Source organism: Nocardioides sp. NPDC000445 (genome assembly GCF_040300245.1).
In the GTDB taxonomy this organism is placed as follows: domain Bacteria; phylum Actinomycetota; class Actinomycetes; order Propionibacteriales; family Nocardioidaceae; genus Nocardioides.
In genome coordinates this window covers 57355-114376 of sequence record NZ_JBEPDH010000017.1, presented here as the reverse complement: position 1 = coordinate 114376, position 57022 = coordinate 57355, and the positions used below count along the sequence as shown (strand labels likewise).

The window sequence follows — 57022 nt, the reverse complement described above, 5'->3', positions numbered from 1 at the left end:
CCGGCGTCCGAGCCGGCTCCGTCGTTGGCGCCACCCAGGTCGTTGACGACCACGGCGGCACCCTCTCGAGCGAGCAGGAGCGCGTGCTCACGGCCGATGCCGCGACCGGCTCCCGTCACGACCGCGACGCGGCCATCGAGGGATCCCATTCAGCTCACCAGCTCGTTCAGCTTCTCCAGCGACGCCTTGCACTCCTTGTCGGAGGCGCGCTCGATGGCGGCACCGATCGCGCCGACGACCATCTGACCGGTGAAGTCGGCCACGATCGACGCGGTCGAGGTGGTGTCGCTGACCGGCTCGACGGAGAGGTCGAAGGTGATCTGGGCGCCGGCGAGGCCCTTGCCCGAGATCTTCATGTTCGACGGGGCGTTGAACTCCTCGACGACCCAGTCGATCTTGTTGGACATCCCCATGATGGTGGCCTGTTCGGTGAACGTGCTGCCGACCGTCAGCTCCGTCGGGGGCTCGCCGTACCACTTGTCGTGGATGGTCAGCCACTTCTCGAAGCTGTTCAGGTCGGAGATCACCTTCCAGGTGTCCTCCTGGTTCGCGCCGATCTCCTGGGAGACGTCTACGTGTGCCATGGTGCTGCTCCTTCTGGGTTGGGTCGGTCAGCGGTTCGCCGGCCGGTACGCCGTGACGACGACCGATCCGCCGAGGCCGATGTTGTGCTGCAGCGCGACCCCGGACTTCAGGGCGGCGCTCTGGACCTGGCGCTTGCCGGCCGTGCCGCGCAGCTGCCAGGTCAGCTCGGCGCACTGCGCCAAACCGGTGGCTCCGAGGGGGTGCCCCTTGGAGATGAGGCCGCCGGAGGGGTTGACCACCCACCGGCCGCCGTACGTCGTGTCGTTGTCGTCGACGAGCTTGTGGCCCTCGCCCTCGTCGGCCAGGCCGAGCGCCTCGTAGGTGAGCAGCTCGTTGGGGGCGAAGCAGTCGTGCAGCTCGATGACGTCGACGTCGTCGGGCGTCAGCCCGGCCTGCTCGTACACCCGGCCGGCGGCCTCCTTGCTCATCCGGGCCCCGACGAGGCTGATGAGGCTCTTGTCCTCGAAGGTGGAGGGCAGGTCGGTGACCAGCGACTGGCCCACGATCTCGACGGCCTGGTCGCCGAGGCCGTTGTCCTCGACGAACCGCTCGCTGGCCAGGATCGCCGCGCCGGAGCCGTCGGAGGTCGGCGAGCACATCAGCCGGGTCAGGTCGGCCTCGGCGTAGACCATCTTCGCGTCCTTGACGTCCTGGAGCGTGTACTCGTCCTGGAACTGCGCGTAGGGGTTGTTCACCGAGTGCCGGTGGTTCTTCTCCGCGATCTTGGCGAAGTGCTCCGAGGTGGAGCCGTAGCGCTCGTTGTGCTCGAGCCCGGCGGCGCCGAACATCCACGGCGCCGGCGGGAACGCGATCTCCCGCAGCTCGGCCATCGCCAGCATGTGCCGCATCATCGGCTGCTCGCGGTCCTCGTAGGTCGAGGCGAGCGAACCGGTCTGCATCTTCTCGAACCCGAGCGCCAGGGTGCACTCCGCCAGCCCACCCCGGATCGCCTGGGCGGCCAGGAAGAGCGCGCTCGACCCCGTCGAGCAGTTGCTGTTGACATTGAAGACCGGCACCCCGGTCAGGCCGAGGCCGTAGACGGCGCGGTGACCGGCGCACGAGTCGCCGTAGCAGTAGCCGGCGTACGCCTGCTGGATCCTGTCGTAGCCGACTCCCGCGTCCTCGAGAGCCTTCGTGCCGGCCTCGAGGGCCATGTCGGGGTAGTCGAAGCTCTCCCGGCTGCCCGGCTTCTCGAACTTCGTCATGCCGACGCCGACGACGAACACCTTGCCACTCATGCGTTGCTCCTCTTGCTCGTTGCGGGTGCGATCTCGGCGAGCCCCTCCCTGATGACGAAGTCGCCCTCGTCGGTGGTCGTCTCGAAGACGTACGTCCCGCCGTCGGCGAGCGACTCCGGGGTGACCTTCCACAGCTCGGTGGTGATGGTGTGCCTCGGCTGGGCAGGCGAGCTGAACCGGACGGCCAGGCGCTTCAGCCGGCTGGGGTCCTCGGGGCAGGCCGTCTCGATGACGGCGCGCGAGGTGAACGCCATCGTGCAGAGGCCGTGGATGATGATGCCCGGCAGGCCCATCGCCTTCGCGAAGTCGTCGTCGAGGTGGATCGGCATCAGGTCGCCGGAGGCCTCGGAGTACCGGAAGGTCTGGTCGTCGTCGAACTTCTGGACGACGACGGCGTCCGCAGGACGCTCGGTCTGCGTCGGGTCGATGCCGTGTACCGGCGGCTCCTCGCCCCGACCGCCCTCGAGTACGCCGCCCCGGAAGAACCCGGTGAAGTACTGCTCGTTGACGAGCTCGCCCGCGGCGTCCCTCGTCTCCAGCAGCGTGGTGACCACGACGCCGGAGGAGCGGCCGTGGACACCGACCACCTGGGCGCGGCAGGTCAGCTCGTCCCCGGCCACGATCGGGCGGTGGAAGCGCATGTCCTGCTCGCCGTGGAGGATGCGCATGATCAGCTCGTCGGGGACGGCGCTCATGGTGCGCTCGGCCATGATCGAGAAGACCGGAACGACCGCGTAGACCGGCGGGGCGTAGTCGCCGGCGGCATGGGGTGTCGCGTCGTCGTTGGTCGCGTTGGCGTACGCGATGGTGGCGTCCTGGGTGACACTGAACGACACCGGCTCACTCCACTGCCCGATCACGTCGAAGTCGAAGTCTTCGCCTGCCTCAGCCATCACGGCTCCTTTGGTGTCAGTACGTTTCTTGCCTGGGAAAGACGCTAGGGAGGATGGCCGTGAGTTCTAATGACCGGAGTTCGCGAGAAGATTGACCGCGACGATCGAAGGAGTCCGATGACCCAGCGCACGATCCCGGTGAGGTTCCTGCGGGCCGCTGCGAGGACCGCTCGGCGTCGTGATGTCGACGCCCAGGAGTGGCTCGACCACCTCGGCATCGACCCGGAGCTGCTCTTCGACGACCGTGCGCGCATCACGCTCGAGCAGGCCACCGAGATCGTCCAGGAGCTGTGGCGGCTCACCGGGGACGAGTGGGTCGGGCTGGGTGCCCGGCCCTCACCGTTCGGCACGTTCCGGATGGTCTGCCTCGGCCTGATGAGCGCCCCGGACCTGCGCGGCGTCATGGAGCGGGCCCGGGACTTCAGCCGGGTCCTGCCCGGGCTGCCGACCTTCGACCTCGAGGTGGGGGCGCGGACCACGCAGCTGACCCTGGACACCGAGAGCCTCGACGACCCCGACCACTTCGTCACCGACATCGCGCTCTCGGTCGGGCTGCGCTTCTTCAGCTGGCTGGCCGGGTCCCGGCTCCCCGTCGAGCAGGTCTCGCTGCCGTACGAGCGTCCCGAGCGGGCCGAGGACTACGACCAGGTCTTCGGCCGGCGCATCGCCTTCGGCCAGGCCACCGCGAGCCTGCGCTTCAGCAACGAGCTGCTCACGCTCCCGGTGATGCGCACCGAGGAGGAGCTGGAGGAGTGGCTCCGCAACGCGCCGGCGGACCTGCTGATGTACCGCGACTACGGAGCGACACCCGCCGACCAGGTTCGCCGGATCCTCGAGCGCGGTCTTCGTGGTCCGTGGCCCACGCCCGACGAGGTCGCCTCGCAGCTGGCGATGAGCACCCAGCACCTCAGGCGGGTCCTGCGCGAGGACGACACCTCGATGTCCGCGATCAAGGAGGAGCTGCTCCGAGACGCCGCGATCGCCAGCCTGGTGGCCGGCGAGGAGACCATCGCCGCCCTCTCGGAGCGGCTCGGCTTCTCCGAGCCCAGCGCCTTCCATCGCGCGTTCCGCCGGTGGACCGGCAGCGCGCCGGGTGCCTATCGCCCGAAATCGGCGCGGGACGCGTCGGACGACTGACCCGGGCCCGTAGCGCTGCCGGCCCGAAGGGTCAGCGTGCCGAGGCGCTCCTGCGGAACTGCGAGGGCGAGAGTCCGGTCCACCGCCGGAAGGCGTGGCTGAACGCTGCGGCATCGGCGTACCCGAGCTCGATCCCGATCTGCTCGACGCTCAGCCGGCCCTCCGCCAGCAGCGCGTCGGCGCGAGCCCGGCGCACCTCGTCGGCCAATGCGCGAAACGAGGTGCCTTCGGCGGCCAGCTGCCGCCGCAGGGTTCGAGGCGTGGTGTGGAGTGCGGCCGCGACCGGCTCGAGGCGGGGCGGTCCCGGTGACCGCTCGAGGAAGGCGACCACCGCGCCGGCGACGTTGCTGCGGGGCGGACGCCGGTCCAGGTGCTGCGCGACGTCGACCATCGCCTCGACCAGCGCGTCCGGGTCCGCCTGCGGAGCAGGGGTGTCGAGGAACGCGTCGTCCATGAGCAGGCGCGTGGCGGGGGCGTCGTAGGTCGGGGTGATCTGCAGCGCCTCGACGAGGTCGTCGTGGGCCGCATCGCGACCGAGCTCGAGGTCGATCGTCAGGCCGGTGAGGGGTCGTCCCGCGACCTCCCGCAGCGCCGTGGTGACGGCGATGACGTCCCGCTCCAGCAGCATGCGGCGTACGTCGGCCGGGATCCTGCCGGCGTCGAAGCGCAGCGCGGAGCGGTGTCCGACCTCCTCGAGCTCCGTACGTGACAGCACGGCCAGGCGGTCGGGGAAGTGGCGCGCCAGCTGCAGCGCGTTGCGTGGCGTGGAGCAGGCCAGCGCCGCCAGCCCGGCGGCTCCGTAGCTGACCAGGTGCAGGCGACGCCCGAGCGCGACCCCGAGCCCGGTGGTGTCGGGCAGGGCCCGGGCCAGGTTCCGGGCGACGGCGAGCTCCTGCCAGCCGGTCACCTCGTCGATGGACCGGTCGGCGTCCAGACCGGTCCCGGCCAGCGCGTCCGATGCCTCGATTCCGCGCTCCCGGGCGGCGGCGAGCAGGTGGCGAACCCCGATGGCGGTGCGGGGGACCTCCCAATGGCTCACCTTCGTGACGGTAGGCCTCGTGGCCGATATCGACAAGAGAACGTCCTGGATCGGCATGGCTGCGTGGATGTGACGAGCAGCACACTCACTCCTGAGCGGGTCCGTGAGAGGTCCCGCCGATCCCGAGGAGCTACCCCATGCGACGACCCCTCCTACGTACTGTTCTGCTGAGTCTCGCCGTCCTCGCCGCGGTCGGGCTGACCCGACCGCCGGCGCCGGCGCGAGTGCCACGACGGCGGTGACGACCGGTGCTGTTGTGTTCGACACCCCGTCCGGCCCGGCCCTGAAGACGTCCACTGCCACGCTGTCCGTGGCGCTGTCCTGCTCCTCGGACCTGGCGACGTCGAGGAAGACCCCGATCCTGCTCGTGCCCGGCACGGTCATGACCGCTCCGGTGGCCTACAGCTGGGGCTACCAGAAGGTGCTGCGGGAGCAGGGCTACCCCGTCTGCATGGTGGCGCTGCCTGGCGGCGGCGCGCAGGACATGCAGGCCACGGTCGAGTACGTCGTCCACGCGGTGCGCTCGATGAGCGACACCAGCGGCAAGGAGATCTCCGTCCTGGGGCACAGCCAGGGCGGTCTCCTGCCGGCATGGGCGATCCGCTTCTGGCCGGACCTGGCGTCCCGGATCGACGACGTGGTCTCCCTCGACTCGCCCTACGGCGGGACCGAGCTGGTGGGCCGGGTCTGCGGCCCCATCGACTGCCCCGCCCTGGCTTGGCAGGTCATGCCGGCCTCGGACTGGTCGCGTACGTTGCGTCGCTTCCCGATCCCGGCCGGCGTCTCCTACACCTCCATCGGGACCAGCAGGACCGACCTCGTCTTCCCGTCGCCGGATGCGACCTCGCTGCCCGGCGCGAGCAACCTGACCCTTCAGCAGGTGTGCCCGGGGCGCTACGTCGGCCACCTCGACATGCTCTCGGACGCGGCCGCGCACGCTCTGGCCATGGACGCGCTGACCCATGCCGGCACCGCCGACGTGACGCGGGTCGACACCGCCGTCTGCGCCCGCACGGCGTTCGAGGGAGCCGACGCCAACCAGGGCAAGCTGCTCGTCGGCCTCCTGACCGACCTCATCGACGCGCTGTTCGAGAACGAGGAGCTCTGGCTCACCGCCGAGCCGCCGATCCGCGAGTACGCCCTGGGCGAGCCCGGCGACACGGACCTCGCACTCGGCAGGCCCACCACGGTGAGCTCCGTGGAGTCGTGGACGTCGCACCATGGCTCCAAGGCCGTCGACGGCGACCGCGGCACCCGCTGGTCCAGCAGCGCCTGGGACTCCCCGACCTGGATCCAGGTCGACCTCGGCACCACCCGGACGATCAACGGCATCCAGATCGCCTGGGAGGCGGCGTACGCGGAGGACTACCGGATCCAGGTGTGGGACGGTTCGACCTGGGCGACGAAGCTCCAGGTGACCGACAGCGGAGGCGACAACTCGGTCCTCGCCCTCGATGGGGTGCAGGCGCGCCACGTCCGGGTCCGCATGGACGACTCCCCCTGCTGCTACGGCAACTACTCCATCTGGGAGCTGCAGATCGTCGGCAGCTGACCGACCGGCGCGTCAGGCGACCGAGCCGCCCTCGAGGAGAGCCGCCCCGTCCCCGACACCCCAGTCCCGCAGAGTCTGTACGACGTCCCGCCCACCGGCGTCGGGCGGGACGGGGTTCGGGGCGGGCGTCCGGCTGAAGCGCGGTGCCGGCGCGGGTTGGACGATCCCGTCGACGTCGACGAAGGATCCGCGGGCGGCATGGTGCGGCGCGAGATGCGCCTCCCACGGGGAGAGCACGGGCGTCACGCACGCGTCCGAGTCCTCGAAGACGGCCGTCCACTGGTCCCGGCTCTTGGTGAGGAAGGCCTCGCCGATGGCCTTCTTCCAGGCCGGCCAGCCGCTCGGATCGAACTGGAACGGCAGGTCGCTTCCGTCGATGCCGAGCATGGCGACGAGCTCGGTGAAGAACTGCGGTTCGACGCAGCCGACCGCGACGAACCTCCCGTCAGCGCAGGCATAGGTGTCGTAGAACGGGGCGGCGCCGTCGAGTACGTTGGTGCCCGGTTCCTCCTGCCACTGACCGGCCGCATGCATCCCGCGCATGAAGGCGGTGAAGAGCGAGGCGCCGTCGACCATGGCGGCGTCGACCACCTGGCCCTCGCCCGAGCGCTCCCGTTCGTAGAGAGCGGCGATGATGCCCATCGCCATCAGCATGCCGCCGCCGGCGAAGTCGCCGAGCAGGTTCAGCGGGGCGAGGGGGCGCTCGCCCCGCCGGGCGATCGGCTCGAGTGCCCCGGCCAGCGCGATGTAGTTGATGTCGTGGCCCGCCCGCTGCCGCAGGGGCCCGTCCTGGCCCCAGCCGGTCATCCGGGCGTAGACCAGACGCTGGTTGATCGCGGCGAGGTCATCGGGACCGATCCCGATCCTCTCGGCCACGCCGGGCCGGAACCCCTCGACGAACACGTCGGCGGACTCGACGAGCCGGTGCACCGTTGCCAGACCGGCCGGAGCCTTGAGGTCGACCGCGACCGTACGGCGCCCGCGGTCCAGCGGGCCGGGCGGGGCAGTGATCGCTGCGCTGCTCCCGAGGCGGTCGATGCGCAGCACCTCGGCACCCAGGTCGGCCAGGATCATGCACCCGAACGGAGCCGGGGCGAGACTGGCGATCTCGATGACGCGTACGCCGGTGAGTGGTCCCACAAGTGTCTCCTCTCATCTCCGGGGCGCTCACAGGGAGCGGGAGATGATCTCCTTCATGATCTCGCTCGTGCCGCCGTAGATCTTCTGGATCCGCGCGTCGGCGTAGAGGCGGGCGATGGGGTACTCCTCCATGTAGCCGTAGCCGCCGAACAGCTGCAGGCACCGGTCGACGACGATGCACTGCTGCTCGGTGAGCCACCACTTGGCCATCGCCGCGGTCTCGATGTCGAGCTCGCCCTTCAGGTGCTGCTGGATGCAGTCGTCCAGGAAGCTCTGGGCGACCCGGACCAGCGTCGCGCACTCGGCCAGGACGAACCTGCTGTTCTGGAACTGGAAGACCGGCTTGCCGAACGCGGTGCGCTCCTTGGTGTACTCGATGGTCAGCTCGACCGCCTTCTCCATCGTCGCGACGGCGGCCACCGCGAGGATCAGGCGCTCCTGCGGCAGCTGCTGCATCAGGGAGATGAAGCCCGCGCCCTCGGCGTCGCCGAGCAGGTTGGACCGCGGCACCCGGACGTCGTCGAAGGACAGCTCGCAGGTGTCCTGCCCGTGCTGGCCGATCTTCTTCAGGTTGCGGCCGCGGGAGAAGCCCGGCCGGTCGGTCTCCACGATGATCAGCGAGAAGCCCATCGCCCCGGCGTCGGGGTCGGTCTGGCACACGACCAGCACCACGTCCGCGTGGTGCCCGTTGGAGATGAAGGTCTTCGCCCCGTTGATGACGTACTCGTCGCCGTCCTTGATCGCCTTGGTCTTGATGGCCTGCAGGTCCGACCCGGTGCCGGGCTCGGTCATGGCGATCGCGCTGACCACCTCGCCGGTGGCCAGCCTCGGCAGCCAGGAGCGCTTCTGCTCCTCGGTGCCGTAGGCGTTGAAGTAGTGCGCGATGATCGCGTTCTGCAGCCCGATCCCCAGGCTGGGGGAGAGGGCGTGCACCTGCTCACGAGCCAGCACCGCCTCGTGGGCGAAGGTGCCGCCGCCACCGTCGTACTCCTCGGGGATGCTCAGGCAGAGCAGGCCCTGCTCGCCGGCCTTGGTCCAGGCCTCGCGGTCGACGTACTGCTGCTCGGACCACCGCGCCTCGTGCGGCGCGCACTCCTTCTCGAAGAAGGTCCGCGCGGTGTCCGCGAGGGCATCGAGATCCATGTCCATCCAGGCGGATCGGTACTTCGGCATCAGCGTCTCCAGTCAGTTCGGTTCGACATCTGGAACGCTAGAAGGGGTCTCGCGTCGCCCCCATGACTGAGGCGAACAAGGTCCTTGACTCTCGCGAGCGCCCCGGCCCGGTGGCTCCCGATCTGTGCCGGAATCGGCCACACTCACGGCATGGACGATGGTTTCCGCGAGATCGCCGGAGTACGCACCCGGGTGCTGACGGTCCGCGGCACGGGTACGCCGATCCTGCTGCTGCACGGCTTCTCCGACCACGCGCCGGGGTGGCGGGCGCTGCTCCAGGTGCTGGAGGCGCGCGGGCACGCCGCGCTGGCCCTGGACCTGCCGGGCTTCGGGCAGGCGGACCGGATGCGGCCCGGCCCGGTCATGCCCCAGCTCGCCGAGTTCGTGGAAGACGCCGTACGCCGCGTCGCCGCCGAGCAGGGTCCGCCGCTGGTCGTGGGCAACTCGCTGGGTGGCGCAGCCGTCTGGGCCGCCCAGACGAGCAGACTCCCGCTGGCCGGCATCGTGGCGATCGCGCCGGCGGGCTTCGGGTTCACCCGGCGGGTCCGGCTCGGCCGCCGAGTCATCGCCAGGACGCCCGCGGCGCTTCCCGTCTCGATCCTTCCCATGCCGGTCCTGCGGTTCCTGCTCGTACGCGGCTACGCGCACGGGGCCGGCGTCGGCCGCCGGCTCGACCCGGCCGTGGCGAACTCGTGGATCGGGCAGTTCTCCCGGCCCGGTGACCTCCGGGACGCGGCCGGACTGGTGGCACGGGTCCTGCACGAGATCGACGAGGTCCGGGAGCTGCCCGTCCCGGCGTACCCGGTGCTGATGGTGTGGGGGACCCGCGACCGGCTGGTGCGTGCGGCCCGACCGGTCCCCGGCACCGAGTCGATCCGGGTCGCAGGGTGGGGACACTGCCCGCAGCTCGAGCACCACGAAGCGCTGGCGGACCTCGTGCTGGAGTTCGGGTCGCGACTCCCGGCGGCGCAGCCGCGCCCGGCCTGACGCGCGTCGCCGTCAACGATCCTGGCTGCCACGGTCATGGTGGCCCCCTCGGTCACACCGACAGACTCGAGGTGACGCCGGCCGGCGTCACCTCGAGCAGGGAGTGCTGATGGACATCACCGTCGAAGAGCTGACCGACACCCTCGGCGCCTTGGTGCCGCGCATGGGCGAGATGGGGATCACGATCACCCGGGCCGTACCGGGCCATGTGGTGGCCGAGGTCGGCATGGACGGAAACGCCAATCACCTCGGGACCATGTACGCCGGCACCCTGTTCGGTGTCGCCGAGGTGCTCGGCGGGGTGATCTGCGTCCCCAGCTTCGACCTCGCGCGCTTCTACCCGACCGTCAAGGCGCTGACGATCGACTTCCGGCGACCGGCGACCACCGCCGTACGCGCCGAGGCCTCGCTGACCGAGGAGGCCATCGCACGGATCCGCGACCTCGCCGAGGCGACCGGGAAGGCCGAGTTCGTCCTGGACGCCGTGATCGCTGACGCCGGCGGCGAGGTCGTCGCGACCACGACCGGCACCTACCAGCTACGAGCGACGGGACCTGCCCGCGCGTGACACTCGGACCCCGGAATCGCGTTCGTGGAGGTCGTGACGGTGGCGGGGAATCACTTCCGACGGCACGCGGCAGGGTTCTGGTGCAGTTCCACGTTGTCCCTCACGATCTTGCGGTCCACCCAGCTGTTGCGAGCCACCGAGAAGTTGCCGGCGTAGGAGTTCCTGAGGACACGCAGGGAACGCACGTGATTGCCGACGACGCGGAGGTTGTTGCACGCCTTGTTGTCCCGGACCATCAAGGTCCCCCGATTGTCGCGTACCACGAGATTGTTGGCGATCGACATCTCGCAGATCGCCACGTTGCGGGAGTTGCGGACCATGAGGTTTCGTCCGGCGACCGGGTCCACGCGGCACCCGGCGGCTCCGATGGTGACGCGTTCGACGACGTTGTGGACGTGGACGTTCCGGCCGAGGGTCGTGTCGGTGATGCTGACCACCCTCGGCGCACCGGTGGTGCGGACATTGCCGGTGATCCGGGACATGGTGATCACGCAGCGGGCGTCGTCCGGGATGACTATGTTGCGGAACGTCCGGTGGTGGTAGCTGCCGTCGCAGACGAGGTCGGGCGGCAGCGCCTGGGCGCTGAGGACCGGCCCCAACACGGGTGCGAGCGCGCCGATGAGAACGAAGACGACGAGCTTCTTCATGTGAACCCTCCGAGTGCGGGCGATATGTGCCTTCATGACGCGCCAACGGGAACATGTGTTGCACCCTGAGCCGGTGCGGTGCGGGACAGGTTCCGGGTCGGAGCATCAGTCGAGCTCACACCACGCGTACGCGGGTCCTGACCTTGGTGAAGTCCCAGACCTCAGCCGCCATCGTGGCGCTGAGGCGGATGCAGCCGTCGGAGGTCTTCTCGTCGGTGCCGAGATACCAGTTCGGGTGGATCTGACGACCCGTTCGCATGCTCACCGGCACCCGGTGGAAGGCGACGCCGCAGGGCGCGAACCGGACGAAGTGGTAGAGCCACTGCGTGCCGCTGTAGTTCGTACGTGGGTTGCCGCGCGCCGGTCGGCCGCAGTAGGAGCCGGTGGTGTACCACTGCTTGTCCAGCCATTCCGCGTCGATCATCCCGCCCTGCGCGCGGATGGACCCGTCGGCGCGCACCAGCCAGACCCAGTCCTGTCGCTGGCTGATCACGATGCGGCGTCCGGTCCCGGTGCTCGCCGGCACCGGCCGTACGTCACACCGCTTCGCCGTCGCCGCCATCAGCCGTGTCCGCGTGGTGGTCGTGAACTGACCGCTCGGGCTCAGGCGGTGGCGGGTCTGGAACCGAACGACGGCCGTGCGGGTGTGGGCGTCCACGCGGCCGTCGATGCGGCCGACGTTGCAGCCGAGGCCGGCCAGCCGGGTCTCCCACCGCTTGATCGTCGTGGCGGTGGCGGCGTTGCCGGGGCTGACCACCACCACGGCGGCCATCGCCAGCGCAACAGCGGTGACGAGAGGGAGAACGAGGACGAGGGCGGAGCGGCGTGCCCGAGATGCGCCGGCCAGGGTCGCGAAGATTGGCACCGGTCGAGGCTACGCGACATCCGCGTTCCAGGCGGGGGCTGTTGCCAGGTTGTTGACCACGATGGCCTCAGTCGGCGTGGACGATCTCGAGGTCGCCGGCCGCGTACTGGCGGCGCAGCGTCTTCTTGTCGAACTTACCGACGCTCGTCTTGGGGACCTCGCTCACAAAGGTCCAGCGCTCGGGGAGCTGCCATCTGGCCCAGCTGCGGGCGAGGTGGGTACGGAGGGACTCGACGGATTCAGTGGTTCCAGCGCGAAGGACGACGGCGACGCATGGCCGTTCGTCCCATTTGTCGTCGGGGACTCCGAAGACCACGGCCTCCACCACGTCGGGGTGTGACATGACGTCGATCTCCATCTCGACCGACGAGATCCACTCCCCGCCGGACTTGATGACGTCCTTGGCGCGGTCGACCAGGGTGAGGTAGCCCTCCGGGCTGATCCGGCCGATGTCTCCGGTGCGGAGCCAGCCGTCGTCGAAATGGGAGTCGGGGACGGAAGAAGCTGTGGGGGAGTAGTACGAGCCGGTGATCCACGGTCCGCGCACCTGCAGCTCGCCCAGCGACTCGCCGTCGAGGGGCACGACCTCTCCGGCGTCGTCGACCAGTCGGTGCTCCACCTGTGGGGGGAACTGCCCCTGCGTCACGCGGTAGCGCCACACGTCGTCGCCCGTGACCGACGCCGGGGGACGGCCCACCGTGCAGACGGCGGAGGTCTCGGTCATGCCCCACGCGTGCAGGATCGTGACACCGTGCGTCTCCTCGAAGGCTCGCATCATGGCCGGGGCCACCGCCGCGCCGCCGACGACGGCCTCGCGCAGGTGGCTGATGTCCTGCGGGTGCTCCTGAAGCCGTGCCAGGAGGCCCGACCAGATCGTCGGAACGGCGGCAGCACGCGTGGGGCGCGCCGCTTCCATCATCGCCAGGAGGGGCTCCGCCTGCAGATACCGGTCGGGGAGCAGCAGCGAGGCGCCGGAGATCAGCGCGGCGTACGGGAGGCTCCACGAGTTGACGTGGAACATCGGCACGATCGCCAGGCAGGTGTCCGCGGTCGAGAGGCCCATCGCCGCCGGCGTCGTGATGTAGGAGGCGTGCAGATAGAGCGAGCGGTGCGAGTACACGACACCCTTGGGGTCGCCGGTGGTGCCCGAGGTGTAGCACATCGCCGCGGCGGAGTTCTCGTCGATGACCGGGAAGTCGTAGGAGGTCGGCTGGGCCGCCAGCAGCTCCTCGTAGTCATGCACGACGACGCCGGGAGCCTGGAGAGCACTCGTGTCGCCGTTGACGACCACGATGTGGCGCACCATACGCATCTGGGGGAGGAGCGGGGCGAAGGTGTCGACGAGCGAGCCGTCGACGAAGACGACCTCGTCCTCAGCATGGTTGGCGATGTAGGTGACCTGCTCGGGGGCGAGCCGGATGTTCAGTGCGTGGAGGACTGCGCCCATCGCCGGCACGGCGGTGTACACCTCGAGGTGCTCGTTGTTGTTCCACATGAACGTCGCGACCCGATCGGAACGGCCGACGCCGAGGTCCGTGAGCGCTCCGGCGATCTGCGCGGCTCGCATGCCCAGCTCTCCGAAAGTCCTGGCGCGCGTCTCGGTGCCCGTCCAGGTGATCACCTGTGACGTGCTGTGGTTCTTCGCGGCGTACTCCAGCAGCCGGCCCAGCGAAAGGGGTTCGTGCTGCATCGTGCTCAACATCGCTGCCTCCTGTTGACGACCGGGCGCGACCCCGTCATAGTGATCAAACGATCAAGTCATATGACTGTAGTCACATCTGGGGCAAGTCGGCAAGCGGTTCGGCCCCAGTCGGGCGAGAAGGAGATGCCATGGAGTCCGGTCACGGCCATCAGGACGTCATCATCGTGGGAGCGGGCCTGTCCGGCATCGCTGCTGCCGTGCAGCTGAAGACCGACCATCCGGAACGTTCGTTCGTCATGCTCGAGCAGCGGGAAGACCTGGGTGGCACCTGGGACCTCTTCCGGTATCCCGGAATCCGGTCCGACAGCGACATGTTCACCCTGGGGTACGCGTTCAAGCCATGGACGGGCGAGAAGGCCATCGCCTCCGGTGGCGCCATCCTCGACTATCTCCGCGAGACGGTCGCCGACTTCGACCTCGAGTCGCGTGTCCGGTTCAGCCGCAGGGTCCTGCGAGCCGACTGGTCCAGCGAGGCGAGCACCTGGACGCTGCAGGTGGAAGGCCCGGACGGGGACGAGGCCTGGACCTGCTCCTTCCTCTACCTCGCAGCGGGCTACTACGACTACGACGGTGGCAACACCCCGGAGTTCCCGGGGATCGACGAGTTCGAGGGCGCCCTGATCCACCCGCAGGCATGGCCGGACGGGGTCGACTGCGCCGGGCAGCGGGTCGCCGTCATCGGATCTGGCGCCACCGCGATCACGCTGGTTCCGGCACTTGCCGAGACCGCCGAGAAGGTCACCATGGTCCAGCGCTCGCCCACGTACGTCGCCATCGACTCCGACGTCGACGAGGAGGCCCAGCGGTTGCGGAGCGAGGTCGGTGACCGTGAGGCCTTCGAGCGGATCCGCCTGCGCAACCTCGAGCAGCAGCAGGAGCGATACCAGGCCGCGCGCGCGTGGCCGGAGGAGTTCAAGAAGCCTCTCTTCGAGGCCATCGAGGAGATCGTCGGCCGAGAGGTCCGTGAGAAGCACTTCACCCCCGCGTACAAGCCATGGGACCAGCGTCTCTGCCTCGTTCCCAACGGGGATCTGTTCCACGCGATCTCCGAGGGGCGGGCCGAGGTCGTCACCGGACACATCGAGACCTTCACCCCTCACGGCCTGCGGATGACGTCCGGGGAGGAGGTCGACGTCGACGTGGTCGTCACGGCGACCGGCCTCAAGCTCGTCACCTTCGGGAAGGTCGAGCTCCACGTCGACGGTGAGAAGGTCGACTTCGCGCAGTCGGTCACCTACAAGGGCGTCGGTTTCAGTGGGGTCCCGAACCTCCTGGCCGCCTTCGGTTACCTCAACTCCTCGTGGACGCTGCGTCTCGAGCTGGTCAACCGGTACTTCGCCGCCCTCCTGAACAGGATGGACGAGCTGGGCGCCACGCAGGTCGTGCCGCTCCTCGCCGAGGAGGACGCCGCGATGGAGCGTCGACCGTGGATGACCGGAGTGACCTCGGGCTACCTCCTGCGCCATATGGACGACATGCCGAAGCAGGGCGACCGGGCACCGTGGATCAACCCGCAGGTCCACGAGGCGACGAAGGCTCTCCTCGCCGTCGTGGATGACAGCTCGCTGCGGTTCCGGTGACGGCCGAGGCGCCGGCCCTGGGGCCGGCGCCTCCTGCCTTTCAGTCGAACCGCTTCACGATTCCTGGTCGTGAAGGTGCTCGAATGCGACCGGGTCGGTGCGCTTCATGCGGGCCGCCACGATGATGCCGATGACGAACGAAGTCACGAGGATCGTGAGGAGGGTCGCGGTCGCGCCGGGGCTCGGGATCAGCAGTTCGATGTTCATCAGGCCGATGACGACGACCGAGACGAGGCCGACGGCTGCCACCGCAGGGGCGATGATGGTGGAGAGGACGTTCTTCTCGCCGCTGTGGGTACGGAAGAAGGCGATCACCGCCACGCTCGTCAGCGCCATCAGGGTGAGCAGACCGAGGGTCGCGGCTCCGGAGAACCAGGTGTAGATCTCCAGCACCGGGTCGAGGCCGACGAGCATCATCGCGACGAGCATCGCGCCGGAGATGATCGTGACGACCAGCGAGGAGAACGACGGTGCGCTGTGTTGCGGGTGCACGGTGGCCAGCTTCGTCGGCAGCACCTTCAGGGAGCCGAGTGTGTACTGGTAGCGCGTGAGCACGTTGTGGAACGTCAGCGTGCACGCGAACGTGCTGCTGATGAGGAGCAACGTGGTCAGGTCGTTGATGACCGCGCCGGTGTACTCCAGGTACAGATTCGGCGTCATGCTCGCCGGGTCGGTGGTCGCGACGTCGAGGGCCTTGTCCGGTCCGGCGCCCAGGACCAGGGCGAATGCCGAGATCGCGTAGAGCGCGGCGACCGAGATGACGGCGACGTACGTGGCGCGCGGGATGGTCTTGTCGGGATCACGCGCCTCGTTGCGGAAGACGGCGGTCGCCTCGAACCCGATGAAGGAGAACAACGCGAACATCAGGCCGAGGCTGGGCGATCCGCTCGACAGCAGCGAAGGACTGAAGGGCTCGGCGGACCAGCCATCGGCGCCGCCGGTGAAGAAGATCGCGCCGTCGAGGATCAGCACGGCGGACGTCTCGGCGAGCAGGGCGACGATGAGGACCTTCGAGCTCAGCTCGATGTCGCGATAGCCCAGGAGGCTGACGATCGCGAACGCGACCAGGGCCCAGATCCACCACGGCGTGTCGATGCTGAAGAAGCGGTCCATCGCGCCCGCCGCCGAGATGCCGACATAGGCGTACAGGCCCACCTGCAAGAGGAAGTACGACACCAGCGCCGTGGTGGCAGCGCCGAGTCCGGTGAAGCGGCCGAGGCCGGCCTGGATGTAGGAGTAGAACGCGCCTGAGTTGCGCACGTGACGGGCCATCGACGTGAAGCCGACCGAGAACAGCACGAGCAGGACGCCGGCGATGACGAACAGGAGCGGGGCGGCGATGCTGCCGCCGAGCGTGATCACGATCGGTACCGTGAGGGAGACGACGGCGAGAGGGGCGGCGCCCGCGACGACCATCGCCACGATCGACGGTACGCCGAGTCCGCGGTGCAGTGCGCTGTGGTCGACCATCGGTGCTGACGTCACATGGGACGGGCTGCCGACCGAACCGGACTGGTCATTTGACATGTGAGGCTGCTTTCTTCAGAGCTGCGCGGGCCAGATCCAGGTGCGCCGCATTGAGTGGTGAGGGAAAGGGTCAGGTCGATGCCGGTGCGCGACGACCGCCCTTGGCGCCGAGGCCGCGGGCCGGGAGATCGCCCATGGAGAGCAGACCGGGTTCCGCGGCGACGACTGCGGCGGCGGCGTTGACTGCGGCGGCGATGGTGCTGAGGAACGAGTCGAAGCCGACCGGCGAACGCAGATCGATGACTTGTTCCTCGCCCTCGATCCGGTAGTCGTCGCCGGCGGCGATGCCGTCGGCTGGGTCGAAGAAGCCGAAGGTGATCTCCAGGTCGATCACGGCTCTGCCCGCGAGGATGCCGCGTGCCGCGTGTGACACGGCGGATACCTGACCGGACTCGATGGTCAGGTGGTCACCGGAGCGTGGGAGCGCTGCGACGATCGCAGGAGCGACCTCGCCCACCTCGATGTGATCGAGCTCCCAGCCGAGACCGGTCGCGAGGGCCTCGATGGCCTGCTCGAAGCCGTAGTGGCCGACGACATGGCCGTGCTCGCGCGCCACCTCGAACTCCGCGGGTGTCAGGCCGAGTCCGAACTTCTTCAGGATCGCGCCGTAGCGCGACATGCTGGTCCGCCGGCGGATGGTGACGGTGTCCACCCGTTGTGTCAGGGAGGAGAGCACCAGGGGCAGCGTGTCCATCAGAACGCCCGGGTTGGCGCCGCTGCCGAGCACCGTGACCCCATGGGCCCTGGCCATGTCGTCGAGCCGGCGGGCGACTTCCGGGTGGCTCCGCCACGGATAGGCGAGCTCCTCGCAGATGCTCAGCACGTTGTACGCGCGCTCGAGCAGCGGCAGCAGCGTCTCGGCGACCTGGTCCAGGTCCGAGATCGTGGCGACGACCGCGAGGTCGGCCGCCGGTAGGTTCGCCGGGTCGGCTTCGATGACGACACCCGTCGGGGCGGAGCCGAGCAGGACGCCAAGATCCTGGCCCGCGACGGCTGGGTCTTGATCGCTCGCGCCGACAACCTCGACATCGGTGCGTCGCATCAACGACGAGGCCATGGCGCGGCCGGTTGCACCGAGGCCGACGACGACAATCTGGATGGTCACAGGGAACGCCTCTTCCTTGGGTTCGGTGGTCAGTACTTGATGACTGATCGGATGCCCTTGCCCTGCTTCATCTCGTCGTACCCGTCGTTGATCTCGTCCAGGCTGATCACCCGGGTGACCAACGCGTCGAGGTCGATCCGGTCGTTCATGTAGTGGTCGACCAGCTGGGGGAAGTCGATGGCGGGCCGGCTGGAGCCGTAGTTCGAGCCGATGAGCTTGAGCTCGGAGTCCGACATGACGAACGGGTCGATCGTGATCGTCAGGCCGTCCGGCACCTGGCCGGCGACGATGGCTCGGCCGCCACGGGCCAAGGAGGCGTAGGCGGCCTCGATCGTCTTCGGCAGGCCGATGGCCTCGATCGCGACCTCGACGCCGCGACCGTCGGTGAGCGCCGCGACGCGCGCGGCCAGGTCTTCCTCGGAGGTGTTGATGACCTCGGTGGCGCCGAAGTGGCGCGCCTGCTCGAGCCGCGCGTCGGAGAGGTCGACGGCGATGATCTGGCGAGCGCCGACCAAACGGGCGCCCTGGATGGCGTTGAGCCCGACGCCGCCGCAGCCGAGGACCATGACGGTCTCGTCCGGGCGGACGTTGGCGGTGTTGATCGCGGCGCCGACCCCGGTGGTGACGGCGCAGCCGACCAGGGATGCCTGCTCGAAGGGGGCGTCCTGGCGGACGGGGATCGCGCCCGACTCGGGGATCATCGCGTACTCGCCGAAGGTGCCGGCGCCGGCGAAGCTGTAGACCTCCTCGCCGTCGAGGGTGGTGATGCGGGTCTTCCCGTCGAAGGAGAGATGGTTGGCGGAGTGCTCGGCCACCTTGTCGCACAGGACGGGTCGACCGCTCACGCAGTAGCGACACCGTCGGCAGGGGGGTGTCCAGGTGAGGACGACGTGGTCGCCGACGGCAACGCCGGTGACACCCTCGCCGACGGCTTCGACGATGCCGGAGCCCTCGTGACCGAGGATCATCGGCGTCGGAACCTCCCACTCGCCGACGATCACGTGCAGGTCGCTGTGGCACAGTCCACTGGCTTTCAAGCGGACGAGTACGTCGCCCGGCGGGGGAGTCGACGGGATGGAGACGGTCGCGATGGACATCGGCTCGTTCGGCGTCCGGAAGACTGCGGCTTGGAATTCGATGGTCATGACAATTGCCCCTTGGCTGGTTCGGATCGCTGAGCGTCGATCTCTGTCTGGTGGTGTGTGGCGACCGCGGTCACGACTGGACGCGGATCAGCTTCCGGTTGGCGAACTCGTCGATTCCTGCCCGGCCGAGCTCGCGACCGAAGCCGGATCGCTTGATGCCGCCGAAGGGCAGCTCGACGCCCTCGATGCCGACGCCGTTGACGAAGACCATCCCGGCCTCGATCTGGTCGGCGACCCGCATCCCCTGCTCGGCATCGGTCGTGAACACGTAGGAGCCGAGGCCGAAGAGGGTGTCGTTCGCCAGCGCGACGGCCTCGTCCTCGGAGGCCACCCGATAGACGGTGGCGACCGGTCCGAAGAGCTCCTCGCGGGCAGCCGGAGAGGCCGGTGACACGTCGGTCAGGACGCCCGGCGGGAAGTACGCGCCCTCGCGCCGACCCTCGGTGACGAGGGTCGCTCCGTCAGCGACGGCGCGTCGGATCTGCTCCTCCAGGCGGTCGGCGGCCGCCACCGACGACAGCGGAGCCAGCCCCTCTGCCAGGTTCAGTGCCCCCTTGGTGAAGGCGTCGAGGAACGGCTCGTAGAGGTCGTCGGCGACGATGAACCGCTTGCCGGCGTTGCAGGCCTGGCCGGTGTTCTCGAACCGGGCGTCGAGTGCTGCCTCGACCGTGGCGTCGAGGTCATTGGTGGACAGGACGATGAACGGGTCCGACCCGCCGAGCTCGAGCACGACCTTCTTCAGGTTCCGCCCCGCAGTCTCGGCGATCACCGCGCCGGCGCGCTCGGAGCCGGTGAAGGAGACGGCCTGCACCCGGGGGTCGGCGATCATGTCGGCGACCTGCTCGTTGGTGGCGTACACGTTGACGTAGGCCCCCTCGGGGAAACCCGCGTCGGTGAAGATCTGCTGCAGGGCAGCGGCCGACTCCGGGCACTGCGGGGCGTGCTTGAGCACGATGGTGTTGCCCAGTGCCAGGTTCGGGGCCGCGAATCGGGCGACCTGGTAGTAGGGGTAGTTCCACGGCATCACACCCAGCAGTACGCCGATGGGCTGGCGGCGGATCAGCGCGGATCCTTCGCCCTCGAGCAGGTCGATCGGCTCGTCGGCGAGGAACCTCTCCGCGTTGTCCGCGTAGTAGGCGTAGATCGCCGCACTGAACTCGACCTCGCCGGTGGCCTGGTCCAGCGGCTTGCCCATCTCGCGCTGGATGACCGCGGCGAGCTCGTCCACCCGCTCGTTGTGCAGGTCCGCGACCGCGCGCAGCAGCTTGACGCGGTCCGCGACGGTGACGCTCTTCGACCACTCCCGGTGGGCACGGGTGGCCGACTCGAGAGCAGCATCGATGGTCTCGTCGGTGGCGGTCGGGTACTGCGCCGCGATGTCGCCCGAGGCCGGGTCGACCACGGCGTACATGTTCGTCGTCATGAGAGTTGGTCCTTTTCCGCGGGCGCGCAGAGGACGCGCCCGCTCGTCGTCGTTTCGGGTGCGTTCAGGAGATCTGGGCTGCGGCGCGGCGGGCGCGGCGCTTGTGACCGTTGAACAGGTCGTTGAAGCGGTCCAGGGCCCAGACGGTGCGCAGTCCCGCCTTGCTCATCATCATGAACGGCGGGAACTTCGGCTCGGCCTTCCAGATGCCGGCCAGGTCGTCGTGCATGGTGCCGTCGATGATGTTGTCGGCGATCAGCGAGCCGATGTACGGCGCTTGGGCGAGGCCGTGGCCGTTGCAGCAGCACGAGTACCACACGTTGTCCGCGAGCTTGCCGGCCAGAGAGATCCAGGACGAGGTGATCGCGATCCAGCCACCCCAGGCCTGGGCCACCTTGATGTCGGAGAGCGACGGGAACCGAGTGTGGAACGCGTCCTCGAGCTCCTTGACCAGGCCCGGCTCCGGTGCCTTGTCCTTCGGCAGGGGATAGCTGGTGCCGCGCTGGATCCGGCGCACACCGATCACGATCGTGCCGCGCTCGGTGACCCGGAAGTGCTCCATGATCTGGTGCTGGCTGATCGTGCCGGTGCGGCTGGTCCAGCCGAGCGCCTCGATCCGCTCGGGGTCGATCGGCTCGGTCTCGGCCTCGATGAGGTAGGCCGGGATGGAGAGACGCTCAGGGGTGATGTCCCACTCGCCGGAGTAGGCGTTGGTGGAGAGCACGACCTTGTTGGCGATCACGGTGCCACCCGGCGTAGTGATGACGACCTTGCCGTCGGCGCGGCGCTTCACGTCGGTCACCTTGCTCTGCTCGTAGACCCGCGCCGAGGAGGCGATGACCGCTGCGCGCAGACCCCGGCAGAGCTTGCCCGGGTTCAGCATGCCGCCGACGCCTTCCTTCATGCCGCCGACGAAGGCGCGCGGCAGGCCGAGCTCCTCGGCCGTACCCACCTGACCGCGGCCACCGGCCTTCCTCAGGATCTTGGCGCACGTCTTCACGCGCAGCATTTGGATCGGCGAGATGGCCACCATGGCGAGGCCGTTGGGGACGTACTCACACTCGATGTCGAGATCACGGATCTTGCCCTGCAGGTACTCCGCGGCGTGGTCGGCCAGGATCACCATGCCCTTCATCTGCTTGGGGTAGAAGAGCTTGAGCATCCGCAGGTCGCCGCCGGGAGCGCCGGAGATGTGACCGCCGTTGCGCGAGCTGGCGCCGTAGCCGAGGAACTCCGCCTCGATCAGGGCCACGTCCTGGCCGCGCTCGGCCAGACGCATGGTCGTGCCCATGCCGCCGACTCCGCCGCCGATGACGGCGACGTCACAGATGACCTCGCCGCTGACGGCGGGCTGGAGGTCGGTCGGCGGGTCGATCCAGCCGCTGAACGTGTGCAGCTTGACCTTCGTCATGTCCTGCTTCATGAGTACGCCTTCTTCCGGGTGTGCGATTCAGTGGCGAGGAGGCCCACGACGGCTTCAGCGGCGCGCTGGCCCGAGAGGACGGCGCCGTTCATGCTGCCCGTCCACTCGCCTGCGGTCTCTGAGCCGGCCCATTCGACCCGGCCATGGGGCTTGGTCATGACGCTGCCGTATCGCGTCGACGCGTAAGGGGCGACGGCGGGGTTCGGCCCGCCCGGCGCGAACGAGTCGGTGTTCCAGCAGTGGTCGATGTAGTCGATCGGCCTGGCGGCTGCCGGGCCGTAGAGGTCGGTGAGCTGCTTCACGACCTGGGCCTTGCGCGTCTCGGGGTGGTGGGCGTCGAACACGCGTGGGTCGCAGAACGCCATCAGGATGCCGGGACCGTCGGGGCTCGGCGAGACATCGAAGGTGATGAACACCGTCCCGGTGTCGGTCAGGGCCTCGCCCGACAACCCGTCGGCCCGCCAGAAGGGCTGGTCATAGGCGACGAAGGCCTTGCTCAGGGCGCCGAGGCCCCACGAGTTGATGAGCCCCTGCGCGTTCTCGGGCAGCGCGGGCTCGAACTCGATGCCGCCGCGGTGCTCGGTGGCCGTCGTGACGATCGCGTACCTGGCGTTGACCTGCAGTGCGTCGGTCTCGACCGTGACGCCGTCTGCTTCCTGGGTGATGCGGCGGACGGGGGCGCCCGTACGCACCCGGTCGCCGAGCAGGGCGGCGTACCGGACGGCGATCTCCTGTGTGGTCTCGACGTACCGCGCCTCCTGCATCCCGCCTTCCGCGTCGAGCATGAAATCGAAGCCGCCGAATGCACGGATGGTGCGCAGCACGTGAAACAGCGAGACATCACTGGGCTGGCACCCCCACTCCACCTTGGTGACGACGGTCATCAGCGCGCGGGTGGTCGACCGGGCGCGCTTGTGATCGAGCCACTCCTCCAAGGAGATCGCATCGAGCTCCTCGGCGCGGGGGGAGTCCCACGGAGCGTCGACATCGATGGTCTTCGCCAGCTTGTCCAGGGCGAGCTGGATGCGGGCCATGTTCACCAGGGCCGCCGGCGAGAGCCTGGGAATGGTGCCCTTGTACGTGCGTCGCTTGCCGGCGAGCCACACCGTGCTGCGGCCCTCGGCGAACTGCGGGACCGTCGTGCACCCGACCTGCTCGGCGATCTCCCGGATCGCGGTGTGGCGGTGCGACACCCAGGTGCCGCCGAGGTCGACCTTGACCCCGGCGACCTCTCCGGTGAACACGCGTCCGCCGACGCGGTCGCGACCCTCGAGGACCACCACGGAGTGTCCGTTGTTCACGAGGTCGTGGGCGGCCTTCAGGCCGGCGAAACCGGCGCCGACCACCACCGCATCCACCTGCAGGGGGCTCTGCTGGGGGCTCCGATCGGGCGTGTTCATCGCGCCACCGCCACGGCTCGGTCCGACTCGGCGCCCGTCTCGACGTTGTGGTCGTGCAGGGCCTGGTAGCCGACGTAGTAGACGACCGCCTGCAGGCCCCAGGTGGTCAGGGCGAGGATGTAGAAGATCGTCCGGTGCTCGTCATCGAACGAGAACGGGAAGAAGTCGTAGGAGATCGCGACGTACGACGCCAGTGCGGTCACGGCGGCGGCCGCCACCGCCTGCTTCACGGCGCCGATCTGCCAGAGCCGCCAGGCGAAGTACATGAGGAAGGCGGCGGTGAGCAGGTTGGTCACGACGTAGAAGACCGCAATGGCCAGGGCCTTGCTGTCGTCGTAGTCGAGGGTGTCGCTGTGGATGGGGCCGAGAAGCACGGCGCCGGCCAAGGCCAGGGCGGTGGCGCCGACCTCCACCCACAGCGGCGGCTTGTAGAGGTGGGTGACCCGCATCAGGCCGAGGACGAGGATCAGCGTGATGCCGAACGACCGGGAGAACGCGTCGAGCGCGTAGGCCAGGCTGTACATCGGGCTGCTCTCGCTGCCCCCGGTCAGGGCCCAGAGCAGGAAGTTCGTGGAGGACACCGCCACGACCAGGTACTCCAGGGTGAGCAGATGGTTGCGATACCTGCGGAAGATCTTGATGCCGAAGTACCAACAGGTGGCCATCAGCCACAGGTCGGCCGCCAGGAAGAGCAGGTCCTTCATCGTGTCGTTCCTCTCGTGCGTCGCGGATGAGAGCGGTCGGGGCGTGGCATGGCCAACACAGTCAGATCTCGTCTGCGGCGTGCTCATCCGACTTGATCAGATGATCGAGTGTGTGTTGCGACACATCGCATGTCAATGGCGTGATCCGTGTCCGTACGACATCTGTCCCAGGTCGGTGCACAGTGCACTCGCGCTGACGGAAGCAGGTGCGGACTGTCGTTGTGACCTACGTCATCGACCGTGAGAGTGAATGGGAGCGGTATTCGGAACAGCGAGGAGTTGACCGTCATGACAACTGAGGTGTCGAAGGCAGTCGAGGAGTTCGACGTCATCATCATCGGCGCGGGAATCTCCGGGATCGGAGCCGCGACCTATTTCAGCCGGGAGCTCCCCGGCAAGTCCGTCGCGGTCCTGGAGGGCCGCGACAACATCGGTGGTACGTGGGACCTCTTCCGCTACCCGGGCATCCGCTCGGACTCCGACCTGCACACCTTCGGGTACGAGTTCAAGCCGTGGCTGCACGAGAACGCCATCGCTGACGCCCACCTCATCAAGGACTATCTCCGCGAGACCGTCGAGGAGAACGGCCTCGGCGGGCTGATCCGGTACCGCCACCGCGTGGTCAAGGCAGAATGGTCGACCGAGGACGTCCGCTGGACGCTGACAGTGCAGGTCGCCGGCTCCGATGGCGCGATCTCCATGAAGACGGTCCGCACCTGCTGGGTCTTCGCCGCCACCGGCTACTACCGGTACGACGAGGGCTACTCGCCCGAGTTCGCCGGCCACGAGGACTTCGGTGGCACCGTGGTTCACCCGCAGCACTGGCCCGAGGCCCTCGACTACAGCGGCAAGAGGGTCGTCATCATCGGCAGCGGCGCGACTGCGGTCACGATGGTGCCGGCGATGCTCAAGGGCGACGGCGCGGCGGAGCACGTGACGATGCTGCAGCGCACGCCGACGTACATCATGTCCATGCCTCGTGTCGACGGTCTTGCGCTCGCGCTCACCAAGCTGCTGGGCGAGAAGCGCGGCTACGCCGCCACCCGGTTCAAGAACATCTGGATGGAGCGCGCCGTCGTCAAGTGGCTGCGCGCCTTTCCGAAGGCCGGCCGGCGATTCATCCGGCGCGAGAACCTCAAGCGGCTCCCCGAGGGCTTCGACGTCGACAAGCACTTCAACCCGCCGTACAACCCGTGGGACCAGCGGCTCTGCCTGGCGCCCGACGGTGACTTCTTCGATGTCATCAAGGCCGGAGACGCCTCGGTCGTCACCGACAAGATCGATCGGTTCACCAAGACCGGCATCCTGCTCGAGTCCGGCGAGGAGCTGGAGGCCGACATCATCGTCACCGCCACCGGTCTCAACATGCAGCTCTTCGGGGGCATGCCCATCGCGGTCGACGGCAAGGACGTCGACATCACCAAGTCCTACGCCTACCGCGGCATGCTCCTCAGTGGCATCCCGAACTGGGCGATGGCGATCGGTTACACGACCTCGTCGTGGACGCTGAAGGTCAGCCTGATGTGTCGCTACTTCATCGACCTCGTCAAGCACATGGACGCCCGCGGCCACGAATATGCTGTGCCGCTCGCCGAGCAGGGTCTCGAGTCCCGACCTGTGATGGACCTCCAGTCGGGGTACGCCCAGCGCGGCGCGAAGCATCTGCCGAAGCAAGGGCCGTCGGCGCCGTGGCGGATGGCGATGTCCTACCAGGAGGACGCCAAGGCGCTGCGCGGCCCGGTGTTCGACGAGCATCTGAGGTTCGGCGCCGGCCGACGTACGCCGCAGGAGTCGCAGGAGTCGCAGGAGCGGAGGCCGGCCAATGCGTGAGTCGAGCCTGTCCGGAGGCGGGGATCAGTTCGCTCAGCTCGCGTCGGGGATGAGGATCTGTTTCCGCGACAGCGGCACGGCGACCGACCCGGCGATCCTGCTGGTGGCCGGACTGGGGGAGGACCAGACGTTCTGGGGCGAGTCCTTCGTCGGGTCGCTGGTCGATCGCGGCTACCGGGTGATCACGATGGACAACCGCGACGTCGGCCGGTCGACCTTCGTGGCGACCCCGCCGCCGGCCGTCTGGCGGCAGGTCCTCGCCCGTCCCCGTCAGGACGCCTACTCACTGGCCGACATGGCCCAGGACTGCGTCGGCGTTCTCGACCACCTGGGCATCGACCGGGCGCATCTGGTCGGACGGTCCATGGGCGGCATGATCGCCCAGACGATCGCCGCCACCGAGCCACAGCGTGTCCTGTCGCTGACGTCGATCTACTCGACGACCGGCTCGACCAAGGTCGGTCAGCCGGCGAGGTCGACGATCCGACTCCTCGTCGTCGCCCCTGATGCGAAGACACGTACCGACGCGGTGCGTGGCCACCTGCGGATCACCCAGCACATCGCCGGGACCGACTACCCCATCGACGACGCGGCGGAGGCGATCCTCGCCGCCCGGGGATGGGATCGCAGCGCGGGCGACCCGGCCGCGGGCGTCGCCCGGCAGATCGAGGCGATCCAGCGTTCCGGTGATCGCACCGCCCAGCTGCGTACGATCATGGCGCCCACGCTCGTCATCCATGGTGACCGCGACCTGATGGTGGCTCCGAGCGGCGGCGTCGCCACCGCGGAGGCGATCCCCACGGCGCAGCACGTCGTGATCCCCGGGATGGGGCATCACATCCCGGAAGGCCTTGTCGAACCGATCACCCGATACATCTCGGGACACGCGGATCGGGTCGGCGCTGGGGGCAACCATGTCGAGATCCCATGAGGGCGGGAACGAGGTCACATCCGTCGATGTCGTGATCGTCGGGGCCGGCTTCGCAGGCTTGAGCGCCGCCGAGCGGTTGTCGAGCATGGGCGCCTCGGTCCTGGTGCTGGAGGGTCGCGATCGGGTCGGTGGGCGTTCCTTCTCCGGCGAGGTCGCCGGAATCGAGGTCGACCTCGGAGCGACATGGGTCTCTGGGCGGCACGCCGCGATCCGCGACCTCGCCGCGCGAGTTGGATGCACGACGACCAGGCAGGCCGCCACGGGTCGCAACGTCTTGTGGATGGGAGGCTGGCGTCGCATCTACGAAGGCACGACTCCCTCGGTCTCGCCCGTCGGCATGATCGACATGGCCCGTGTGCAAGCGGCGCTCGAGAAGCTGGTGGACGGCATCAACGTCGACGCTGTGTGGGAGTCCCCGAACGCCGCCGCGCTCGACGCGATCTCCTTCGGTGAGTGGCTCGACCAGAATCGGGCACTGCCCAACACCCGCGCGTTGATGACCGTGGTCAGCAAGGTTCAGTGGGGCTGCAGCCCTGGCGACGTGTCGCTGCTGCACGTGCTTCGCTACATCCGTGCCGCAGGTGGGATCGACCACATGCTGGGTATCGACGGAGGGCAGCAGGACCGCATCACCGAGACCACGCAGGAGATCGCGCGGCGGCTCGCCGCGCGGCTCGGGGACCGGGTGCTCGTCGACACGCCTGTGCGTCGCATCACCCAGGACGAGAACGGCGTCACCGTCTTCTCAGGCTCGGCCACCTTCCGTGCCCGGTACGCCCTGGTCACCGCCGCCCCCGCGCACCTAGCTGACATCACGTTCGAACCCGCCCTGCCTGTCTCGGAGGACGGACTCGCGACAACGTGGCGTATGGGAGCCTTGAGCAAGGCGCTCATCGCCTACCACAAGCCTTTCTGGCGGGTCCACGGGTTCTCGGGCGAGGCGGTGACCGATACCGGGCCGGCGTTCATGACCGTCGATGTCTCACCCGCTGATGGGGGTCTGGGCGTCTTGATGGCTCATTGCGACCCCCGTGGGTTCGACGGTTCCACCCCGGAGATCCGACGAAGCCGCGTCGTGCAGCAGCTGGTCGACTTGTTCGGTCCGCAGGCGAGCACGCCTGTCGACTACGTCGACCACTGCTGGGGCACGGAAACGTTCGCTCCGGGAGGACCGAGTCCCGCGGCGACGCCCCGCGCGACGATGAGCCACGCCCGCACTCTCACCGAGCCTCTCGGACGCATCGAATGGGCCGGCGCGGAAACGGCGGGCGAGTGGGCCGGATGCATGAACGGTGCGGTCCTCTCGGGTCAGGGTGCCGCCGAGCGGGTCGCCGGCCGACTTCGGCTCCAGGAAGGAGCCCTCGCCTAGGTCGCCGACCGCGTCTGGTCAGGGCACACTGTCGATCATGGACCAACTGTGGACGCTGCCCACCCCCGAGGTCGCCGATGTGATCCGGTCGGTGTCCCAGCGGCTCGTGGCAGACGCCGATCGGTTGACCGACGCGGTCACGGGCCCCGCGCTCACCGCTCAGAATGATCCGGCGCTCCTCTCGGACGCGTCGCTGACGGCGGAGGACCGCCTGGTCAACCGCTCTGATGTCGTCCAGTGGCTCACCTCGAACATCCAGCACCCGGGCTATCGCGTTGACCCCTACTTCGGGTCCAGGACGAGTGTCTACTTCCGGGACCTCGCTTCTCGGGGCATCGCGCCGGACTTCGTCGCGGGGTGGCGGGTGGGAATCGCCGTCGCCTGGCGCCGGTGGCTCGAGGAGTGTCTGGCGCAGTGTGACGACCCCGCCGTTCTCGTCGGGGTCCTGGACATCGTGGCGCAGTCGATGGTGCAGTACGCCCTCGACTGGTTCGAGGCCCTGCGTGAGGCCAGCGTGTCCTACGCGGTCACCGACGCGGATGCGGAGGCCGTGGCGACGATCCAGCTGATCGCGAGCGGCGCCCCCGTTCCCGACGATTTCGCGGAGATGCGACTCAACTACCGCCTGGCGAGGTGGCACCAGGCGCTCGTGCTGTGGACCGACGACCTCGAGCACGTCGATGCTCTGGAGGAGGCGGTCACGGCCGTACGTTCCACAGAGACGGGACGCACGTCGCTGGTGGCACGGGCGAGCGCGACGTCCCGCTGGGTCTGGCTGTCCGGGCCCGCGGCCCCCGACCTGCATCCCGTCGAGAAGGTCTTGGGGAAGGCCGAGCTGGTCCAGACGGCCGTGGGCCGACCGGGTCACGGTCTGGACGGGTTCAGGTCCAGTCACCAGGACGCACTGGCGGCACAGGCGATGATCATTCGGCTCGCCTCCGACCGTCGCGTCACTGAGTACGCCGACGTCGAGCTCATCGACACCCTGACCAAGGACCGGGCCAGTGCGCAGCGGTTCGTGACCAAGACCCTCGGCCCGTTGGCCGTGGCGGAGGACGTGCTGCGACAGACGCTCCTCACCTACGTCCAGTGCGGCTTCAACACCACTCGGGCCGCCGCCAGCCTGTACGCCCACCGGAACACCGTCGAGCGCCGGGTCTCGCGCGCGAACGAGCTGTCCGTGGTCAAGGTGGAGGACAACCCCACCCATGTGGCCGCAGCCCTCCTGGTGCTGGACGTCGCACCCAACCTCGCCTCGGACGCAACCTCCTAGATCTGGCGCGGCCTCGGTCGCGCGTCCCATCGGACGAACGTAGGTGCGTGGCGCACCTCGGCCGGTGGAAGTAGGTGCGGACTGTCGTTGGGACCGACCTCTTGGGCGGCAACAGTGGAGGCATCGGTATCGGAGACACCGAGCCGACCATCCCGACAACTCAGGACACGCGGACCGCGTGAGCGCAGGAGGAAACCATGTCAAGATCTCGTGAGAACAGCACCGAGCACGCATCCGCCGACGTTGTGATCGTGGGCGCCGGCTTCGCGGGTCTGAGTGCCGCTGAACGACTCTCGAGCCTGGGGGTGTCTGTCCTGGTGGTGGAGGGCCGCGACCGTGTCGGCGGTCGTTCGTTCACGGGAGAGGTCGCCGGTGTCAAGGTCGACCTGGGTGCCACCTGGATCGCCCGGCGGCACACCGCGATCCGTGACCTCGCGGAGCGGGTCGGCTGCACGATGACCGGCCAGTTCGCCGATGGCCGCAACGTCCTGTGGATGGCGGGGAAGCGCCGCACCTACCAGGGCACCATCCCGTCGATCTCGCCGGCCGCGCTCGTCGACATGGCTCGGGTGCAGATGGCCCTGGAGAAGCTGTTGAGCACGATCGACGTCGACGCCGCCTGGACATCCCCGGTTGCTGCCCAGCTCGACAGGATCTCGTTCGGTGAGTGGCTCGACCAGAAGCGGGCGCTGCCGAGCACACGCGCGTTGATGGCGGTCGTCAGCAAGGTGCAGTGGGGGGCCAGCCCGGGTGACGTCTCCCTGCTGCACGCCTTGCGCTACATCCGCTCGGCGGGAGGCCTCGAGCACATGCTCGATGTCGAGGGCGGGCAGCAGGAGGAGCGCGTCTTCGAGACCACCCAGGAGATCGCCGTACGACTGGCCGAACGGCTCGGTGAGAGGGTCGTGCTCGATGCCCCGGTCCGTCGCATCGCGCAGGACGACGAGGGTGTCACCGTCTTCACCGACGCGACCACGATCACCGCCCAGTACGCGATTGCCACCTCGGCACCGGCTCACCGCGCTGACATCGAGTTCGAGCCCGCTCTGCCCGAGGCGTCGGAAGGGCTCACGAGGACGTGGCGCATGGGAGCGCTGAGCAAGGCGTTCGTCGCCTATGAGAAGCCGTTCTGGCGGGCCGAGGGGCTGTCGGGCGAGGCGATCACCGACACGGGGACGGTATTCATCACGTTCGATGTCTCGCCCGGCGAAGACGGACCGGGGATCCTGATGGCCTTCTGCGATCCGCGAGTGTACGACGGGTTCAGCCCGGAGATCCGGCGCAAGCGCGTCGTCGAGCAGCTGGTCGGCCTCTACGGTGCCCAGGCGGAGACGCCCATCGACTACATCGACCACTGCTGGGGCACGGACGACTTCGCTCCTGGCGGCCCCAACCCCGCTGTGGCGCCTTACGCGACGACGTCCTATGCGGGTGCTCTCACGCAGCCGCATGGGCGGGTCGACTGGGCCGGCGTGGAGACGGCGGGGGAATGGGCAGGCACCATGAACGGCGCGGTTCTGACGGGCCTACGCGTCGCGGAGCGTGTCGCGGCTCGGGTCAGGACCGCGGAACGATCCCTCGGATGAGTACGCCCGCCGGCGCTGGATGAGAGGCAGGCATGTCGACCTTGGAGCAGCTGTGGCCCCCGCCGAGCCCAGAGGCTGCGGACGTGATCCGGTCGGTCTGTCAGCAGCATGTGAATGCGATGGATGGGCTGGTCGACATGGTCACGGGCACCGCCCGCACGGCTCAGAACGACCATACGCTCTTCTCCGATGCGGCTCTGGCCCACGAGGACCGGCAGGTCAACCACTCCGATGTCGTGCACTGGCTCACGTCGAACATCCAGCGCCCGGGTTTCCGGGTCGAGCCCTACATCGGGGCACGGACGACCGCCTACATCCACGACCTGGCGTTGCGTGGTCTCGACCCGGACTTCGCCGAAGGCTGGCGGGCAGCTCTCGCGGTGGCCTGGCGCAGGTGGCTGGGGGTGTGCCTGGCACAGTGCACGGACCCGGACCTTCTGGTGGAGGTCCTGCACGTGGCGGCCCAGTCGTTGGTGCAGTACGCCATCGACTGGGCCGCCGCCTTCCGCGAGGCCAGTGTCGTCGCTGACGCGAAGAGCAATGCCAACGCCGTCGCAGTTGCGATGATCCAGATGATCGCGAACGGTGCCTCCATTCCCCAGGACTTCGCCGAGCGGCGCCTGAACTACCGGTTGGCGCGGTGGCATCAGGCCATGGTCCTGTGGACCGACGACCCGCGCCACCTCGACTCCCTCGAGGAAGTCGTCGACGCAGTGCGATCCACGCCGCCGGGGCGAGCCTCCCTGGTCGCACGCGCGAGCACGACGTCGCGCTGGCTGTGGCTGTCGGGAACGGATTCCCCGGATCTGCGCGACGTCGAGACGCTTCTTGTCGAGGCTGACCAGGTCCAGTCAGCGCTCGGGAGGCCCGGATACGCGCTGGAAGACTTCGGGTCGAGCCACCAGGACGCTCTCGCGGCGCAGGCGATGGTCATGCGACTTGGTTCGATGCGCCGCTTCACGGCGTACACGGATGTCGAGCTCATCGACACGTTGACGAAGGATCGTGCGAGTGCGCAGCGGTTCGTCACCAAGACGCTCGGGCCGCTTGCTGAAGCCGACGAGACGTTGCGACAGGCGCTCCTCACCTACGTCCAGAGCGGCTTCAACACGACGCGCACCGCAGCTGCTCTCTACGCTCATCGGAACACCGTCGAGCGCCGGGTCTCGCGGGCCAACGACTTGTCGGTGGTCAAGCTGGAGGACAATCCCACCCACGTGGCAGCGGCTCTTCTGGTGCTGGAGGTCGCGCCCGATCTCGCGGTCACCGATCCCTCCTAGCGGGCGGCGACGGCCTCTGTTGCGGCGCCCGCGCGGTGAGTCGGCGGGCCACGTCAGTCGAAGCGTTCATACGACTGGATCACTTTACTTGATCAAATGATCGCATTGCGATTACGCTTCTGTGACCCACACCACACCGATACGTCGCGGGCAACGTCTTGGTGCTTTCGAAAGAGGAGCGAGAATCGATGACTCAGCTGAATGACACCTTCCAGGGCGCCGATGTCGGCGCAGGCGAGCGCAGTCGACGGGTGGCCTTGATCAGCGTTGCCGCGCTCTTGAGCACGGTGACGATGGCGATCAGCTTCATGCTCGGCCCCCTGCTGCCGTTGATGCAGGCGCAGTACTCGATCGGCGTCTCGGCGGCGACCTGGATCTTCACCGCGTTGGCCCTCGGGAGCGGCGCTGGATTCGTGCTCATCCCGCGTCTGCAGGACGTGGTCCCGGAGCGAGCGGTGTTCCTGGGTTCGGGTGCGGTACTGGTGGTGGGGGCCCTTGCTCCGGCGATCGTGGATTCGTACGCGGCTCTGGTGGTCGGGTCCGCCCTGCTCGGTTTCGGTAGCGCGGCGCAGATGCTGCCGGTCGGGTTCCTGCGTCGGCACCTGTCCGGCAGCTCGATCGCCACCGCCGTCAGCGTGCTGATCATGGCGACCGGCGGCGCTGTCGTCCTGGGCATGGTCGGGAGCGGCCTTGCCGTCAGGTACCTGTCGCTCTCGGCGTTCTTCTACGTCTTGGCCGCATCGTTCCTCGTCACCACCGTCGCGCTGTTGATCACCGTGCCCGCGTCGCGGCCCGCGTCCTCGGCGAAGATCGGTGTGTTCGGGACGGCGTGGTTGATCGCGTGGGTCGCTGTGGTGCTTCTCGCCGTCTCGCAGGTCAGCGTCTGGAGCAGGACCGTCTGCTTCGCGTTGTTCGCTGCCGGCATCGCTCTGGGTATCGCCTGGGCGGTGTCGCAGCGCAACTCGCCGACCGCCGTGTTCGACCTCAGCATGCTCAAGCGGCCGTTCACGACGACCGCGTTCGTCGCGTCCTTCTTGATCGGCGCAATCGACGCTGCCTTTGTCCTCCTGGTCAGCTACTACACCCAGACTCCCGCGGAGGTGGGCTACGGCCTGGGGATGGACGCGCTGGGCACCAGCCTTCTCATGATCCCGTTCGCGCTCACCATGCTCATCAGCGGGAAGGTGGCCGAGAGAGCCATTCAGCAAGGTCGGCCGGCGTTCATCCTCGCCGGTGGTGCTCTTGTCTGCGCGATCGGACTCGCCTGGATGGTCTTCGCGCACGACCACGCGTGGCAGTACCTCATCGGTTCGGGTCTCGTCGGGCTCGGCAGCCGTGCTGGGTACAGTGGAGCGTTTGCGATCCCGCAGCTGGTCGTGAGTGAGGAGAAGGCGGGGATGGCGGCCGGCATCCCCGGGACGATCATGATGATCGGGGCGGCATTCGGTGCGGCCGTGATCACGCTGATCCTCTCGTCGGCCTATGTTCCGGGGATCCCGGGGCTTCCTGAGGGCTACCTCTACACGCTCGGGTACGCCGTGAGCCTGCTCTTCCCGCTGGGGATCCTGATCGCGGTCGCGCTCTCCAGCCTGCGGCACCCGGGTGCATTCCAGGCGCTGATCCGCCAGACGTGATCTTCCTGCACTGATTCGGGCGTCAGGCACAGAGCGAAGGAGTACGTAGGCGACGTCGCCTACGTACTCCTTCGTCGTCTACGAGCGAGAGCCAGCGCGGGCACTCGCTGATCCTGTCTATGGCCGTTGACACGGAAAGTGACCCGCGTCATACTTGATCAAACGATCCAGTCGCTTGATCATTGGAGTGAGCTTACTTGAACAGTGCGGCAGAAATGATTGCGACTGAGGCTGACCCAACGCCCCTCGTGCTCTCGCTGGCGCGGACGCTCCGGGCGAGCGTCCGTGTGCCCGAGCTGCGCGATCTGGTCGCGCAGACCAACGGGGAGGTCGCCCTGAAGTCCGTCACGGACGCCCAGGCTGCGACCCTGACGTTCGACGGGACCGGCGTCCACGTCCGTCACGGAGTGGCCTTCGGCGTCGAGCCGGTGGAACTCCACTTCGACCCTGAGTACACAGTCGGTGAGACCGCCGACCCCGTCGGTCAGGCCGCGGCCAAGCTTCTGACCCCGCCGCTCCCGGAGTGGCGTGAGGCAGCCGCCAACTTCTGGGCGGTGAACCGGGGCACCCCGGGCTTCCCTGGGCGCCTGGTCGTCGTCTGCTGGGACGAAGAGGCCCAGGAGGTCCTCGGTGATGGCGACGACAGCTACGAGATCCACGGCTACGGACCGGCTCTCGCGGCGGTTCTCAGTGGTCAGGTCGACTCGTTCCTGATCGCGGTTGCTCTCGGCCTGGTATCGGGCGTCGGGTCGGCGGCCCAGTCATCTGTGATGTGCGGTGCGCACTGGAAGGTTCGGTTCGGTGGTTGATATGCAGAGCTCAGAGATCAGCCAGTGGCTCGCAGACAACGAGATCACGTCCGTCCAGGTCCAGGCCACGAACCTGGACGGGACGTTCGTCGGCAAGACGCTGTCGGTGGAGAAGTTCGTCGGTGGGCTCGACCAGGGCTTCGCCTTTGCCGACGTCGTCTTCGGCAACGACCTGGGCAGCTTCCCGGTTCTAGGAGTCCCGTTCCCGTCGTGGCGCGGTGAGCTGGACGACATCTTCCTCCGGGTCGATCTCGATACGCTGGTCGTGTGGCGTCCCGGCGTCGCGGCCGTGATCGGCGACTTCTGGACCGCGGAGGGTGAGCCAGTCTCCGTGTGCCCGCGCAACCTGCTGCGCAAGGTCGTCGCCCGCTCGACCGAGGCCGGCTACGAAGTCGTGGCCGCGGTCGAGATCGAGGCAACCGTCTTCGAGGAGTCGATCCAGGAGGCCCGCGCCAAGGGCTTCGAGGGGCTGACCCCTTTGGGTGGGACAGCCGGCTCGGCGTACGTGCTCGCCAAGTCCTCCGACTGGCGTGAGTACCTGGAGGCGGTCGAGGCCCGCCTCCGCGAGGTCGGCATCGCCTGGGAGGCGTGGAACGACGAGGCCGCCGCCGGCCAGATCGAGATCAACGTTGCCGTCGGGGAGGTCGTCGATGTCGCCGACCGCTGGGCGCGCACGCGCCAGATCATGCGGGAGGTCGCCTACGACCTGGGTCGCACGGTGACCTTCATGGCGAAGTGGTCCGACGCCTGGGGTCAGGCCTCGCACATCAACATCTCCCTCGCGACCAACGGCGCGAACGCCTTCTACAGCGCGGACGGTCCGTCGCAGACCATGAGCCACTTCATCGGCGGTGTCATGCAGGCGATGCCCGGCACCAGCTCGATCGCGCTGCCGTTCATCACCTCCTACCGCCGGATCGTTCCGCTGGAGGGTCCGCCGACCACCGTCACGTGGGGGCTCCACAACAAGTCGACCGCCATCCGCGCGGTCACCGGCCACCCGGCGTACTCGCGGATCGAGTACCGCCTGCCGGGCTCGGACTCGAACATCTACCTCGTCGCTGCCGCCGTCACCGGCGCCGGTGTCTACGGCATGGAGAACGCAGTGGAGCCGCCGGAGGCGTTCGTCGGCTCTGCCTGGGCGCTCCCGCCGGGCCTGGTCGAGAACATCCCGACGACGATCACCCAGGCGGCCGCGGCGCTCGAGGCCGACAAGGTCCTGCCCGAGGTGCTCGGCGAGGAGTTCGTGACGTACTGGCTGGGGACCCGCCGCTGGGAGTGGCTGGCCTTCCACGCCATGGGTGGCGAACCGGATGTCGGCCTCACGGCCTGGGAGTCCGCCCGATACTTCGAGCTCGCATGAGCAGGCGTATCAAGGCGGCGGTCCTCAACACCGCCCCCGGGCGGCTGGAGATCGAGGAGCTCCTCGTCGATGCTCCCGTTGCGGGCGAGGTGCTGGTCAGGGTCGACCACGCCGGCCTGTGCCACTCCGACCTCCACGAGATCGACGGCACCTTCGAGACGGCCGTACCGATCCTCCTCGGCCACGAGGTCGTCGGCGAGGTCGTCGAGGTCGGGAGCGGCGTCACCGGGTTCGCCCCCGGCGACCGGGTGGTCACCTGCCTGTCGATGTCGTGCGGGTCGTGCTCATACTGCCTCGAAGGTCGCCAGACCCTCTGTGTCAACCGGGGCAGGCTCGCCCAGGAGCGTGAGCGTCCCCGGTTCACCAACCTGCGGGGGGAGGCCGTGCGCCCCACGGCCGGCATCGGCGGCTTCGCCGAGATGACTCTCGTCCACCAGAGCGCCCTCGTGGTGATCCCGGACGACGTCCGGCCGGCGACCGCGAGCATCCTGGGCTGTGCCGTCACCACCGGCATGGGAGCGGTGCTGCACAGCGCCCGGGTCCGTACGGGCCAGAGCGTCGCGGTCATCGGCCTCGGCGGCGTAGGCTTCGCGGCCCTCCAGGCCGCCCGACTGGCCGGCGCCGTGCGCGTGATCGGCATCGACGTGGTGCCCGAAAAGCTCGAGCAGGCGCTCGAGTTCGGCGCCACCGACGTCGTCAACGCCCGCGAGGGTGACGCCGTCGCTGCCGTCCGGAAGCTGTCCGCCGGTGGCGTCGACCACGCCTTCGAGGCGGTGGGTGCCGGCGCGACTGCCAGCCAGGCCTTCGCCATGCTCCGGCCCGGTGGCACGGCCACCGTCATGGGGATGATCCCCGACAGCCACCAGATCGACATCCGTGGGTCGGAGCTCTTCCTGGAGGAGAAGCGTCTGCAGGGGTCGTTCCTCGGATCCAACCACTTCAAGGTCGACATCCCGATGTACGCCGAGTTCAACCGGCTCGGCGTGCTCCGGCTAGACGACCTGGTGACGGCGGCGTTCGACCTGGAGACCATCAACGAGGGCTTCGACGCACTTGCGTCGGGCCATGAGATCCGCGTCGTGGCGCGGATCGGAGGACATTGATATGAAGCCACTCATCGGCATCACCGGCCGGTTGCTGACGTTAGGCATGATGGACAAGACCTCGCCGAGGTTCCGCGACCGGCAGATCTCGACCTACTTCGCCGACTTCGCCGAGGGCGTAGCCCGGGCCGGTGGCATCCCGGTCGAGCTGCCGTGGAGCGTCGAGGCGACCGAGGTCGTCGAGCGATTGGACGGCCTGGTCATCACCGGTGGTCAGGACGTGCACCCCTCCCGTTGGGGCGGTCAGGCCACCGTGGACCCCGACGTCGACCCGCGCTGGTCGCACGATGCCCACGACCTGGGTCGCGACGCGTACGAAGCGGCACTCATCGAGGCCGCTATCGCGGCGGGGATCCCGCTGCTGGGCATCTGCCGAGGTCACCAGCTCCTCAACGTGGTCCGGGGCGGCACCCTCATCGAGCACCTCGAGGACGACGGTCCGATCATCCACTCGACGGGCAACGCTGCTCCGTCGGCGGGTGACCCCGGGCACGTCGTCGAGTTCGTCGAGGGCTCGTGGGTCCACGCGATCTACGGACCGCGTCGTCAGACCAACTCCTGGCACCACCAGGCCGTCGACCGCCCCGGAGAGGGACTGGTCGTGACCGGTCGCACCGCCGACGGCGTCGTGGAGTCCATCGCCCTCGAGGGCCTTCCGGTGCTGGGTGTCCAGTGGCACCCCGAGTGGTCGGTCGAGCCCGACCCCGCCTTCGACTGGCTCGTCGAACAGTCCACGCAGCTCGCTGCCGGCCGCGCTCGGCTCGCCCCCCAGAACGCTTGAGGAGAGATCTCAGATGACCACCACGACAACCAGCGCCCTCACCACGCTCCAGGACTGGCTCGACCTCCGCGACCAGACCTCGCTACCCGAGGCGATGTGGATCGACGGTACGTGGGACAGGGGATCGGGCAAGACCCTTCCGCTCACCAGCCCGCGTGACGGTGCCGTCATCGCGAACGTCGCCAGCGCCGACGCCAGTGACGTCGACCGCGCCGTGCGCGGCGCACGCCAGGCGTTCGAGAGCGGCGTCTGGTCGCGCATCGAGCCGCGCGAGCGTGCCGATGTGCTGATCAAGTGGGCCGACCTGCTCGATCAGAACCGTGATGAGCTCGCCCTGCTGCTCGCCCTCGAGATGGGCAAGCCGGTCTCGGTCGCGTGGAACGTCGAGCTGCGCACCGCGCCCAACACGATCCGCTGGTACGGCGAGCTTGCCGACAAGCTGTACGACGAGGCTCCGCGTGGTCGCAACGGTGCGGTGGCACTGGTCACCCGTGAGCCGCTCGGCGTCGTCGGTGCCATCACGCCGTGGAACTTCCCGATGACGCTGGCGATGTTCAAGATCCCGGCGGCGCTCGCCTCCGGCAACAGCATCGTCGTCAAGCCGGCCACCCAGACACCGCTGTCGCTGCTCCGTGCCGTCGAGCTCTCCGCCGAGGCGGGGCTCCCGGCCGGCGTACTCCAGGTCGTGACCGGCAACGGCTCGGTCGTCGGTTCGGCGATCGCCCTGCACCACGACGTCGACGCCCTGACGTTCACCGGCTCCACCGAGATCGGCAAGAAGCTGCTGACGTACGCGGGGGAGTCCAATGCCAAGCCGGTCTCGCTCGAGCTCGGTGGCAAGTCGCCCAACATCGTCTTCCCCGACGCCCCTGACCTCGACGAGGCGGCCAGGATGGCGGCGTGGGCTATCTCGTTCAACAGCGGTCAGATGTGCACGGCCGGTTCCCGTCTGGTCGTCCACGAGGACATCCGTGACGCCTTCGTGGCGCGGGTCGTCACGCACCTCGAGGAGCACGTGATCGGCGACCCGCTCGACCCGGCGACCACCATGGGCCCGATGGCGTACGCCGCCCATCGCGACGACGTGCTCGCCGAGGTCGGCAAGGCCATCGCCGACGGAGCGACGCTCGTGCTGGGGTCCGACGAGAAGCGGGAGGGCGGGCTCTACGTCAACCCCGTCGTCTTCACCGACGTCGATCCCGACAGCCGCCTGGCTCAGCACGAGATCTTCGGTCCCGTGCTGGCAGTCCACACCTTCCGCACGGAGGAGGAGGCGATCGAGATCGCCAACAACTCCGACTTCGGGCTCGGGTCGGCGATCTGGACCAGCGACCTCAGCCGTGCGCACCGGCTTTCGCGGCAGATCAAGGCCGGCATGGTCTGGGTCAACTGCTACGAGGAAGGCGACAGCTCGGTCCCGTTCGGAGGCCGGAACCTGTCCGGTCACGGCGCGGACCGTAGCGTCCACGGCCTCGAGAAGTACACGACTCTCAAGACCACCTGGATCGAGATCTGAGGACCTCGTGTGATGAGGGAGGGGCCCGGTGACGGGGCCCCTTCCATCGGTTCAGCCCGCGAACGCGGTGCGCAGCCGCACGCACGCCTCCGCAACCGCCTCGCGCGCCTTCGTGTAGACCTCCACCTCGGTGAAGAAGCCGTGGAACACCCCGGCGTACCGCTTCCGGGTGACGCTGACGCCGTCGGCGGCGAGCCGGGCGGCGTACGCCTCGGCATCGTCCCGGAGCGGGTCGACCTCGGCGGTGATGATGTGGGCGGGCGCCAGGCCTCGGAGGGTCGTCGCGCGCATCGGGTTGGCGAGCACGTCCTGGGGGTAGCCGACCGTGCCGAGGTACTGGTCGCGGAACCACAGCGCGTCCTCGCGGCCGAGCAGGGGAGCGTCGGCGAAGTCGGACCACGACGGGCGGGAGAAGGTGTCGTCGACGGCGGGATAGGCGAGCAGCTGCATCACCGGCTGCGGACGGCCCTCCTCGCGCAGCGCCAGACAGAGCGATGCCGCCAGGCCGCCTCCTGCGGAGTCACCCGCCACCGCGATCCGGGCCGGGTCGACACCGAGACGCAGCGCGTCGTCGAGGAGCCAGGCGTACGCCGCGCGGACGTCGTCGAGCGCGGCAGGGTATGGGTGCTCGGGAGCAAGCCGGTACTCCACCGAGAACACCGCGCACCCGGCTTGCGCGGCGATGCGGCGACACAGCTCGTCGACGCCGTCGAGGCTGCCGACGGTGAACCCGCCGCCGTGCAGGTAGAGCACGGCCGGCAGCGAGGCTCTCTCCTCGGGGCGGTACTCGCGGATCCGCACGGCCGGCTCACCGGTGTGGTGGTCGCGCACCGTCGCGATCGGGGTCAGCCGCGGCGGCGGCTGCGGGGCCGCGAAAGCGCGCACGCCCTCGAGCCCGAGCGTGTGCAGCGGCGTCGGCAGGGCAACGGCCAGCACTTGGGCCATCCGTGCGGACTCCTCGTCGAGAAGGGCGGTCCAGAGGGTCCGGTTCATGGCGACTCCAGGGGTTCGTCAGGGCGGGAAGAGGGTGTTCCACCTCACATGATCAGATGATACAGTCGTTTGAACAACTCGTGACCACAGCTAGGAGCATGTCCATGACCGTCACCCCTGATGTCGCCTCGTTGCAGTCCGTCCCGCGGGGCACGCCGGTCGAGGAGATCCTCGAGATCGTGGCGCGCGACGGAGGCGTGATCCTCAAGAACTTCCTGAGCAAGGACCAGATCGACCGGTTCAACGCCGACGTCGAGCCGGCGATGCAGGCGCTCGCGCCGGGGTCGACCCACGAGAACGAGATCGTCGCCGCGTTCCACGGCAGCAACACCAAGCGACTCACCAACCTGGTCACGCTCAGCCCGACCTTCCGCGACGAGATCATCAACCACGATCTGGTCCACGACCTCTGCGACGCGACGTTCCTCGAGGAGTCCGGAACCTACTGGATGACCACCGCCCAGGTGATCGAGATCGGTCCCGGCAACGACGCCCAGTTCCTCCACCGCGACCTCGAGAACTGGCACCCCTTCGTCGGGCTGGGCAAGAACGGCCCGGAGGTCTGCGTCAACTTCCTGATCGCGTTCACCGACTTCACCGAGGAGAACGGCGCCACCCGCGTCATCCCCGGGAGCAACCACTGGGACGACTTCGAGGACCGCGGCACCCCGGAGGACACGGTCCCGGCGGTGATGCAGGCCGGCGACGCGCTGTTCTTCAGCGGCAAGACCGCGCACGGTGGTGGCGCGAACAAGACCGCCGACGAGTACCGTCGTGCCGTCGCCTTCGCGTTCAACCCGGGCTTCCTCACCGGCGAGGAGGCCTACCCGTTCCTCGTCGACCGCGACCTCGCCACGACCCTGGCCCCGCGCGTCCAGCGCATCCTCGGCTTCCGCTCGCAGTACCCGGTCGGTTCCGCCGGCCTGTGGCAGGTCGATTACGCCGAGCTCGGTGACTACCTCGGCCTCGACGGCTGAGTCGGACATTCGGAGAAGGAGCGTCATGGCGCTGGAGAGTTCACGCATCGCCTTCGAGCGGGCCCGTCGCAGCATCGGCAACGGGGTGGGGTCGGGCATGAGGGCCGCGATGCGTCCTCACCCTTTGTTCGTCCGAGAGGCGCGGGGCGCCTACGTCTGGGACCTCGACGGCGACCGGTACACCGACTACGTGATGGCGTGGGGTCCGCTGGTCCTCGGCCACAGCGACCCGCGGGTCGTGGAGCCGGTGCGGGAGGTCGCCGCGCGGATGCAGGTCATCGGCACCAGCCACGAGCAGGAGTACCTCGCCGCCGAGGCGGTGTTGGAGGCCGTCCCCCAGGGCGAGCGGCTGGTCTGGAGCAACACCGGCACCGAGGCGGTACAGGTGGCGCTGCGGCTCGCCCGTGCGGCGACCGGTCGCCACCGGATCCTGAAGTTCGCCCGCAGCTACCACGGCTGGCACGACTCGGTCTACGCCGGCCTCGAGGAGGCCGACAGTGGCCGGCCCGCCGTACCGGCGAGCAAGGGGCAGAGCCCGACCGGTCTCGACGACCTGGTCGTGGCGCGGTTCAACGACGTCGCCATGGCCGAGCGACTGCTGGCCGAGGCCGCCGAACGCGACATCGCTGCCGTCCTCGTCGACCCGATCGTCAGCAACGGTGGCGTCGAGGCGCCGCTGCCGGAGTTCCTGCCGGCTCTCCGTGCGCTCTGCGACAAGTACGGCGTCGTCCTGATCTTCGACGAGGTCATCACCGGCTTCCGGATCGCCCGCGGTGGCGCGGCGGAGAAGTACGGCGTCCTTCCGGACCTCTCGGTCTTCGGCAAGGCGATCGCGGGCGGGTTCACCCAGAGTGCCGTCATCGGTCGTGCCGACCTCGTCGACCAGGTCGGTGCGGGTGTCGTCCACGCCGGCACGTTCAACGCCAACCCGATCGCCATGGCCGCCGTGACCGCGACCATGGGCGTGCTCGCGGACCCGTCGGTCTACGAGCGTCTCGAGGCCGTCTCCGAGCAGTTCGAGGCCACCATCGGAAAGGTGCTCGCCGACACGCCCGGCGGTGGAAGCCTCAACCGGGTCGGCTCGCTCCTCCAGTACGTCCCCGAGGGCGGCGCCACCGGGATCCACGGCACGGGCGGCCTGTGGAACGACATCCTCGACGGGATGCTGCGGCGCGGCTTCCTGTTCATGCCCTCCGGGAAGGTCTTCCTCTCCGCCGTCCACTCGGCTGACGACGTCGATGCGACCGCCGAGGCGCTCGCTGCCGTCCTGAACCACAACTGAGCACGCATTCCCGTACGAAAGGCAGTGTCATGACCACCCTCACCACCCTCGACGCCACGGCGTCGCTCGAGGACGCGATCGCCGTCGTCGAGCGCGACGGCGGCGTCATCCTGAAGGACTTCTTCGACGCCCGGACCGTGGCCGAGCTGCGCAGTGACATCGACGCCGCGATGGCCGCCACGCCCTGGGGCCAGGACGACTTCTCCGGTCACAAGACCAAGCGTCTCTACGGCATCTTCCAGCACACCAAGCACGCGGCGACGGCCGTTCGTCACCCGCACTATGCGGGCATCGCCAGCCACTTCCTCGAGGTTCCGCAGAAGGGCTTCTTCGGCGAGCACGAGCTCGAGCTCACGCCGAACTACACCGTCGGGGTCAGCTCGATCATCGACATCCACCCGGGTGAGGGCGCGCAGCCGCTGCACCGCGACGACGGAGTCTGGCAGTGGCGCCACCCCGAGGGCTACCGCCAGGCACGGGTCCAGATCATGGTGGCTGTCACCGACTTCACCGCCGAGAACGGCGGCACCATGGTGGTGCCCGGAAGCCACAAGTGGGACGACAGCCGTGGTCCGCGCACCGATGAGGCGATCCCGACCGAGATGAGTGCCGGATCGGCCCTGATCTGGGTCGGCGGCACGTTCCACGGCGGCGGCACGAACTCTTCCGACAGCAACCGGATCGGCCTGACGATCGGCCTCGACCTGGGCTTCCTCCGCCAGGAGGAGAATGCCTACCTGACGTACGCGCCCGAGGTCGTGAAGGGATTCGACGAGGACATCCAGCGGCTCCTCGGCTGGTCGGTCTGCGCTCCCGGCACCGGCTTCGTCGAGCACCAGGGCACCATGGCCGACCCGATCTTCCTGCTCAAGGAGGAGGGTGCCGAAGTGACCAACTCGTTCGCCCAGTTCGATGATGCCGCGTCGGCGGTGAAGGCCTGACTCACTCCTTCCTCGACCGCCCCATGGTTCGAATGAGTATGTGCTCGCTCTGCTGCTAGTCTTTACTTGTTCAATTGACTGAGTCGAGTCCGCTTGGAGGAGTCGTGGCGCACGTTCCCACAGAAGTTCGACGCCGGCAGTTCATCGATGCCGCTGTGACTGTCATTGCTCGGGTGGGAGTCGATGGAGCGACGACACGGCGCATCGCAGAGGAGGCGGGGGCGCCGCTGGCGACCCTCCACTACTGCTTCCAGACCAAGGAGAACCTCCTCTGGGCTGTGTTCGAGCAGTTGGCCGAGCTCACGCGCGCCGACCTCAAGGAACATGCTGACTTCCAAGGGCAGCCCGTGGCGGCGATGGCCGCGCTTGTGCTGGAGGACTCGATCCGGTGGGCCATCGACAACCCCGCCGCCAACAAGACCCAGATCGAGATCTGGCTGTGGGCGGAGCGCAATGACCCGGAGTTCGCGGTTCGGGTGTACGGGATGTTCATCGATGCCTGGAAGGGATTCCTCCGCGGTGCGGAGACGCCTCTTCCGGAGGACCAGCTCGAGACGGTGACCAGGGTCGTCGTCTCCTTGGTCGATGGGCTGTGCATGCAGCTGATCACTCACGGCGACGAGAAGCTGGTCCTACGCGAGCTCGAGACTGCCCAGGCGATGCTCAAGGCGTTCCTCGGCTGAGGCGTTCAGCCTTCCCCCAGGTGCGGGCAACGCGTTTCTCGGGTTTGTGCCCGCGCGCCCGCAACCGTTGTGGCGGGTCAGGATCGGAGCGTGACCACGGCCGCAAGGTCCTCGTCTCCGAGGCCCGCGTCGACCGCATCTCTCAGCACCGTTGCGGTGCTCTTGATCATGGGGGCGTCGCCCTGTTCGTTCAGGGTCACGGCGAAAGTGGCAGCGGCATCGGCATAGACGTTGAGAGTCGCCTCTTCCGTGGAGAAGTCGTCAGCTGCGATGCGGCTGAGGATGTGCTTGACCTGGGTATCGAGTACGGACACCGAGTACGCGCTCAGGGTGGACAGCACGTCGTGGGAGACGCCGAACCTGTTCATGAAGCGGGTGGCTTCGGCGAACGCCACCAGGCTCGAGATGTAGAAGGCGCCGGTCAGGGCGGCGTCGATGGCGTTTGCCGCACTCGGGTCCGTGCCCACGTACATCGATGATCCCGCGAGGTCGCAGATGGCCGCCTTGTTGGCGCTCCACAGACCTTCGTCGCCGGCCACCATGATGCGAGCATCCTCGGTGCCCATCTGCTCGGGGTAGGCGCCGATCGCCGCATCGAGGTACTTGACCCCGTGCGCCTGCGCCCAGTCCTGCAACGCGCGCGCGTCCTGGGTGGTCCCGCTGGTCACGTTGAGGATCGTGGAGCCCGTGAGCCGTTCGGGAGCCACCGTGTCCAAGAGGCTCCGAACGTCGTCGGTCGATCCCAGGCAGAGGATCGCCAAAGGCGCCTCGGTGAGTGCCTTCTCGGCGGATGTCCGCACCTCGGCGCCGTCGGGGGCGAGGGCCTCGGCTCGTTCGGTGGTGCGGTTCCACACGATCACCCGGCGCCCGGACGCGAGAAGCGCCCGGGCCATGGCGGAGCCCATGTTTCCGCATCCGAGGACGGCGACGTCGCGGGTGCTTGGTGGGGGAGGGGGCGTCGCAACTCGATCATTTGATTCAGTCATATGGACGAGTCTGATGACGTGAAAGTGGGCTGTCAAGCAATCTGCTTGAAACCGCTCCGCGTCTGTGTCGATGCCCAGCCGTGGCTATGTCGGCTCAGACGATGGCGCTCAGGCCTCCGTCTATGGTCAGGGAGCCGCCGGTCATATAGGAGGAGGCGGGTGTGGCCAGGAAGAGGAGTGCGGAGTCGAGCTCCTCTTGCTCGCCGAAGCGTCCCAGGATGCTGTTGTCCGCGACCATGTCGCGGAGGAGGTGGCCGCCTTCGGCGTCAGTGATCTCGCTGGCGAAGTAGCCGGGCGAGAGCGCGTTGACGCGGATCCCGCGGCGTCGGGACCATTGCTGGGCCAGGTCTCTGGTGAGGCCGAGGACTCCGGCCTTGCTGGCTGCATAGTGGGCCTGCGGAAACCGGGAGGCGACGTGGCCGAGGACGCTGGCGATGTTGACGATGGAGGACCCCTCGGGCATGTGAGGTGCGCACGCGTGCGCCATCCAGTAGGTCCCGGTGAGGTTGACGTCGATGACCTGGGTGAAGACGTCGGGGCTTTCGCGCAGGGCCGGGGCCGCCGGTCCGATACCGGCGTTATTGATGAGCACGTCGATGCGTCCGAACTCGGCGACGGTCGCGGCGGCGAGTGCCTGGCAGTCCTGTTGCACGGAGACGTCGGTGCGGTGGGTGAGCACGGTCGTGCCGCCGGCGCGTAGTTCTTCGGCGAGCGCGGTGAGGCGGTCCTCGCGACGGGCGGCGAGGACCACGGTGGCGCCGACGGCCGCGGTGGCGCGGGCGAATCCGACGCCAAGTCCGGAGCTTGCTCCGGTGATGAGGACGATCTTGTCGTCGAGACGGAAGCGTTGAAGTGGGTGTTGCATCGGGACTCCGGTTCAGCCTGTGTAGGGAGGGGTGCGCTTGAGCTCCTGGCGGGCGATCGTGCGTCGGTGGACGGCGTCGGGGCCGTCGACGATACGCAGCACACGTGCCCAGGCGTAGAAGCCGGCCAGCATGGTGTCGTCGGAGACTCCCATCGCTCCGAAGACCTCGATGGCGCGGTCGATGACAGCCAGTGCGACGGCAGGGGCCGCGACCTTGATCTCGGAGATCTCGGCCTTGGCCCCCTTGGCGCCGTGCCGGTCGATCAGCCACGCGGCCTTGTAGACCAGCAGCCGGACCTGGTCGATCTCGATGCGGGAGTTGGCGATCATGTCCTGCACGTTGGCGAACTCGGCCAGGTGCTGCCCGAAGGCGATGCGGGACCTGGCGCGGTCGACCATCAGGGCCAGTGCCCTCTCGGCCATCCCGATCGCGCGCATGGCGTGGTGGATGCGGCCTGGACCGAGTCGTGCCTGGGCGATCGCGAACCCATCGCCCTCGCCGGCGAGTCGATTGGTGACTGGAACCCGCACATCGTCGAACCGGAGCTGTGAGTGGCCGTGTTGGTCCTGGTAGCCGAAGACCGGCAGGTGCCGCTCGATGGTGAGGCCCGGTGTGTCGCGATGCACCAGCACCATCGACTGCTGGCGGTGCGTCTCGGCGCCCGGGTCGGTCTTGCCCATCACGATGAAGATCTCGCACCGCTCGTCGGCGACACCGGTGATCCACCACTTGCGGCCGTTGATGACGTACTCGTCGCCGTCGCGCTCGATCGAGGTGGTGATGTTGGTGGCGTCCGAGGACGCGACATCAGGCTCGGTCATCGCGAACGCGGAGCGGATGTGTCCGCCGAGCAGCGGTTCGAGCCACCGCTTGCGCTGGTCCTCGGTGGCGAAGAGTTCGAGGGTCTCCATGTTGCCGGTGTCGGGGGCTTGGCAGTTGATGGCTTCGGGAGCGATCACGGGTGACCAGCCCGAGATCTCGGCGACAGCGGCGTACTCGAGGTTGGACATGCCCGAGAGCTTGGGCAGGAAGAGGTTCCACAGGCCCCGTCGCCTGGCCTCGATCTTGAGTTCCTCGAGCACCGGCGGGGTGCTGTGCTCACCGTGTTCGGCAAGGTAGGCCGCCCACGTGGGCTCAGCGGGGAAGACATGCTCGCGCATGAAGTCCCACATGTTGTCGCAGGCCTCCTGGGCCCTGGCTGAGGGTGCGAAGTCCATGACTGTCTCCTTAGATGTGTTCGAGGCCGGTCTGAGCCAGGCCGAGAATCTCGTCGTCGAGGTTGCCGAAGTCCTGCCCGCCCATCGCGCCGGCGGCAGAGCGCGCCGCCACGCCTTGGGCGATGACGGCGAACTTGAAGTGGGCGAAGGCCTGGTAGAAGCCCATGTCGGAGAGGTCGGCGCCAGAAGCAGCGGCATACCTTTCGAGCAGGTCGCCGCGGTCGGGAAAGCCGGGCAGGTGCGTGACGCCCGGAATGAGGCTCAGCTCGCTGTCAGCAGCGCTGCGCCAGTAAAGCGACAGCAGCCCGAGGTCGGTCAGCGGATCGCCCAGCGTGGAGAGCTCCCAGTCGAGGACGGCGTTGATTCTCGCCGGGTCCCCGGTGTCGTAGAGGACGTTGTCGATGCGGAAATCGCCGTGCACGATCGTGCTCCGCTCCTGGCCGGGTACGCCGGCCGCCAAACGGCGCGCGAGCTCGTCGATCTCGGCGACATCGTGAGTGCGAGACGCCTCCCACTGTCCCGTCCAGCGCCGGACCTGGCGCTCCATGAACCCGGCGGGTCGGCCGTAGTCGCCGAGGCCGACCTCCTCCTGGTCGACCGAGTGCAGGGCGACGAGGGTGTCGACGAAGCTGAAGGCCATCTGCTTCCGCTCGGCGGGGGACTCCGCGTACCCGGGGGGCAGCTCGGCCCGGATGATGTGGCCCGGGACCTTGTCCATCACGTAGCACTGGACGCCGATCAGCTCACCCTCGTCGTGCAGGACGATCCGCGCCACCGGAACATCGGTGTCGGCCAGGCTTGACTGCACCCGGACCTCGCGCGCCATGTCGTGAGCTGTGGGCAGCAGCTCTCCGGTGGGTGGCCGCCGCAGGATCAGCTGGCCCGCGGCGCTGGTCAGCGTGAAGGTCAGGTTGGACTTGCCGCCGCTGATGAGCTCGGCCGTGGCCTCCAACCATTCCTCGTCCCCGGTGGCCGCGACCAGCGCGGGTCCGAGCCGGCAGAGCCGGACCAGGTCATCGGTGTCGAGCGCCATGGTTCCTCCGATCTGACTGAACTAGACCGAATGATCGTACGGTCTTGTTCGCCAAAGGGGAAGTTCGGGTTAGGATGTTCGGTGTGACTGAACGAACCGTGGGGTCCGCCGTCAGGAGCGCACGCCTGGCGCAGGGTCTGTCATTGCGGTCGCTGGCCAGCCAGCTGAACCTGAGCCCGGCGACGATGAGCGCGCTCGAGAACGACCGCACGCCCATGACGGTGGCGCGCCTGCATCGGATCGCCGATCTGCTCGATGTCCCCGCAGGCCGGCTCATGCGCGGTGAACCGACCCCGCCTGCCCCGTCCGTGGGACAGTCGGCGGCAGAGGCGAGGGACTGGCGCCGCTATGACGATCTCGAACTCGAACCAGTCCTGGAGGCGGCTGCCCGGCTCTTCGTACGACAGGGTTTCCACGCGACCAGCATGCGTGAGGTCGCGGCCGAGAGCGGGATGAGCGTGGCGGGCATCTACCACCACTATCCGGCCAAGGAGCAGATCCTTCTCGCGTTGCTCGACATCACCATGACCGAGATTCGCTGGCGGCTGCTCGCGGCCCGCGAGGAAGGGGCTGACGCACAGGATGCACTAGCCCTGATGGTCGAGTCGTTGGCCCTCTTCCACGCGGTCCGCGGCGACCTTGCCTTCCTCGGAGCCAGCGAGATGCGCGGCCTTTCGGGAGACGACCTCCACCGGGTCACCGGTCTCCGAGACGAAGTGCAGTATCTGCTGGATGAACAGGCGGCACGCGCCTTCCCGGGCGCGGACGTCCGCACAGCCTGTCGTGCGATCGCCACGATGTGTACGTCGCTGCCGTCATGGTTCAGCGTCGACGGACCACTTTCCGCGGATCAGGTTGCCAAGGAGTATGCGGCGTTCGCCGTGGCGATGCTAGGTAGTGGCGCGTAGCGTTGCTTCGCCTTCAGCGCGAGAACGACAGTGGCCCCTGAACCTGCGAAGTTGCAGGTCAGGGGCCACATGTGTACTAGAACGAATTCTAGATGTCGTAGTAGAGCTCGAACGCCCGAGCGATTAACGGTCGACGCCGGCTGCTCATAGAAGTGCAGGTCAGGGACGATGTGACGGACGGTGAATGGCGGTGGTCGATGTGCGTTGACGGCTCTCCTGCGGAATCTCTGCGGAATCCATGATGAGGCCCGAACCCGGCTGCTCTGCAGCCTACGAGTTCCGGCTCTCGTTGCCTGGGTCGTAGAGGTCACGGCGATCACCGTCGCTCGCTGGACGATGGTCGCCTCGGCCGCGTCGCCCAGGTGTCAGCGGACACGCCAAGATCCCTGTAGGCGGACACGGACTTCCCCGCTGACGGACAGCTGATCTCCCTGTCGCCAGCGATGTCGTGGGGGCGACGCGTTCTCGTGTCGGCCCTGTCCGAACGGCCCCTCCGGGGTTCTGCTCGAGGTCTTCGACTACCAATCGCGCAGGACCACCAGGAGAGGCCGCGTGAAGAAATCTAGTCAGAGAATGGACCCATGCAGGCAGGCGGCAGCACCCGACGGAGTCGGGTAAAGGTGCTGGTCAGGCCGCCGGCGTGAGGGTGACGTAGCCGATGGCTTCGAGTGTGCGGACGGCGCTGCGCTTGACGTTGGCGGTGGAGCGAGTGCGCTCGCCGTGGTCTGGACCGAGGTCATGGAAGCGGGCGTCGGGGTCGCTGAGGAGGGTTCCAGATGATGACGAGGGTGGACCGGCCGACAGCGACGAGGGCTCGGTTGCGGCCACGTCTTCGCGCGATGCGTCTGTAGCGGGCACCGAGGAAGGTACAACGCCGAGGTCAACGCCCACATGATCCAGGTCAACGAGGCCATGGGCTTCGAGCCGGTCGAGTGGCTGTGCAGTATCCAGAAGTAAAGCGCCTGCGCCGGGCGCCGTGCGTCACCGACTGTTGAGCCAGACCACACTCCGAGGATGCCACCACACGCGGAGCATCAGAGCGACTTCGGCGGCCAGCAGCACCATGAGGACGGCAGCGAGAAGGGTGTATTGGGCCGGAGTCTTCTCGAAGAAGTACAGAACCGTCGCAGGAATGGGGGCGGCGGTGCAGAGCGCGGCTACGAGAGTGGGCCATGGTGAGGCAATGGATCGCGGATGACGCCTGGCCCATCGCAGGATCAGCGCGTGCGGGAGTGCGGCCAGCAACGCCAGTCCGGCGATGCCCAGACCGAGGAGTGCGAACAGTTGTTCCCAGCCGTCCGCGCCGATGACGAGCACGAGGATGACCCATCCCGTTGCCAGGGCGGCTACGGACAGGCACCCGATCATGACGGTTGCGGCAACAATGGTGAGCACCTTCACTGTGGGAAGCGTCTCCACAGACGTTGCGGGAGGATCTGGCGGCGCTGGCACGGCCGACACGATAGAGCATCTGGGAGTGTGTGCGGTCGTTTCAAGGGTCGTACGCACGTGACGGCGCGGTCAACCGAGACCCTGCTTCAGATGACCGCGCACGTCGCTGTGGTCACGATGAGGCAGGAATGCGACGCCACCCTTCACCGGAGTAGAAGTACAGCTCCTTTTGCCATGCGGTGAGTTTTAGATCGGATGACCCTGTCGCGTTGATGAACCCGGTCAGCCGCCACCGGGTCCCGTCGTGGCGGACGTCCATGCGGAATCGCACCCATGAGTCTGCTGGATACCCGCCGACGGAGGCGCGGATGAACGCGTTGAGCTGGGTGCGGATGACCAGGGCTCCCGTGTCCTCGACGTCGGACCTGATCCATGGGCTGATTCGTACGTCGATGTAGCGCTTCGTCCCCAGATCCACCTGGCCAGCATGGTCACTGACCAGGAAGTTGTGGAGAGACGCTGGGCCGTCCAGGAGTTGGTCGACCTCGACGGCGGGCAACTCGTGGTCCCGGCTGTCGGTGACGTATTGCGCGGCGAGCACCGCGAACAACTCCCCGTACTTCGGCTCCGCGGGGCGAAGAGCCGCCTCGGTCACCGCGTCCCACGTGACGGTGTCGGTCAACGCCTCGATGCCGACATCCGCAAGGTCGTCCTGCTCCACCTTCGTGAAGGGCGTAACGGAGCCTGGATCCCGTTCCGCCGCCTTGGGCTCCTGTTCTGTGGGGCCGGGCGTCTGACTCGACTTTTCCACCCCGGAGGAGCATCCAACGAGGAGCACGACGGAAGCCAGGACCATGGCCAGGACGGGTGCCTTAGCTCGTGTGATCGATGAGGTAGCCATTGATGATCATCCCGTACTGGAGGTGTCCGGCTGGGTTCTGGTGGAAGGAGTTCCCGGTGGGTATAAAGCTTCCCCCCATTTTATCTAGTGCGTGGATCCAAGGCGTCGTATCACAGGCGCCGTGCGAACGGAAAGCCGTTTCGATGCGAGGCCCTAACCCCGTCCACACGTTGCTCTTGGCAGCCGCCCGGTCGATGGCGGCGTTGAGCTGGCGAGTGCCCTGCGCAATGAAGTCGCCTTCTGCCTCAGAGAATTGAGCGCAAACGAGGTCGTATCCCGTTCCGCCGCCGAGAGGAGAAGGGTATCCCATGGCAATGATGTCGGTGTACATGAAGCGGTCTGACAGCAGGGAGTAGAACGCCTCTAGGCGTGGTTCGGCAACGCTCACGCGGTAGCTGAACTCTGCCTCATTTTCCGATGTGTTACATGCCGAAACGACGCAGTTCATGAGGACGTCTGTGAATCCCACGTCATTGCCGCCAACACTCACTGTGATCATCTTGGCCGCGTCGGGGTTCGCGGAGAAGTGCTCTTCCACCATGTTTGCCTGATACGGGTACATGTCCGCGATCCTGCTGCCGGAGCAGGCGATGATCCTGCGATCGGGGTTGTAATATGACGCCACATGTGTCGACCAGCTGTCGTAGTCGCGGAAGCAGTCCGGGTCGTCGTACTCCCACGTGTTAGTGTTTATGCCGTTCCCCGCGGAGTACGAGTCGCCCATAACCGCGTAGCTGGGGTTGGATGGAATGCCCTTGGAGCGTTTGACGGCTCCGGTTGACCATCCGGAGGAAAGGAAACCACGGTTCGACTTGACTCGGAAGGCGTAATAACTCCCCGCACTCAGGTAGTCGAACGTCCATGATGTGCCCGTGATTGGGTAGGGGAGTTCCATGAACGAGTTGTTCCCGGGGTAGCGCCGCTGAGCCAGCATGTAACCTTGCGCATTGGCTCCGGCGTCCCACGACATCTTCATCTTCACAACGTTGGCGTCGCCTGTCGCCACCTGGGTGGTGACGAGGCCGGTAGGCGCACCAGGTGTGATGCCATCGATCGTCCGTTGCACCGAGGATCCGGCTGCTCCCTCCATGAATCCCTTCGTCGGGCGGAGTCTGAATTGGTAGGTGCCACCAGCCGCAAGCGGATCGAGGGTCCAACTGTCAGGGTTCCCGACGGCGTAGGGCAGTTCCTGCCACGTTTGGTTGATGTTGTCGATCCGGGTCTGGATGAACATGCCCGTCGCGCCAGTCGAGTTGCGGGACCACGACAACGTGGCCTTCTCGGTTGCCGTAGCGACCGAGGGCTGAGGGGCCTGAACGTTCCAGTTCGTGGTCTGGAAGATGTTCGGGGAGGCCGCGCCGATCCCGATCTTGGCGAGGCCTTCCGAGATTCGCTGGGCGATGAGGGTCTCGCCCGTGGCGTTCGGGTGCGTGCCGTCCCAGGTGTGCTTGGTCGGATCCCAGCCGTTGCGCGTATTGGCAGTTACCACGCGCTCGCTGGATGTGTTCAGTGAGGACGCTAGGGTCGCGAGACGAGATGCGTAGTCCTGAGTCTCCGAGGTGAGATTGAGGTTTCCGCTCCAAGGATCCCACTTGGTGACGACCTCGCCGATGACGATGTCGATGCCTGGGTTCGCTGCTCGCGCCCTCTGAACGAATAGTCGAACGTTCTCGATGGTCGCGGCGGGAGAAGTGCGGTACGCAAGGTCATTCGATCCCAGCATCGTCACCAGAACGTTCGCGTTTGTACTCGAGACCTGGCTCGCGATGTTGTCGACCTGAATCTCGTAGGTCGTGCCCCACAGAGCTGAGTGCGCCTTGCCGGTGAAGTTGCTGTCAGCGTAGTTCGTCGATCCCTGCTCGTTGGTGACGTTGTTGAAGAGTGTGGAGCGAGTGCCGACCATCTCGAACTGACCGGGTGCGGTCTGGTTCAGTTTCTTGACCAACCGGTAGCGCCACGTGTAGTCGCTGTTCGATCCCTGGGTGATTGAGTCACCCGTGACCAGGATGCGGTAGGCCGCTGCCGCCGACGCCGGCGTCGAGGACACGATGTGCACCCCTACCAGCACGCCGGCCGCCAGACTGAGAGCGATCAAGCCCCGCGTTGCCCTAGCGAGGATGTCGCTCATCCCTCACCGCCGCTGAGGAAGCGCTGCCAGCCCAACCCCTGGTCGCCCGCCGTCAGTTCCTCGACGATGTCGGCCTGGTCGACCACGGTCTCGTCCGGCTTGACCCCGCGTGGGCGCATGCTGGCAACCTTCCAGCCTTCGGAGGTGAGCACCATCACGCCGCCAGCGATCATGCGGTGCCGACGTCCGTCAATGGTCATGGGCACCGAGACTTCCACCATGACCTGGTCGGGGTTCTCCGCTGAGCCGGAGTAACCCAAAACCCGATAGGCGCCCTCTTCGATGGCCACCGAGGCTCCGCCGCTGCGGTCGAACCCCTCGATCAGCGTGGCGTCTGCGAAGTTGAGGTTCTCGCCGAGCGCCTCGCCAACCTGTTGCGGGGAGGCCGCGCTCACCTCGGAGGTGAGTGCCCAAGCCATGGTCTCGACGAATCCCTCCACGGCCGCGTCCTGGCCCTTTGCAGTCTTCGCCGGGGGCTTGCCAGCCTTGCTCGCGGCTGGATCAGGCGCCACCTTGCCTCTTCCGACCGATACCTTCTTCGAGTCCTTGCTCGCGGATGACTGAGACTTGTCCGACGTGGCTACTTGAGGCTCGCTCGATTCGGCGGCCTGGGGCTTCGCGGCTGTTGACGCGCTGGCTTGGTCGTTCTTCAGGCCGATGCATCCCCCGATCAGAACGGCGGCGACGACTGCGGCCGCCAGTGTGCGCTTGTGTAGCTTCATGTATGTCTCTCCCTGTCTCCGTCTGTGCGCCACATGGTGCGGCGCCGGGAGAAAGTAACAGCCTCGGTCGTACCCACGGGGGTAAATGACCAGATCGCAACGATCGCAGATTCTGCCCAACGCGCAACGGTTCAAATCGCCGACCTGACTGGACGGCTGGGGACGGACGCTGACGGTACGCGAATGCGCTTCATTCAAGTGCTCCTCTGTCAGCTCGATCCGACGGCACGCATGCTACGCATTTGAGTACCAAAGACGCTGATGACCTGCGGTTTTGATGGTTATCGACGGCTGTTGACGGAGGTGTTCGGGGTGCATGGCGGCGTGAAGTTCTACACCGGCTCGGCAGCGAACTCGCGCCAGTATGTCGAGGCGGATCGCTCGGCCGCGGACGACTATTACCTGGGCGGGGGCAGCGGCTGTGCGATGCGCTACCTGGTTCACAGGAACGTCGTAGACGAGGCGACGGCGATGGATGGGGAGACCTACGAACGGTGGGTTGCCGGGTACGCCGTGGATACCGGGAAGGCGAAGGGGCGGCTGCGGACCGACAAGCACGCTGTGAAGTTCCTCGAGGTCGCGGTCAACGGGCCGAAGTCATGGTCGCTGGCGGCCGCGGTGCATCCCGAGATCAGCGCTGCGTACGACACCGCTCAACAGCGGGCGGTCGAGCAGGTCCTCGCGTGGGTCGGGGAGCATGCGACGACGCGGGTGGGGCCGCGGGGGCGGCAGGTGCAAGTTCCCGTCGAGCGGATGGAGGCTGCGGCGATCCGGCACTTCACCTCGCGGGCGGGTGATCCCCACCGGCACATCCATCTGCAGCTCAACACTCGGGTGTGGGCGGCAGATCGGTGGCGGGGTCTACACACGGTCGGGGTGAGGGAGAGCATCGAGGCGATCAACGGGATCGGGCAGGCCGCGGTCCAGACCGACCCTGGCTTCCGTACAGCGTTGGCAGAGCTTGGCTACCACCTGGATGCGGAGTCGGGAGAGATCGTCGAACTGGCGCCGTACGTGGGAGCGTTCAGTTCCCGGTCGAAGCAGATCGAACGCAACATGGACCGGTACGAGGCTTCCTGGCGTGAGGAGCACCCGGGGGAGGTGCCTGGCCCGGGGCTGCGGCGGGCGTGGGATCGGCGTGCGTGGGCGGACGCGCGTCCGGACAAGGTGGTGCCGTCCTCGGGTGCGGACCTGGAGCAACACTGGCGTGACGAACTCGCCGAGCTGGGGTTCAGGCCGCCGAGGAGGCCGGCGAAGCTGCGCGCGGCACGGGTGGGGAGGCTGGACAGGGAGCGTTTGGTCGCGGATGCGTTGAACAGGCTGGGTGCGCGTCGCTCGGCTTGGAACGCGGCTGATGCTCGGGGTGAGGTCGAGCAGCTCATCGCTGCTGCCGACGTGGTCGTTGACGCAGCGGTTCGGCAGGAGCTGGCCGAGGATCTCGCGGCGCGGGTGGTGGCGGAGTCGGTGCCGTTGCTCGGCCGCGATGACGTTCCGGAGCATGTGCGTGCGTTGACGTCGCCGCAGGTGGTCGCGGTCGAGCGGGACCTGGTCGACCGGCTCGTCAGCCGCGCGGCGGTTGGCGGAACGGTGGCGCTGCCGCGTGGGGCTCGCTCGTGGCTGGCTCGCCTCGATCCGGAGCAGGCTGCTGCCGCTGCTCAGATGGCTGGACCGGGTGCTCTGGTGGTGGTCGAGGGTGCGGCTGGTGCGGGCAAGACGGCGACGCTTGCCGTGACGAACGCGCTGGTCCGAGCCCCAAGGGCGCCGCATGCTCGTCGTGACGCCGACCAGGAAAGCCGCGCAGGTCGCCACGGCAGAGACGGGTGCGGCAGCGGACTCGGCCGCTTGGCTGCTGCATCAGCACGGCTTCCGTTGGGACGCCAATGGCCGGTGGGGTCGGGTCGCGACCGACCCAGGCCCAGGAGCGCGCCTGGCTCCTGGTGACCTGCTCGTGGTGGACGAGGCCGGCATGCTCGACCAGGACAGTGCTTGTGCCCTGGTGGCCTTGGCGGACGAGGCCGGCGCCAGGCTCGTGCTAGTCGGGGACCGGCACCAGCTGCCGGCAGTCGGTCGTGGGGGAGTGCTCGACCTCGCGTGCCGGTACGTCCCCAGCCGACACCTGACCCTGGACGGCGTACGTCGCTTCAGCGACCCGCGCTATGCCGAGCTGAGCCTGCGGATGCGCCGCGGAGATGCGCCAGGGGCGGTATTCGACGAGCTGGCTCGTCGCGGGGAGATCCAGGTCCACGGCAGTGAGGTCGAACGGCTCGCCGTGCTCGCCGGCGAGGCTGAGCGCGGCGAGGCGGTGGTGGCCGACACCCGCGAGCAGGTCGGCAAGATCAACGGACTGGTCCACGACCTCCGCCGGATCACCGGCGAGGTCTCCGACGACGTCATGACGGCCAAGGGCGAACGGATCGGCGTCGGCGACGTCGTCGCGACCCGTCAGAATGACGCGACCAGGGGTGTTGCAAACCGCGAGACCTGGACTGTCACCGACGTAATACGGGGCGACCTGATCGTCGTCGGCGCCCCGGGTCGTCGACGGCTCCCGCACGACTACGTCGCCGACCATGTCGAGCTTGCCTATGCGACCACCGCCCACGGAATCCAAGGCTCGACCGTCGCGACCGCGCACGTGCTCGTCGGCGAGCACACCAGCGGCTCCTCCGCGTACGTCGCTATGAC

Annotated in this window: 50 protein-coding genes and 1 pseudogene (2 of these 51 running past the window's edge); 24 read left to right on the top strand and 27 right to left on the bottom strand. The window is 67.9% G+C overall.

Features of this window, described 5'->3' with window-relative positions; translation table 11 throughout:
* The 4 genes in view from ABT304_RS21890 to ABT304_RS21875 are tightly spaced (at most 27 nt apart) and all read right to left on the bottom strand, a layout consistent with a single transcriptional unit that may run on beyond the window.
* Positions 1-149 carry the 5' portion of an SDR family oxidoreductase gene (locus tag ABT304_RS21890; RefSeq protein WP_350718413.1) on the bottom strand. It extends 730 nt beyond the left edge of the window, so the window shows 149 of its 879 coding nt (coding positions 1-149); it begins with the start codon at positions 147-149; its stop codon lies off the left edge, out of view.
* A complete protein-coding gene (locus tag ABT304_RS21885) occupies positions 150-584 on the bottom strand; it encodes a type II toxin-antitoxin system Rv0910 family toxin (RefSeq protein ID WP_350718411.1) in 435 nt (144 codons plus the stop codon).
* Positions 585-611: 27 nt separating this feature from the next.
* Entirely contained in the window at positions 612-1823 is a 1212-nt protein-coding gene (locus ABT304_RS21880) for a lipid-transfer protein (RefSeq protein WP_350718409.1), read from the bottom strand.
* Positions 1820-2716, bottom strand: coding sequence for a MaoC/PaaZ C-terminal domain-containing protein (locus tag ABT304_RS21875; protein WP_350718407.1), 897 nt, complete (start codon positions 2714-2716; stop codon positions 1820-1822). The genes ABT304_RS21880 and ABT304_RS21875 overlap by 4 nt, the downstream gene beginning before the upstream one ends.
* A 117-nt stretch (positions 2717-2833) precedes the next feature.
* On the opposite strand from ABT304_RS21875, the gene ABT304_RS21870 reads away from it, so the two are divergent.
* Complete coding sequence (locus ABT304_RS21870; RefSeq protein ID WP_350718405.1) at positions 2834-3853, top strand: AraC family transcriptional regulator; 1020 nt, start codon at positions 2834-2836, stop codon at positions 3851-3853.
* A 31-nt stretch (positions 3854-3884) separates the two neighbouring features.
* Here the strand turns inward: ABT304_RS21870 and ABT304_RS21865 are convergent, their stop codons facing one another.
* Positions 3885-4892 carry a helix-turn-helix transcriptional regulator gene (locus tag ABT304_RS21865; RefSeq protein WP_350718404.1) on the bottom strand — a complete coding sequence of 336 codons (1008 nt, stop codon included), beginning with the start codon at positions 4890-4892 and terminating at the stop codon, positions 3885-3887.
* A gap of 256 nt (positions 4893-5148) precedes the next feature.
* On the opposite strand from ABT304_RS21865, the gene ABT304_RS21860 reads away from it, so the two are divergent.
* Positions 5149-6444 carry a discoidin domain-containing protein gene (locus ABT304_RS21860; protein ID WP_350718403.1) on the top strand — a complete coding sequence of 432 codons (1296 nt, stop codon included), beginning with the start codon at positions 5149-5151 and terminating at the stop codon, positions 6442-6444.
* A gap of 12 nt (positions 6445-6456) precedes the next feature.
* Here the strand turns inward: ABT304_RS21860 and ABT304_RS21855 are convergent, their stop codons facing one another.
* Positions 6457-7584 (bottom strand): CaiB/BaiF CoA transferase family protein, encoded by a 1128-nt coding sequence (locus ABT304_RS21855; RefSeq protein ID WP_350718401.1) that lies wholly within the window; start codon positions 7582-7584, stop codon positions 6457-6459.
* A 27-nt stretch (positions 7585-7611) separates the two neighbouring features.
* Positions 7612-8757, bottom strand: coding sequence for an acyl-CoA dehydrogenase family protein (locus ABT304_RS21850; RefSeq protein WP_350718400.1), 1146 nt, complete (start codon positions 8755-8757; stop codon positions 7612-7614).
* 150 nt (positions 8758-8907) lie between these two features.
* On the opposite strand from ABT304_RS21850, the gene ABT304_RS21845 reads away from it, so the two are divergent.
* Both ABT304_RS21845 and ABT304_RS21840 read left to right on the top strand, forming a co-directional pair.
* Positions 8908-9744, top strand: a complete 837-nt coding sequence (locus ABT304_RS21845) for an alpha/beta fold hydrolase (protein WP_350718398.1) — start codon at positions 8908-8910, stop codon at positions 9742-9744.
* Between the two features lie 109 nt (positions 9745-9853).
* Complete coding sequence (locus ABT304_RS21840; RefSeq protein WP_350718396.1) at positions 9854-10312, top strand: PaaI family thioesterase; 459 nt, start codon at positions 9854-9856, stop codon at positions 10310-10312.
* A 50-nt stretch (positions 10313-10362) separates the two neighbouring features.
* On the opposite strand, the gene ABT304_RS21835 is transcribed toward ABT304_RS21840, so the two are convergent.
* The 3 genes from ABT304_RS21835 to ABT304_RS21825 form a co-directional block, all read right to left on the bottom strand.
* On the bottom strand, positions 10363-10959 hold the full coding sequence (locus tag ABT304_RS21835) for a hypothetical protein (protein ID WP_350718395.1): 597 nt from the start codon (positions 10957-10959) through the stop codon (positions 10363-10365).
* Positions 10960-11074: 115 nt separating this feature from the next.
* Positions 11075-11824: a L,D-transpeptidase family protein gene (locus ABT304_RS21830; RefSeq protein ID WP_350718393.1), complete on the bottom strand. Its 750-nt coding sequence runs from the start codon at positions 11822-11824 to the stop codon at positions 11075-11077.
* 67 nt (positions 11825-11891) lie between these two features.
* On the bottom strand, positions 11892-13526 hold the full coding sequence (locus ABT304_RS21825; protein WP_350718391.1) for a long-chain fatty acid--CoA ligase: 1635 nt from the start codon (positions 13524-13526) through the stop codon (positions 11892-11894).
* A gap of 128 nt (positions 13527-13654) precedes the next feature.
* Here ABT304_RS21825 and ABT304_RS21820 point away from each other — a divergent pair, with 128 nt between their 5' ends.
* The gene (locus tag ABT304_RS21820; RefSeq protein WP_350718389.1) at positions 13655-15106 is read left to right on the top strand and encodes a flavin-containing monooxygenase; all 1452 of its coding nucleotides are present in this window, start codon (positions 13655-13657) and stop codon (positions 15104-15106) included.
* Between the two features lie 54 nt (positions 15107-15160).
* Here the strand turns inward: ABT304_RS21820 and ABT304_RS21815 are convergent, their stop codons facing one another.
* The 7 genes from ABT304_RS21815 to ABT304_RS21785 form a co-directional block, all read right to left on the bottom strand.
* Positions 15161-16633: an APC family permease gene (locus tag ABT304_RS21815; protein ID WP_350718387.1), complete on the bottom strand. Its 1473-nt coding sequence runs from the start codon at positions 16631-16633 to the stop codon at positions 15161-15163.
* Between the two features lie 70 nt (positions 16634-16703).
* Positions 16704-17738 (bottom strand): hypothetical protein, encoded by a 1035-nt coding sequence (locus tag ABT304_RS21810; RefSeq protein WP_350718385.1) that lies wholly within the window; start codon positions 17736-17738, stop codon positions 16704-16706.
* Positions 17739-17767: 29 nt separating this feature from the next.
* The gene (locus ABT304_RS21805) at positions 17768-18883 is read right to left on the bottom strand and encodes a Zn-dependent alcohol dehydrogenase (protein WP_350718383.1); all 1116 of its coding nucleotides are present in this window, start codon (positions 18881-18883) and stop codon (positions 17768-17770) included.
* Between the two features lie 70 nt (positions 18884-18953).
* Positions 18954-20306, bottom strand: a complete 1353-nt coding sequence (locus ABT304_RS21800) for an NAD-dependent succinate-semialdehyde dehydrogenase (RefSeq protein ID WP_350718381.1) — start codon at positions 20304-20306, stop codon at positions 18954-18956.
* A 64-nt stretch (positions 20307-20370) separates the two neighbouring features.
* Positions 20371-21729: an NAD(P)/FAD-dependent oxidoreductase gene (locus ABT304_RS21795; protein ID WP_350718379.1), complete on the bottom strand. Its 1359-nt coding sequence runs from the start codon at positions 21727-21729 to the stop codon at positions 20371-20373.
* A complete protein-coding gene (locus ABT304_RS21790) occupies positions 21726-23129 on the bottom strand; it encodes a flavin monoamine oxidase family protein (protein WP_350718377.1) in 1404 nt (467 codons plus the stop codon). Before ABT304_RS21790 ends, ABT304_RS21795 begins: the two co-directional genes overlap by 4 nt.
* Positions 23126-23833 carry a hypothetical protein gene (locus ABT304_RS21785; RefSeq protein ID WP_350718375.1) on the bottom strand — a complete coding sequence of 236 codons (708 nt, stop codon included), beginning with the start codon at positions 23831-23833 and terminating at the stop codon, positions 23126-23128. Before ABT304_RS21785 ends, ABT304_RS21790 begins: the two co-directional genes overlap by 4 nt.
* Positions 23834-24121: 288 nt before the next feature.
* Here ABT304_RS21785 and ABT304_RS21780 point away from each other — a divergent pair, with 288 nt between their 5' ends.
* The 12 genes from ABT304_RS21780 (at position 24122) to ABT304_RS21725 (ending at position 39308) form a co-directional block, all read left to right on the top strand.
* On the top strand, positions 24122-25663 hold the full coding sequence (locus tag ABT304_RS21780) for a flavin-containing monooxygenase (RefSeq protein WP_350718373.1): 1542 nt from the start codon (positions 24122-24124) through the stop codon (positions 25661-25663).
* Positions 25656-26594: an alpha/beta fold hydrolase gene (locus tag ABT304_RS21775; protein ID WP_350718371.1), complete on the top strand. Its 939-nt coding sequence runs from the start codon at positions 25656-25658 to the stop codon at positions 26592-26594. Before ABT304_RS21780 ends, ABT304_RS21775 begins: the two co-directional genes overlap by 8 nt.
* Positions 26578-27963, top strand: a complete 1386-nt coding sequence (locus ABT304_RS21770) for a flavin monoamine oxidase family protein (protein ID WP_350718369.1) — start codon at positions 26578-26580, stop codon at positions 27961-27963. Before ABT304_RS21775 ends, ABT304_RS21770 begins: the two co-directional genes overlap by 17 nt.
* Before the next feature lie 37 nt (positions 27964-28000).
* Positions 28001-29236 carry a PucR family transcriptional regulator gene (locus ABT304_RS21765; RefSeq protein WP_350718368.1) on the top strand — a complete coding sequence of 412 codons (1236 nt, stop codon included), beginning with the start codon at positions 28001-28003 and terminating at the stop codon, positions 29234-29236.
* A 197-nt stretch (positions 29237-29433) separates the two neighbouring features.
* Positions 29434-30822 (top strand): flavin monoamine oxidase family protein, encoded by a 1389-nt coding sequence (locus ABT304_RS21760; protein WP_350718367.1) that lies wholly within the window; start codon positions 29434-29436, stop codon positions 30820-30822.
* 32 nt (positions 30823-30854) lie between these two features.
* Positions 30855-32102, top strand: coding sequence for a PucR family transcriptional regulator (locus ABT304_RS21755; RefSeq protein ID WP_350718365.1), 1248 nt, complete (start codon positions 30855-30857; stop codon positions 32100-32102).
* A 188-nt stretch (positions 32103-32290) separates the two neighbouring features.
* Entirely contained in the window at positions 32291-33736 is a 1446-nt protein-coding gene (locus ABT304_RS21750) for an MFS transporter (RefSeq protein ID WP_350718363.1), read from the top strand.
* A 215-nt stretch (positions 33737-33951) separates the two neighbouring features.
* Positions 33952-34545: a hypothetical protein gene (locus ABT304_RS21745; protein ID WP_350718361.1), complete on the top strand. Its 594-nt coding sequence runs from the start codon at positions 33952-33954 to the stop codon at positions 34543-34545.
* 1 nt (position 34546) lies between these two features.
* Positions 34547-35908 (top strand): glutamine synthetase family protein, encoded by a 1362-nt coding sequence (locus ABT304_RS21740; RefSeq protein WP_350718359.1) that lies wholly within the window; start codon positions 34547-34549, stop codon positions 35906-35908.
* Positions 35905-37011: a Zn-dependent alcohol dehydrogenase gene (locus ABT304_RS21735; RefSeq protein WP_350718357.1), complete on the top strand. Its 1107-nt coding sequence runs from the start codon at positions 35905-35907 to the stop codon at positions 37009-37011. Before ABT304_RS21740 ends, ABT304_RS21735 begins: the two co-directional genes overlap by 4 nt.
* Position 37012: 1 nt before the next feature.
* Positions 37013-37792 carry a gamma-glutamyl-gamma-aminobutyrate hydrolase family protein gene (locus ABT304_RS21730; protein WP_350718355.1) on the top strand — a complete coding sequence of 260 codons (780 nt, stop codon included), beginning with the start codon at positions 37013-37015 and terminating at the stop codon, positions 37790-37792.
* Positions 37793-37805: 13 nt separating this feature from the next.
* Positions 37806-39308, top strand: a complete 1503-nt coding sequence (locus ABT304_RS21725) for an aldehyde dehydrogenase family protein (RefSeq protein ID WP_350718353.1) — start codon at positions 37806-37808, stop codon at positions 39306-39308.
* Positions 39309-39359: 51 nt separating this feature from the next.
* On the opposite strand, the gene ABT304_RS21720 is transcribed toward ABT304_RS21725, so the two are convergent.
* The gene (locus tag ABT304_RS21720) at positions 39360-40301 is read right to left on the bottom strand and encodes an alpha/beta hydrolase (RefSeq protein ID WP_350718352.1); all 942 of its coding nucleotides are present in this window, start codon (positions 40299-40301) and stop codon (positions 39360-39362) included.
* Positions 40302-40405: 104 nt separating this feature from the next.
* On the opposite strand from ABT304_RS21720, the gene ABT304_RS21715 reads away from it, so the two are divergent.
* From ABT304_RS21715 to ABT304_RS21700, 4 genes are all read left to right on the top strand, one after another.
* On the top strand, positions 40406-41278 hold the full coding sequence (locus ABT304_RS21715; protein WP_350718350.1) for a phytanoyl-CoA dioxygenase family protein: 873 nt from the start codon (positions 40406-40408) through the stop codon (positions 41276-41278).
* Between the two features lie 25 nt (positions 41279-41303).
* On the top strand, positions 41304-42560 hold the full coding sequence (locus tag ABT304_RS21710; protein WP_350718348.1) for an aspartate aminotransferase family protein: 1257 nt from the start codon (positions 41304-41306) through the stop codon (positions 42558-42560).
* A gap of 29 nt (positions 42561-42589) precedes the next feature.
* Positions 42590-43501 (top strand): phytanoyl-CoA dioxygenase family protein, encoded by a 912-nt coding sequence (locus tag ABT304_RS21705; protein ID WP_350718347.1) that lies wholly within the window; start codon positions 42590-42592, stop codon positions 43499-43501.
* A 155-nt stretch (positions 43502-43656) separates the two neighbouring features.
* Positions 43657-44184 carry a TetR/AcrR family transcriptional regulator gene (locus ABT304_RS21700; protein ID WP_350718345.1) on the top strand — a complete coding sequence of 176 codons (528 nt, stop codon included), beginning with the start codon at positions 43657-43659 and terminating at the stop codon, positions 44182-44184.
* Positions 44185-44261: 77 nt separating this feature from the next.
* On the opposite strand, the gene ABT304_RS21695 is transcribed toward ABT304_RS21700, so the two are convergent.
* From ABT304_RS21695 to ABT304_RS21680, 4 genes are all read right to left on the bottom strand, one after another.
* Positions 44262-45170 carry an NAD(P)-dependent oxidoreductase gene (locus ABT304_RS21695; protein WP_350718344.1) on the bottom strand — a complete coding sequence of 303 codons (909 nt, stop codon included), beginning with the start codon at positions 45168-45170 and terminating at the stop codon, positions 44262-44264.
* Between the two features lie 94 nt (positions 45171-45264).
* Positions 45265-46035 carry an SDR family NAD(P)-dependent oxidoreductase gene (locus tag ABT304_RS21690; RefSeq protein WP_350718342.1) on the bottom strand — a complete coding sequence of 257 codons (771 nt, stop codon included), beginning with the start codon at positions 46033-46035 and terminating at the stop codon, positions 45265-45267.
* Positions 46036-46047: 12 nt separating this feature from the next.
* On the bottom strand, positions 46048-47253 hold the full coding sequence (locus ABT304_RS21685; RefSeq protein WP_350718340.1) for an acyl-CoA dehydrogenase family protein: 1206 nt from the start codon (positions 47251-47253) through the stop codon (positions 46048-46050).
* Between the two features lie 10 nt (positions 47254-47263).
* Entirely contained in the window at positions 47264-48286 is a 1023-nt protein-coding gene (locus ABT304_RS21680; protein WP_350718338.1) for a phosphotransferase family protein, read from the bottom strand.
* An 83-nt stretch (positions 48287-48369) separates the two neighbouring features.
* On the opposite strand from ABT304_RS21680, the gene ABT304_RS21675 reads away from it, so the two are divergent.
* On the top strand, positions 48370-49194 hold the full coding sequence (locus ABT304_RS21675) for a TetR-type transcription factor C-terminal domain-containing protein (protein WP_350718336.1): 825 nt from the start codon (positions 48370-48372) through the stop codon (positions 49192-49194).
* Positions 49195-49821: 627 nt separating this feature from the next.
* Here the strand turns inward: ABT304_RS21675 and ABT304_RS21670 are convergent.
* The 5 genes from ABT304_RS21670 to ABT304_RS21650 form a co-directional block, all read right to left on the bottom strand.
* Positions 49822-50022 carry a hypothetical protein gene (locus ABT304_RS21670; protein ID WP_350718334.1) on the bottom strand — a complete coding sequence of 67 codons (201 nt, stop codon included), beginning with the start codon at positions 50020-50022 and terminating at the stop codon, positions 49822-49824.
* A 153-nt stretch (positions 50023-50175) separates the two neighbouring features.
* Positions 50176-50595 carry a hypothetical protein gene (locus tag ABT304_RS21665; RefSeq protein WP_350718332.1) on the bottom strand — a complete coding sequence of 140 codons (420 nt, stop codon included), beginning with the start codon at positions 50593-50595 and terminating at the stop codon, positions 50176-50178.
* A 163-nt stretch (positions 50596-50758) separates the two neighbouring features.
* On the bottom strand, positions 50759-51487 hold the full coding sequence (locus ABT304_RS21660) for a hypothetical protein (RefSeq protein ID WP_350718330.1): 729 nt from the start codon (positions 51485-51487) through the stop codon (positions 50759-50761).
* The gene (locus ABT304_RS21655) at positions 51459-53615 is read right to left on the bottom strand and encodes a GDSL-type esterase/lipase family protein (RefSeq protein WP_350718328.1); all 2157 of its coding nucleotides are present in this window, start codon (positions 53613-53615) and stop codon (positions 51459-51461) included. The genes ABT304_RS21660 and ABT304_RS21655 overlap by 29 nt, the downstream gene beginning before the upstream one ends.
* Positions 53612-54337: a hypothetical protein gene (locus ABT304_RS21650; protein ID WP_350718326.1), complete on the bottom strand. Its 726-nt coding sequence runs from the start codon at positions 54335-54337 to the stop codon at positions 53612-53614. The genes ABT304_RS21655 and ABT304_RS21650 overlap by 4 nt, the downstream gene beginning before the upstream one ends.
* 261 nt (positions 54338-54598) lie before the next feature.
* On the opposite strand from ABT304_RS21650, the pseudogene mobF reads away from it, so the two are divergent.
* Both mobF and ABT304_RS21640 read left to right on the top strand, forming a co-directional pair.
* Positions 54599-55507, top strand: a pseudogene (gene mobF, locus ABT304_RS21645) (MobF family relaxase); the annotation flags it as partial.
* Positions 55508-56102: 595 nt separating this feature from the next.
* A protein-coding gene (locus tag ABT304_RS21640; RefSeq protein ID WP_350718324.1) for an ATP-dependent DNA helicase crosses the window boundary here: on the top strand, positions 56103-57022 show its 5' portion. It continues 283 nt past the right edge of the window; the window shows 920 of its 1203 coding nt (coding positions 1-920); the start codon lies at positions 56103-56105; the stop codon falls past the right edge of the window.

What these genes read in the sequence shown, in the direction of transcription:
- ABT304_RS21745 (WP_350718361.1), top strand. Translation starts at nt 33,952, where the DNA reads ATGATTGCGACTGAGGCTGACCCAACGCCCCTCGTGCTCTCGCTGGCG.
- ABT304_RS21725 (WP_350718353.1), top strand. Translation starts at nt 37,806, where the DNA reads ATGACCACCACGACAACCAGCGCCCTCACCACGCTCCAGGACTGGCTC.
- ABT304_RS21695 (WP_350718344.1), bottom strand. Translation starts at nt 45,170, where the DNA reads ATGACTGAATCAAATGATCGAGTTGCGACGCCCCCTCCCCCACCAAGC.
- ABT304_RS21710 (WP_350718348.1), top strand. Translation starts at nt 41,304, where the DNA reads ATGGCGCTGGAGAGTTCACGCATCGCCTTCGAGCGGGCCCGTCGCAGC.
- ABT304_RS21740 (WP_350718359.1), top strand. Translation starts at nt 34,547, where the DNA reads ATGCAGAGCTCAGAGATCAGCCAGTGGCTCGCAGACAACGAGATCACG.
- ABT304_RS21800 (WP_350718381.1), bottom strand. Translation starts at nt 20,306, where the DNA reads ATGACGACGAACATGTACGCCGTGGTCGACCCGGCCTCGGGCGACATC.
- ABT304_RS21835 (WP_350718395.1), bottom strand. Translation starts at nt 10,959, where the DNA reads ATGAAGAAGCTCGTCGTCTTCGTTCTCATCGGCGCGCTCGCACCCGTG.
- ABT304_RS21785 (WP_350718375.1), bottom strand. Translation starts at nt 23,833, where the DNA reads ATGAAGGACCTGCTCTTCCTGGCGGCCGACCTGTGGCTGATGGCCACC.
- ABT304_RS21815 (WP_350718387.1), bottom strand. Translation starts at nt 16,633, where the DNA reads ATGTCAAATGACCAGTCCGGTTCGGTCGGCAGCCCGTCCCATGTGACG.
- ABT304_RS21730 (WP_350718355.1), top strand. Translation starts at nt 37,013, where the DNA reads ATGAAGCCACTCATCGGCATCACCGGCCGGTTGCTGACGTTAGGCATG.
- ABT304_RS21655 (WP_350718328.1), bottom strand. Translation starts at nt 53,615, where the DNA reads ATGAGCGACATCCTCGCTAGGGCAACGCGGGGCTTGATCGCTCTCAGT.
- ABT304_RS21755 (WP_350718365.1), top strand. Translation starts at nt 30,855, where the DNA reads ATGTCGACCTTGGAGCAGCTGTGGCCCCCGCCGAGCCCAGAGGCTGCG.
- ABT304_RS21880 (WP_350718409.1), bottom strand. Translation starts at nt 1,823, where the DNA reads ATGAGTGGCAAGGTGTTCGTCGTCGGCGTCGGCATGACGAAGTTCGAG.
- ABT304_RS21720 (WP_350718352.1), bottom strand. Translation starts at nt 40,301, where the DNA reads ATGAACCGGACCCTCTGGACCGCCCTTCTCGACGAGGAGTCCGCACGG.
- ABT304_RS21850 (WP_350718400.1), bottom strand. Translation starts at nt 8,757, where the DNA reads ATGCCGAAGTACCGATCCGCCTGGATGGACATGGATCTCGATGCCCTC.
- ABT304_RS21820 (WP_350718389.1), top strand. Translation starts at nt 13,655, where the DNA reads ATGGAGTCCGGTCACGGCCATCAGGACGTCATCATCGTGGGAGCGGGC.
- ABT304_RS21780 (WP_350718373.1), top strand. Translation starts at nt 24,122, where the DNA reads ATGACAACTGAGGTGTCGAAGGCAGTCGAGGAGTTCGACGTCATCATC.
- ABT304_RS21825 (WP_350718391.1), bottom strand. Translation starts at nt 13,526, where the DNA reads ATGTTGAGCACGATGCAGCACGAACCCCTTTCGCTGGGCCGGCTGCTG.
- ABT304_RS21795 (WP_350718379.1), bottom strand. Translation starts at nt 21,729, where the DNA reads ATGAAGCAGGACATGACGAAGGTCAAGCTGCACACGTTCAGCGGCTGG.
- ABT304_RS21790 (WP_350718377.1), bottom strand. Translation starts at nt 23,129, where the DNA reads ATGAACACGCCCGATCGGAGCCCCCAGCAGAGCCCCCTGCAGGTGGAT.
- ABT304_RS21660 (WP_350718330.1), bottom strand. Translation starts at nt 51,487, where the DNA reads ATGGCTACCTCATCGATCACACGAGCTAAGGCACCCGTCCTGGCCATG.
- ABT304_RS21650 (WP_350718326.1), bottom strand. Translation starts at nt 54,337, where the DNA reads ATGAAGCTACACAAGCGCACACTGGCGGCCGCAGTCGTCGCCGCCGTT.
- ABT304_RS21845 (WP_350718398.1), top strand. Translation starts at nt 8,908, where the DNA reads ATGGACGATGGTTTCCGCGAGATCGCCGGAGTACGCACCCGGGTGCTG.
- ABT304_RS21870 (WP_350718405.1), top strand. Translation starts at nt 2,834, where the DNA reads ATGACCCAGCGCACGATCCCGGTGAGGTTCCTGCGGGCCGCTGCGAGG.
- ABT304_RS21765 (WP_350718368.1), top strand. Translation starts at nt 28,001, where the DNA reads ATGGACCAACTGTGGACGCTGCCCACCCCCGAGGTCGCCGATGTGATC.
- ABT304_RS21690 (WP_350718342.1), bottom strand. Translation starts at nt 46,035, where the DNA reads ATGCAACACCCACTTCAACGCTTCCGTCTCGACGACAAGATCGTCCTC.
- ABT304_RS21770 (WP_350718369.1), top strand. Translation starts at nt 26,578, where the DNA reads ATGTCGAGATCCCATGAGGGCGGGAACGAGGTCACATCCGTCGATGTC.
- ABT304_RS21760 (WP_350718367.1), top strand. Translation starts at nt 29,434, where the DNA reads ATGTCAAGATCTCGTGAGAACAGCACCGAGCACGCATCCGCCGACGTT.
- ABT304_RS21875 (WP_350718407.1), bottom strand. Translation starts at nt 2,716, where the DNA reads ATGGCTGAGGCAGGCGAAGACTTCGACTTCGACGTGATCGGGCAGTGG.
- ABT304_RS21805 (WP_350718383.1), bottom strand. Translation starts at nt 18,883, where the DNA reads ATGACCATCGAATTCCAAGCCGCAGTCTTCCGGACGCCGAACGAGCCG.
- ABT304_RS21885 (WP_350718411.1), bottom strand. Translation starts at nt 584, where the DNA reads ATGGCACACGTAGACGTCTCCCAGGAGATCGGCGCGAACCAGGAGGAC.
- ABT304_RS21680 (WP_350718338.1), bottom strand. Translation starts at nt 48,286, where the DNA reads ATGGCGCTCGACACCGATGACCTGGTCCGGCTCTGCCGGCTCGGACCC.
- ABT304_RS21715 (WP_350718350.1), top strand. Translation starts at nt 40,406, where the DNA reads ATGACCGTCACCCCTGATGTCGCCTCGTTGCAGTCCGTCCCGCGGGGC.
- ABT304_RS21705 (WP_350718347.1), top strand. Translation starts at nt 42,590, where the DNA reads ATGACCACCCTCACCACCCTCGACGCCACGGCGTCGCTCGAGGACGCG.
- ABT304_RS21840 (WP_350718396.1), top strand. Translation starts at nt 9,854, where the DNA reads ATGGACATCACCGTCGAAGAGCTGACCGACACCCTCGGCGCCTTGGTG.
- ABT304_RS21735 (WP_350718357.1), top strand. Translation starts at nt 35,905, where the DNA reads ATGAGCAGGCGTATCAAGGCGGCGGTCCTCAACACCGCCCCCGGGCGG.
- ABT304_RS21750 (WP_350718363.1), top strand. Translation starts at nt 32,291, where the DNA reads ATGACTCAGCTGAATGACACCTTCCAGGGCGCCGATGTCGGCGCAGGC.
- ABT304_RS21685 (WP_350718340.1), bottom strand. Translation starts at nt 47,253, where the DNA reads ATGGACTTCGCACCCTCAGCCAGGGCCCAGGAGGCCTGCGACAACATG.
- ABT304_RS21775 (WP_350718371.1), top strand. Translation starts at nt 25,656, where the DNA reads ATGCGTGAGTCGAGCCTGTCCGGAGGCGGGGATCAGTTCGCTCAGCTC.